This window comes from Colwellia sp. BRX10-1 (assembly GCF_014077545.1).
GTDB lineage: Bacteria > Pseudomonadota > Gammaproteobacteria > Enterobacterales > Alteromonadaceae > Colwellia_A.
On the sequence record NZ_JACGWC010000015.1, the window covers coordinates 57,672 to 101,125 of the forward strand.

Sequence of the window (43,454 nt, forward strand, 5' to 3'; positions counted from 1 at the left end):
ATATTTCTTAGCGCATATTCAACAATTTGAGTTTCATAAAGCGCTTTGTGAAATATCAGGTAATACCGATCCCATTCATCGCTGTTCAATTTACAACTCTAAGGCTGCCGGTAAAGCACTTAATACCGTGTTAGAAATGGGCTCTAGTCAGCCTTGGCAAGAAGCTTATAAAGTGTTGACTGGGAGTAAACAAATGGACGCAACCGCAGTACTCGATTACTTTGCTCCTTTACAAGTCTGGTTAAAAGAGAAGAACAAAGGCAAGCAATGTGGTTTCTAATCTTTTAATGCCATTATAATTTTTTATGACAAAAGCCTGATAATTGACTTATCAGGCTTTTTTATTGGGGAGAATGGGAACTAAAATAATTACTTAAAGTATTGGATGACTTCATAGGTAACATTTAACAACGTCGCTTGCTTGATTTTTATTTCAGCGCCTTTGAAATTAAATAGGATATGCGCACCTTGTTTATTTTCTATAGAAAAATCTTGGCTAAAAGTCGCTTTAGCCATGTTTGCTGAGTATTCAGCATAGTTAAAGTTAATTTTACCGTTTGATAATCCTTTATAAGAGAGTGTTTTTCTGAAATAGCCTTTCTCAGGGGTCTTACTGTTATCGCTAAAAATATTATAAGGGATATTTAAAGTAACACCTTCATCGCCAGCAAAAGTTCCCAATTCAAAATACCCATCTTTGTTTTCATCAAATAAACAAAATTTAACCAAACCATCATCATATTCAGCGTCATTAAAACAAGCGGCATTGCCTCCTGAGCGACTCATGCCTAACAAGGTGGTTTTTCCTTTGCTTAATCCTGGGTGTTCATCGTAAATAAACTTAATATGAGTAAGTAAACTAACAGACTGCGTTTTTTTTTCTAAGTAGCTACCTGACACTTTAGTTAATAAGTTATCACCTATGTCTACTGTAAATTCATCGGCTAACTCAGGGCTGTTCTTTTTAGCATTAACCACTATCGCGTCACTAGACAAGTTCTGATAAACAGGTAAAGAAGAACAAGCACTCACTATTACACTACCAGCAACCCAACAAACAACAGGTAAAAAACGCCTCTTTATTCTATTCATCCATAACCCTTTATCCAAAAATAATAATATGATGAGTAAGGTAGCTTAAACCTAAACTTTACGTCAACCAATCTGTACAAGTAATTGCCTTAGATATATTTTATCAACACAGAAAGTAATATTTCAACCGACAGGTCTAAACTTAATAAAGGGAAGGTTTAATTGTATTAACAAAAACTAAAAAAAGCGCTAATAATGAATAGCATTGAAAATTTTATCTGGAGTTGAGTTATCACAAAGAAATAACCGCACTAGTGCACGGTTATTTAACAAGTTATCGCTTACTTTTAAGTATTGGTTAATACTTTTATTATTGCCCTTCAGGTCTTAAATAAGCCAAATCATCTTCATCGTCAGCATGAAAGTCATAGCCACCGTCAAAGTCGCCATTGAGCTCATTAGCAACAGTGATAGGCAGTTCTAATATCTCCTGAATATAAATAGAGAGATTTTCCTGTTGATCAATAATGCCCTTAAGTTCAGTGAACGTTAATAACTTTATATCTTGCAGGTAACCTTTAGTTAAAACTGATAATTGTTCAGTAAAACTGGCAATACAAGTATCGACTTTAGTCAGTAAGGCCTGTTTATCTGTTTTGGTCAGGTAAGTATTCAACTGCTCGTACAAACTTGTAGTAAAAACTTTTTTATCACTATCAATAAGTAATAATGCAATGGCGGTGTTTAGAAATTTTTGTAATTCAAACAACAATACCTCTTCATCATCGTCAACAAGTAAACTGGTTGCACAATAATCTGTGGCAATGCTTTTATAAACTTGTAATAACTTGGCACTTTTATACCCTTCATTAACTAACGCTGTATGCATTACTCTAATATCAGTTGTATCATTGATGGCTAAAGCGTAACGGCGAATAGATATTTCTTCGAAGTATGAAGGGGATATTGTTTTTAATTGAGCATACTTTGCCCAGCCTGCCCGAAAGCAATAAACAACACCTTGGCTTTTTAAAATTTCTTTTGCCTTATCTGTGTCGTTATCACAAAGGTCTAACAAACCTAAATTGCTCATTCCCAGAACAATTTCACAGCCTTTTTTAATTTGATCAGCATAAATTATTGATAGATTATCAGACGCTATTCTCAAAGACATATCAGATAACTGTTGCTTGGTTTTATGCATAAATTCAGGCGTAAAAAAACCTTCACTTTCGCCGTCTCTTAATACTAAAAGTAAAAACGGATAATTTCTTAACTCTGCAATGTTCATTGATGAATTCCAATCAATTAAAGCGGTTATTATAAGCTAAATAAATACGGTGGCAGTTTAGCGTTAAAGAGGCGCAAACATATCGTCGGTATCCATTTCTACAGCAGTCACTCTTTGTTTATTTGCATTTTGCTTTAATGCATTCTCTATATTATCGAGTGTGCCATTGGTACTAACCGTCATTACTTCACGATAAGCTTCTTCGCTTAAGGATTTTATTTTCATTAATAATTCTTCAATACTACCAGAGGTTTGCTCTTCATCTTCTTCAATTTCTGAAAAATCATGGCCGATGAATGGTAAAGACAAGTATAAAAGACCAAAGTCGTCTTCAACTATCGCCGTTAATACTTCTCGTTGTTTTTCTTCATCATCAGAAGAAAGAAATATTTGCGTTAACAAACTATGCGCTTCTGTTTGTGCACAAAAGACGTGGTCTTCATCAATATTTTGCCAGTAAGATGGTTCAACATTTAAGAGTTGTTTTATTGACTCAGCATCCATTAACCATGTGGCAATAGAGGGAATGGTGGCATCGTGCTCTCTGACAATTTTTGCTACCGTTAAAATATCCATCTCGGTTAACACTGCCAGCATTTTTTCGTCGCCGTGCTCAGAGGCAATAGCCTCTAATGAAGTGCCTGCACGTCTACCGCTGTGTTGTGCTTGTTCTATAATATCGCTAGCTAGAATTAATGCATTTTTTGTCAAGTTGATTCCTTAAAACTTATATTTATTTGTCGATTATTTCGGTTTTTAATGGTGAGTTAAACTTAATTACACTCTTATTGATTAAGCTTAGTAGTTCTCATCATAATCATTAGATTCATCGTCATCATCGACTTGAGCGTAATCATCTTCTTCGGCTTTTAAGGGCGTTGCATCATAACCATTATAGAAATGAATCAGCAAAACAGCTTTTTTCAAGTCGTCTTCAGCATGCGCCATTATTTCAGTAATACATGCTCGAGCATCAGCATGAACGCCGACAAAAGGCTTAACGTCAGCCCACTCTGGTTCATCGTTAAGCTCGATTGTCGATAAATTTTTACTATCGATTCTTACCTTAGTTGAGATAGCCATCGCCAACTGATCAACCATGCCATTAAATAATAAAGGCATTTGCTTTAATTGTTCAAACAAATTTGATAAATAATTTGATAATAGATCAGGATTTTCTGGATCCGATAATGAATTCATATTCTCTAAATACATAGAGAAATCATCCGTTAAATATTCGGGTAAGTTAGTTTGGGATTGCATACAAATCTCCTAGTAAAAAGGCTAATTCTGCGCTTGATTAAAAGCACTTTGCCAAAAAGAATCAGCAATTTCTCGCGGATCGGTTATTACCGTATAGTTACTTTTTAAATATAATGACCGTTTTTTTGGATCAGAAATAACATCATATGCTTTTTGAATAAGTTGAAACTTTTCTTTGGCTTCAACATTATCATTTCTATCTGGGTGATATTTATTGGCAAGTTTTCGATAAGCTTTTTTAATTTCGATGGTGGTTGACACCCTACTCACGCCTAACTGTTCAAAATAATCCATAAAATTTCAACTACCTTTAGCAAGACAACATAAAAATGACTGTTGACACAATTGGCGCAATTTTACCTTCGCTATTACATAATTAACATCATTATGTTTGCTTATTTTTCGTTTATATTAAGGTATAGAGGTAATCGATTAAAACTAAACGCAAATAATGTTGTTAGGGCTAACTTAAGCAACAGATAGAAACAGTTGCCGACTTTACATTTTTATTATCTCTGGTCTCAAAACAGCTAATTTAACCAATATTTTATTTTGGGACTGATAAGAGATATCAACATCTTCCATCGCCTCTATTAACAACTCTACCACACGATTAAAATCAGCTTCATTGATATTCATACCGGTATGAATATCAATCATGCTATCGCCATTATACTTACAGGGACCATTAACCACACCACACAGATGGTTGATAAAACCGTGCTTGAAATGTTTGACGCTCGATTTGGCAAAATAAGGCAGTATTGCTTTATCCTTGACAATTCTTTTTACAAAAGCATCAACAAGTTGTTCTATCCCTTGATGACCGCCAATATCTTGATAAAGTTCATCACTTGGTATTAAATTCTTACTACTACAGCCAAGGCAAAGTTGCAGGACTAGGACAATAAAAAAACCGTTAACATATTTAATCATTAATAAGATCCCGACAAAGATAAATACCAACCCTTTTGATCGGCTAATGCAGCTATAGTGCCTAAATTAAGATAGGCGAGAGTAACGTTCAAATGTTTGTTTGGGAACCAAGCAACAAAAACATCTTGCCAGTCGTCTTCTCCAAGACCTAAATTGTCTGGTTTATGGCGATATTCAGTGCCAATCGCCAAGTGTTTATTCATTAATACGGCTACTGACATTTCGGTTTGTAATGCACCATTACCTTTTGGGCCACTAAAACCGAGTAACCCCATTTCATTTGCTTTTGTGTAACGAGCAGTGGCATTCCATAACACGTTATAGCCGGCCAACAAACCTAAATGAAGCTTGCTCGCTGCTAAATAAATATCGGTACCTGTGTCATCTTTCGCGCCTAATGAAAAAGCAACATCGGCAGTTGATAGTGATTTGTGCTGTATACCTACTGATAATTGTGGCCAAGTGCTATAAACCAAGTCACCGTACAAACGTACTTTAAGACCTAAAATTTTTTGAGATAAGGTTAATGATAATGGGTCGACCTGAAAATTTTGCTTAGCAAATGAAAACTCGACACGGTCATAAAAATTAATTTGCCCTCCGCAGCTATTTAATTGAAAGTCTTTCACGTTAGCCTGCGAACAAAAGGCAGAAAAGGCTATTTCGTCTTCCGTTGCATAACCCGCTAATTGCGCCCAAGGCACTAGACCACCGCCTCCTGAGCCCTCGACTTGAGAAACACCAGGGGTTGCTAATATTTTACCATTAGCGAAGCTAGTCAAAGGTAAAAGGAGTAATATAAGGCTAAAGAGGCGATTCATAAGTTTTATACCATTCTATAAATTTTTCAGCGCTAACAGGTCTTGATAAATAGTAACCTTGTGCATAGTCACACTGAAAGTCATTTAATAACATTAAGCTTTCTTTGTTTTCAACACCTTCAGCGACCACACTCAGCCCAAGTTTATGACCAAGAGAGATAGTTGAGGCAACAATATCTTGATCTTTCTGGCATTGTTCTAACTTTAAAATGAAGGTTTTGTCAATTTTCAGTTCATCGACGGGTAAACTTTTTAACTTAGCTAATGAAGATTGACCAATACCATAATCGTCGACTGAAATCAGAAAACCTAATGATTTTAGGTGAGATAAACGCGCAACGACTAATGCTTCGTTTTCGGCAATATCTCTCTCTGTTAATTCCAAAGTGATTTGCGATGTTGACACTTCGTGATTATTTACTGTGTTAAGTAAATAATCAACAAATTGCTCATTTTGAATATCTTGTGCGGATAAGTTAATCGCTACCTTAAAACGGTAGCCCATCTTATTCCATTGTTCAGTTTGTTGAATAACTTGTAGGATCACCCAGCGTGTTAAGGATACAATCAAACCGGCTTTTTCAGCTAAATCAATAAACAATTCTGGGTTTACAAAGTTACCTTCTTTATTTATCCAACGAATTAACGCTTCAAGTTTATCAATTTTACCGGTATTCATATTTAATTTTGGCTGATAATTCATGAAAAGTGGACTTACTTCACACTCAAGTGCCTCTTTTAACTCTTCTATTAAGCGCAACTTATAAAGGTAAGCCTCATCTTCTCCATCTTGATAAAATCGCAATAAGACCTGGTCTTGATATGCTGAAGCAACTGCCATGGTTGATCGCCTGATCAATCGCTCCGCATCGACGCCATGCTCTATAGAGTTGGCGACACCAAAATAAAGTGATAAATTAATTTTAATGTCATCAAGCCAAAAAGGACGATTAAGTTCACTCTGCAGCAATTCGATAAAATGTTTTATTTCATTGGTTTTCTGTATAGGTACAGCCAATAAAAATTCATCTGAATTAGTGCGCGCAGCAATAATATCGTGATCTAAGTTATGATTTGATTTTTCAATATAGACTAAAATACGGGCAGCAATTTCTTTTAAAATATTATCACCATTAGTCAATCCTATGGTGTCATTAAGTGCTTTAAAAGCTTTAATATTAAAAGTAATCACCACTAAGTGAATATCTTTATTAAAGTAGTCAGCTACTTTCGTTAATGTTTTATGGCGGTTGTATAAACCAGTTAATATATCGCGCTCTGCCTGATAAACAATTGACTGCTCACGATTCTCAATAGCCGCGCCCATCAATGAAAATCCTTGATAAAGTTCGCTAAATTCAACAGGCAAACGGTTGGCCAATTTAGGTACATTAAGTTCACCGCGGCCAATTTTTTTCGTGACTTCCATTAAAATATGTAACGGCGTAGATAAGCCTCGAGATAACAGGCGAGAAAAGGTGATAGCAATAACGATGACAATCACCGCTATTATCAACATAGAAAAAATCAGCCGATTAAAATCACTTTGAATTTGTGTTAAAGGCGCAGACAAGGTTGCTTTTATATCTTTAGAACCACCGAAGTTGATGGTTTTGTGGAAGTAATCTGCTCGTGTTAGCAATAAGTTTGGCGACTGTTGTTTAGTGCCTTGTAACAATTGTTTTATAATGTCTTCACGTTCGATACTTGACTCAATCAGTTGATTGTTTTGCACTAATGTTAAGTCTAAAGCGATGAGGTCTTTCAGTTTTAATAGTGCAACTTGGTCAAATTCAAAGCCAATCACGGTGTAAGCAATAACTCTTGGCGCCTTAACCGGGACAACAATAACTTGGTAAACTTTATTTTCGATACTCAGAATTTGAGCATGAACCTCCCTAAAAGGAAGTTTAGTAATATTTGCTTGAATTGTTTTTTCATCGAATGAGTGTAATGAACTGGTCGTCGATAACTTACCTTCTAAGTCTAGAATCAACATCAAATCAGCATTGATACGTTTACCGTGATTAAAGAGAACACTCTCCACGGTGTTTTTGTCGCGAGTCGCTACCGCTTGTTTAAAACCAAAGTCTGCGGCTAAAACACTGGCGGTAGTCGTTAAAACTCGCTCTTGCGACCTTAATGTTTGGTCGAGTACGTTTTGAGCAAAATACATTTGGCGTTCGATTTGGTTTTCGGCATAATCAGCAAACCTAAACCAATTACTCCCCGTTAAAATAATTACGGTTAATAAAATTAAACTGGTTAATAGCCAAGTAATTTGTGCTTTAAAACTAAACCTAGTGTTCATAGAAAGCTAACTCTTCAAAACTGCCTCTTGCTTGAGGTGCTTTTACGCTTATGGTGATAAAAATTTCATTGTTATCAATCATTTTTTGATCAACGGTTAACAGGGTATGCTTTGTTAAACCTATAGTGCTATTAGGATGCCAAATTTTTAATTGGGTATTTAACGCTAATGGTTGCGTTAACAAGACCTCTCCGTTGGTATCACTTAAGTAGGCATTATTTTCATCTGAAACATAAATATAGCCGACCATAGCATCATGGATATTGCAACCCATGACGACAAGACCTTTATCTTCGAAACGAACCGGACTTTTAGGCTTACCTGAATACAATTTTAATTCAAATGTTTTAGCTAGCGAAAAAGAATAAACATGATGTCTAATATCATCTTTATTGGGAAAGCTAACCTGACTATTAACCGGCACAACTAAAACATGAGGGGAAAATTGTTTGTTTATTTGATCCATCACGTAGATACGATCATCGATTGATTGATTTATAACGGGTTGAGGTATGACATACTCAATAACAGCATCGGGCAGAGGGTCGTTATTTTGATCAATAATTTTTATAAGTGTTTGGCTAAAAGCAGTTTCAAGGAATACCACTGAACAGAAAGATATAACCATAAACAATCGAAACGTAAACATTATCATGATGACCTAAAATGATTTTTTTTCGGTTTTAAATCATACCTGTACATATGACAAGAGTCTAATTTTATTAAGGTAATAATCAATACATCCCCTGTTAACGGTGTAATAACTTATACTTAACGATAATAGTAATGTTAAAAGACTTAGCGCTTTACCTATTAAGCATCAGTAAAAATAATCGTTATCATCAGTTTAATGAGTCCCTGTAAAAATGAACAATATCCTTTGCACAAGTATAAATATAAGTAAAAGAGCATTAGGGGATCACTTGGGAAATAATCATAAGCTACAGTAAAATAAGGGAATCACTTGGGGAGTAATCATAAGCTATAGCAAAATAAGGGGATCACTTGGGGAGTAATCATAAGCTATAGCAAAATAAGCGAGTTACTTAGCTATAGCTTGTCTGGTGATTTTTACTTACACAGTTGCAACACAAACGTCTAAAGATTATTGGCCGTTTAAAATGACTTAATTATCAATTAAACCCAGCAAACCTTTTTTGACAAAGCTAGGTAAGGCGAAGGCAGCAGAGTGAAGCGGAGCATTATAATAATCAAAACTTAAGCCTGACTTTTCAACCCGTTCAGCGTTAAAATCCTTAATAGGATGGTATTGCTTAGACGCAAAAGTAAAACTCCATAAGCCGCCTGGATAAGTTAAATTACTAAAACTATACAAATAAGTTTTAGGAAAGACATTGTTTAATACTTTCAATAGCGATTGTTGAATATCCATGGCATACCAAGAAGACTCTCCCTGGGCAACAACGATACCGTCATCGGCTAAACAGTTAAAAACATCTTTATAAAATGCTTCGCCAAATAAAGGTTGAGCCGGTCCAATCGGATCAGTGCTGTCGACAATAATAACGTCAAACTTCTCAGTGGTTTCTTTAACAAATTGCACACCATCACCGATAATAAGATCTATGCGTTCATCATCGAGGGCTGAAGCGGTTTGTGGAATGTGCTCTTTACAGGCGTTGACAACCATCACGTCGATTTCAACCATAGTACATTTTTTTACCGATAGATGACGAATGACTTCTCTTGCCGTTCCACCATCACCACCACCAATCACTAAAACATTCTTAGGGTTAGGATGCACAAACAAGGGCACATGGCTTATCATATCGTGATAAGCAAATTCGTCTCGCTCGGTGACCATAATCAAACCGTCATTTAGTAACATTTTACCATGACCTTTAGTTTCAACAACATCAACGGTTTGAAATTCACTTTTCCCAGAGAAAAGTACTTTTTCTACTTTAAATTTAATCCCCAAAAAGTCTTCAAACTTTTCTTCTACCCATAAATTAGAGTGCATGGTTTTCTCCTGAAATATCAATCATAATTGGCTCAGCAAAGACTGTCTGTGGCAGAATATAGTTGGCAAAGTTTACTAAATAGCCATTATCAAGCTTTTTACAAACACGTGATTTACTCACATATTGTGTTGGAATTAACACCCTTAATTTTTGCTCAAAAGCTTGTTCATTAAAGCTCATTAAATCAAAAGATTTTGGTGCCAGTATCTCTAAAAGTTTTGGCGCAAGCAAAAGTAAATCTATATTCGATTCAAAGCTAATATAACTACTGTCCATTTGAGGCGTCACATGAATGGTTAAATATTGCTGTTCGTTAATCGCATTAAGTGAATAACCGTAAGGGGAAAAGACAAAGTCATCAATAATAAAGCCAGGTAGAATACTATCAATACACAAAAACTGACGAATTTCTTCAGCTGACAAATTAGCTTGTGTTAAATGTTTCGAAGCCTGCTCACTTATTTGATAGGCGAGTAACTCGTAGGTAATGTCATCAGTGTCAGCAGTAAAGTCGTTATCTAAATGAAAAACGTAGTTGTGGTGACTGTCCATTTCACCAAAACGATAAGCCTTACCCGGTAAATATTGATTAATTAATTTGATATCATCACCAAAGCAGCTAGGCTGGGCGTTTGAAAAATATTCGTTCTTTCGCTGATAAGTGAGCTGTTTAATCACTTTTGTGCCAAATTTTTGAATAAAAAACTCTACCGCTTTAACTAACTGCGTTTCACCACAAGTTAATATTAATATTCTATCTGACCAGACAAATAAACTCGACTCGGACAGTAAAAAAGCTTTGCAATACTCATTTTCAATCGAAGATAGTATTTGAGCTTGACTACGATTAACTAATGCTGACCAAAATTCGTCGTCAATATCGTTAAGTAAAGAAAGCTGCTTACCATCGATTAAGATTTCAGCTTTTTTTTCTGATCCCTCAAAAAACATAACAACTCCTCATTAAAAAAATAGTGCGTCATTTTACAAATTATTTCATTTTTATCAATAAAATAATGTAGCTAACATCGAAAAAATAAACAACAAGCTTGCCATCCAATAGCCCTAGTTTTATTAACAACACTATATTTTATAAATAAAACTATACATTTAGCCTTTATTTTGGATAATTAAGAAAATATTGCCGTTAGGTATCACGACTCGATGAATATGGTTAAAGAAATTAATGTGGGTTTAATATCCCCGCCAACACCTTTTGAAGGAGCTAAAGATAAGCGAGGTATTTTTCAAAATACCAGCCACATCATCGGCTTTGAGTTTGATGGTACCGCATGCTTTAGAAAAGGCACTAAAGATGGGCCTAACGCACTTCGAGCCGTTTCTGATGGTATTGAATCGTATTCTCCGTATTTAGACGCAGACCTTGAAGATATTTCATTTGTTGATCTAGGTAATTTACCGATTGATTTATCTATTAATGAACAAAGTTGTCAAGCTGATATAGAAAACGCCTATAGTAATGCTAATGATGCTTTTAACACCTTATTTGAAAATGTTGCTTTAAAAGAAAATAATATTCGCATTGTCACCTTAGGCGGCGAACATTCTATTTCTTACGCTCCAATAAAGAAGTATTTGACCGAATACCCTGACTTAATCATATTGCATCTCGACGCACATGCTGATTTACGCGATGGTTACTTAGGATATCATTATTCCCATGCCGCTATTATTCGCCGTATTACCGATCATTTTGGTAAAGATAATAAGCTAATACAATACGGTATTCGCTCAGGTACTCGTGAAGAATATCAATGGATGAAAGCACATCAAACACTCAAAAAAAGCAGAGCTGAATTTCTTGCCAGTGTTGAGGCGATTGCACAAGATACACCTATTTATTTAACCTTAGATTTAGATTATTTTGATCCAAGCTTTTTTCCAGGTACCGGAACACCTGAACCAGGCGGAGAAGATTTTCATTCACTGATTAGCTTATGCAAAATTTTACGATCTAAATATTTTGTTGGCTGCGATGTAGTCGAGTTAGCGCCTAAAATTGACAGTACAGGAAATAGTGATGTTTTTGCGGCGAAAGTCGTGCGGGAATTATTACTTTGTTTAGCAGGGCCAAGCACAGCCTAATAGTAGATCAATATCCTAAGAGAACACCTTTAATATAACGCAGTTACATTAAAGGTGTTCCAGATTACTTAGCCATTAATCAAAAAATGAACATAGATACTGGCGCTATAGCCTAAAGCGATAGCCCAACTCCATTTAAGGTGGCCAACAAATGAGTATTTGCCTTTCGTTTGCCCCATTAAAGCAACACCCGCCGCAGAGCCAACCGACAGTAAACTTCCCCCTACCCCAGCGGTCATTGTAACTAATAACCATTGCTGTAAATCCATCACGGGGTTCATACTTAAGACAGCAAAAACAACAGGGATATTATCAATAATGGCTGAAAGTACGCCGACAGCAATATTGGCATAGGTCGGATCCCAGTTGGTATATAATAAGTCTGATACTAAACTTAAATAGCCCATAAAACCAAGGCCACCAACACACATAACAACCCCATAAAAAAACAGTAAGGTATCCCACTCTGCGCGTGCTATTTTTTCAAAAATATCAAAAGGAACGATATTACCTAACCTTTTCAGGGCTTTTTCATCATGACGGATAGTTGCTAAGGTACGTTTTTTATCTAATGAACGAGGAAGGCTTCTTCTTAAATAAAACCCTAAAAACTTGAGGTAACCTAAGCCCATCATCATTCCTAACACGGGTGGCATGTTAACAACACTATGGGTGGCAACTGACGTAGCTATGGTGAGTATAAATAAGAAAATAATTCGCTTCGCGCCACGTTTTAGCATGAAGTCTTCATCGGTTATAGGTGTTGATCTTTCATTAGAGATAAAAAAGCTCATAATAATAGCAGGGACTAAAAAGTTGACCAGGGAAGGTATAAATAGTACGAAAAATTGCTCAAACTTAACTAAGCCTGCCTGCCATATCATTAAAGTGGTTATATCCCCAAATGGACTAAACACCCCGCCAGCATTAGAGGCTACCACTATATTGATACAGGCAATGTTAATAAACTTAAGGTCCTTAGGAGCAACTTTAAGGACAATGGCACACATCAACATTGCCGTCGTTAGATTATTAGCAAACGAAGAAATAACGAATGCCATCATGCCTGTTACCCAAAACAAACTGCGTAAACTTAACCCTTTAGAAATCATCCAAACCCGTAAGCTATCGAACACCCCTCGCTCTTCCATCGCATTTATATAAGTCATCGCGACTAATAAAAATAATAATAACTGAGCATATTCTAATAAATTATGATTAAAAGCTTCTTCTGCCGCTTTAGGAATGCCGTGTTGGGTGTAAATCCAACCAATAATCAGCCAAATGACACCAGCCGCGACCAATACTGGTTTTGACTTTCTCAGATGAAGAAACTCCTCACTAATAACCAGTAGGTAAGCGATAATAAAAATCGTTAATGCAGTAAATCCTGCAATAGTGTTAGTGAGATCAATTTCACCGGCTCCAGCGGCAAAAGCAGGTGTTGCAAAGAGGAGCAGCAATACAGTCGTTATTAATTTTTTCACGATATTTCTCTGAGTTAATTTAAAATTTGTCAAAAAACGTTTTATCTCAGCGAGCAGCGCTGCATTAGATATTCCTTTGACAGAGTAAGCAAAGATAATACAAGGCAACGGTCACCATCAAAAAAAGCCTGTGGCTAACGCTTTTAAAGGCTGAAAATTAAGAACAGCCATAATATAAGTATGTTGGGGGTTTATCTGCATGTCTTGCTTACATAAAATAAATATGGGTAAATATCATCAATATATAAGCGTAATTTATCGGTTAATATTTCACACGACAGCCAACAAAACGACAATTATATTCCAATTAAAAGACAATACAATTCTAATTAAATGATAATGAAAATAACATGTCGCTATACAAACATTAAAGGTGGTAAAAACAACAGTCAGTCTTACGGTATTCATTGATCATCAAAAGGCTAACTTTGAAAAACTGGCTGCATTAGATGGTGTTAATGCGTCTTAGAAAGTGCGACAAATGATCGGGGAATATATTGATAAAAATCAGGAGGAAGTTTGCAAGACGATGTTTTTAAATAACAAAACTTTAAGAGCTTGGTCGTTGTCGACTTTTATAGTCTTTATTGTCCCTATAAAGCGCTTAGCTAGGTAGGCTGGTATCGATAGGACTAGTATCTATATTTTCGACCGCATATAAGGTGAGATTGTAGCCGAAACCTTAGGTGCTTTGTCCTTTTAAAGGGGAATATCTAATAGCTATTCATTATTAAATGACCAAAAATAGCTATTAAATTTTATTATCCCTAGCTTAAATAAACGTTAACATTATTCAGTTTTATAATCTTGAAGGGTCATAACCGCATCATGCAGGCTATCTTGGTTTACTTGGATAATACCGCGCTTAGGTCTGTCTAAATCAATGATAATAAAGACCACCAAGATGATTAAGGTGAATAATAATATCGTGGGAAATGCGGGACGCTTCTTCCCTAACCCGCTATTGTAACCAAGCATGCCGCCAACAGTAACAAAAACACTAAACAACAAAAACAATACTGGTTCGGGCACATGGAGTCTAAGCATAGCCGATCGTTTGTTTTCAATTTGAATCATGCTAGACAATGACTGATAAAAGCCATTTGCAATTAACAGTGATCTTGGATTTTCTAATTCTTGTTGTGCTAATTCAATCAGTTTCGCTTGTGATTTACTGACCTTTTTGTTTACAGCCATACGTTGCTCTGCATTGCTCAAATCTATTTGGCTCAGTGAAATACGTAGTGCTAGATAAGACTCTAATTCATCAAAAACGTCATCTTTTACTTTACCACTCAATAGTTTTGCTTGCATGGCTACTCTTGAAATAGCACCCGCTTCTTCAATAACCGCGCTACTTCGTCCATCGTACCGTTGCAGCGACATATTAAACGTGAAACCCAGCAACAAAGCCAATAAACCCAGAATACCGGCTTGAATAGCCGTCGATTGACTTTTCATCTCGGTGTTTTCTGCGTCTTTATTACGTAAACCGAAGCTGTAGCCTATTTGGTTAATAATTAACATCAAAATAAAAAGGGTAATAATAATGATAATGCTATTTTTGTCGTACATTAGTTCTTGGCTCACTAATTAAATCTCTACATTTGAATAAATTCGTGGGCAAAGAGTGGGTTGAGGGGGGGGATTGGTCAAGGAATATTTGAATAAATATCAGTATCAGCGCTAACCTTGATGAAATATTGTAGCCAAAGCGTTATTTTAAGTAAACAGTTTACTGTGCTAAGCATATTTTAATAAAATTTAAAGAAATCAGTACTGCAGATAATAGTGCGATTAAATTTTTATTATCAATAAAAAAATTGCCAACCTAATAAAAGGTTGGCAATTTTTTAGTGTAATCGCAACAACATAGTTGAGCGTTTAACGGCTGACGTTATGACGATTTTCCTTTACTAACGCCTTTACGTACTAACCAACGCATGTCATTTTTATAACGATCGAAATAGCGTTTGATATCTTCCATAATCAAATAATTTATCGGCACTAAAAACAATGTAATGATTGTCGCAAATAAAATACCAAAGCCAAGACTCACTGCCATCGGAATTAAGAACTGTGCCTGAGTACTCTTTTCAAATAAAAGTGGCATTAAACCAGCAAACGTTGTTAATGATGTCAATAAAACCGGTCTAAAGCGACGACCACCAGCGGCATAAACAGCTTCAAAAACAGCACTTCCCTCAGCACGCTTTTTGTTAATATAGTCGACCAGGACCAGTGAATCGTTAACCACCACCCCCGATAACGCTAAGACCCCCATCAGACTCAGTAAGGTTAAATCCATGCCCATTATCCAGTGACCTATTACCGCACCGACAATGCCAAAAGGAATAACCATCATCACCACTAAAGGCTGAGAATAACTTTTAAACGGAATAGCAAGCAGGATATAAATCACCAACAACAAGCCAAACATACCAAATTTCAGTTCTTGAGAAGACTCTTTTTGATCTCTAGCTTCGCCAGCCATTTCATAATTCATGCCTGGATACGTACTTATCGATTGTTGTAAAAATTCTTCTAACTCTTCCTGTACCGCAGACAAATTACCTTGTTCTTTGTTAAAGTCAGCCGTAATAGAAAGTGTTCGCTGTCGATCAATACGTAAAATACTCGAAGGACTTAATCCAGGCACGATATCAGCAATCTGCCATAGCGGAACTTCTTGACCGGCTTCGACTCTTATCATCATCTGCTCTAACGTCTCAATCGACTGTCGAGCAGCAATAGGATAGCGCACCATAACTCGCACTTCTTCACGTCCACGTTGAATACGCTGAACTTCAAAACCGTAGACTGCTTGACGAACTTGTCTTGCAACCATATTTAAATTAAGTCCAAGTAACGTTGCTTCGGGCTTAAGTTTTAATTGTAGTTCTTCTTTGCCATCAGACATTGAGTCTTCAACATCTGAAACTGCTGAGTACTGCGTTAATTTACTTTTGAATTTATCGCCTAGCTCAGCTAAATCATCAGCATTCTTGCCACGCAATTCGATATTAATAGCGGGTCTATTCCAACCAATCTCAGCTCGATAATTTAACTGCTCAGCGCCAGCGACTTGTCCAACCATTTTACGCCATTCTGCAACTATCTGTTGCGTGCCAATATCTGTGCTGCGGTCTTCTGGAGGGATTGTTTCGACACGAACACGTCCCGTACTTGAATTACGTCCACCACTAATAGAATAAATATTCTTAATAATAGACTCACCAGATTCGGGATCAATATATTTCTCTTGTAATAACTTCGCTTGCGTAGTCATATGTTGAACAATACGATCGGTACTTTCAAAGGCGGTACCTGTTGGCATTGTTAGTGTTGCTGTTGCTACTTCACTTTGCACACGAGGGAAAAATACAAATTTTGTTTGTCCGCTTGAAAGCGCACCAATGACTATAAAAAGTGACGACAACATAATTGCCAGCGTCGCGTAACGCCAGCGCAGCGCTAATGCTAATGTTGGTTGATAAAATTTAGCAATAAACGTCTCTAAAGAGGTCGATATTGCCATTTGAATACGTGTTAGCCGCGATGGCGCGCCTGTTCGCGGTTTAATATGTTTAAGATGCGCGGGTAATACCAATTTAGACTCGATCAATGAAAAGAGTAAAACCGGCACAATAACGTAAGGAATACTCTGGTACCAACTGCCTCGTCCTTCAAGTAAAGCTAGGGGTATAAAGGCCGCAACAGTCGTTAAAATACCAAAGGTAACCGGTACGGCAACTTCTTGAGTACCTCTAATGGCAGCGGTAAGGGGATCAGTACCGCGTTGCATATGTTCGTAAACATTTTCCCCCGTAACAATCGCATCATCGACAACAATACCTAGCACCAAAATAAAAGCAAATAGGCTCATTAAATTCAAAGATATACCAAAAAATGGCATCAATATAAATGCGCCCATAAATGACATTGGAATGCCAAGACACACCCAAAATGCAACGGCGGGTCGTAAAAATAAAGCTAATAGGAGAATAACTAATAGCGCACCTTGCCAAGCGCTTGTAGTAAGCGTAGCTAAACGTGCTTTTATCGATTTACTGCGATCGCGCCAGTAAGTCATCGTTAACCCTACCGGTAATGCTTGTTGTTTACCTGCGATATAATTTTTAACGGCATCGGTTACTTCGATAATACTTTGATCACCAACGCGAAAGACCTCTACCTCTATTGCGGGTATACCGTTAAATCTTGTTCTCAAGGGGGTTTCTTCAAATTCATCACGTAAAACAGCAATATCACCTAAACGGATTAATGTACCATCTTTATCAGTTAATATCGGTAGCTGGCTAAAGTCACTTGCTTTATAAGCTTGACCAATACTGCGGATAAAAATATCTCCGCCTTCAGTTTTCAAATTACCGGCGGATACATCTGTAGAGTTACGTCGTAAAGCGTCGGCAACCTGCTCTAAGGTAATATCATATTTTCTTAATGACCATTCAGGTATTTCAATCGATATTTCAAAACGCAGAGAGTTATCAACACTGACTTGAGTAACCCCAGGCAACGAAGCTATTTCATCTCGAACATCTTCAGCAAAGCGGCGTAATGTTAAGCTGTCATAATCGCCATACATCACCACACCAATGGCGTCACGCATACGCTTAGGCATTGTCACCAAAGGACGTTCAGCTTCAACAGGAAAATTATTAATCGCATCTACGCGAACTTTCATTTCGTCGAGTACTTCTCTAACGTCGAAACCATCTTCTACTTCAACAGTCACGGTTGAACTGCCTTCATTAGAGCGCGAAGTCATTTCACGAATGCCTTCGATATCTTGAATCGCTTCCTCCACTCTTATGGTTAAACCTTCTTCAACCTCTTGTGGTGAAGCGCCAGGTAAAACAGCACTAACTTGTACAGTATTTATTTCAAATTCAGGAAATAAATCTACAGGGATTTTGTTAGACAAACTATAAAGTCCAACGGCAACGATGACCACCATAAGAAGATTAGCAGCGACGTCATTACGAGCAAACCAAGCGATTAAACCATGCATAATGAGTTCCTAGTCCGTAGTCGAAGTGGATGAATTACTTGGGGATTTTTTTAAAGCCGGTAAACCTTCTTGCTTTTCACTATCACTATCTTGTATCTCTTGATTCATTGCAGGTGTTGTCATTTTCTTTTTAGCTAATTCTTCATTGGTTGTCGAATTAATGTCATTCAATGATTTAACTCGGGTACCCGCGGCTAAATTGGCCGTTGGCGTTAAAATAAGCTTATCGGTAGAATCAATAGCGCCAGCATAATTATAAATATCGCCAGCAAGTGAAGAAGCCGAAATAACGACAGACTCAACATCTGTCCATAAAGGTTCAATAGCACGTTTTTGCAATAAACCATCTTCTGCAACCGCAATCATATTATTCTGACTTACTGCTCTTCTTGGAATAGCATAGACATTCTTCAATTGTGTGCCTTCAATCTTTGCTCTTAAAAACTGCCCAACACGTAATGCGGGGAGTTGTGGAGAGCTAACAAAAGGATTATCGAGCTTGGCAACAACGTAAAGCATACGAGTAGATGAATCAAAAGCTCCTTCACTACGTACTAACTTACCTTTCCATGTATAAGTTTTACCACCTAACTCACCTTCAAAAAGAACAACAGATTGATGTTCCTTGTTGTCTGTAGGCTCGTTGCCTGGTGCATTGTATTCATCGGGTAAGTAGATGTGCGCTAGGTCTTGGGCTTTTACCGGTAATCTTACTTCAATATAATCAGTGGAATATATCTCAGCAATAGTTTGAGACGGATTAACAACTTGCCCTAAATCAACCATTTGCTTCAAAATTTTTCCGTCAAAGGGGGCTTTAACTTGAGTTCTCTCAAGGTTGAGTTTGGCTTTCGCCAATTGCGCTTTAGATGCGTCATAAGAAGCGAGTGCAGCCGCAACTTGTGGAATGCGTAGTGCTAAATCACGACCCGCTTTACTACCGGGTCTAACATTCCAGTCGCGCTCAGCGACATCGGCTTGAGCCAACTCTTCTTTGTATTTTACCCAAGCATTAGCCACCGTTGATTTTGCAACATCAACTTCTATCTGATAATCACGAGGGTCGATCGCCAGTAAAACATCACCCGCTTTAAATGATGCTCCTGCACGAATATTATTAGCGACCTCAATAACACGCCCACTGACATCTGAAACTAATTGCGTTCTAGTTAAAGGCTCAGCTGAGCCGTAAGATTCAATCCAAACAGGGTAATCCGTAGCCGTTAGTTGTACTGTTTCAACACCAACAGAAGCCGGCGGTCCTCCTCCCCATTTACGTGGAGTAGGTTTACTAGCAAACATCGCTGCAATAATTGCAAAAGCAATAGCAAAAATCACGATGGTTACAATCAAATGTATTCCCCAAACAACAGGTTTTTGGGTCACTTCCACCGGTTTTTGTGGTGAATTAATATCGTTCATTTAGCACTCTCTTAAATTATTTTTGCTGGTGTCTGCACGTTAATCGCACTTACTACCGGTGATATGTATAAATTAATATATGTTATACGATAAAACCAAGATTAAGTTTACTTTTAATGTGAAAAAATAGTTTTATTTTCAGGCGGGTACAACCAAGAAGAGATAATTAAAATTAAACACGAGGGAAAATAACAACGTCAACGCAAAGTTGTCTTATATAAGTGCTTTAAAATAAGATTTGGTGCTAAGTGTTTATAGCCAGTTCTTTTAAATCCTCAATTAAATCATCAAGTTTATTATTAAATCGATTCAATTGTTTATCTGTTAAGCTGTTCATCATAATATGAAATATTTTTACAGAGGTATCACTATTATTTTTAGATAATGTTTTGTGTTGCTCTGACTTTAATGACTCTGGTTCAGAAATAAGTTCAGTAAACATCACTTCATATTCTTGTCTATCTAATCCCATGGCTAATACTTGTTTTAAACCTGAGTGCCATTTTATTCGATAATCCATTCTATGATTAAATGTCGGTGCTAAACTTTTGGTCAGTTGACATACTTCAATTTTTTGACTTTCAGTTAACTTCCCCAACCATTTTTTGAACTGGTCTTGTCGTTCTATACATGTTTCGTTAAGCCATTGCTCTTGAGATAACTCATCATAGTCGTCGAGACGTTCTTCATTATTATTGGCAATTTCATCGACAACTTGTTTTCTTTGGCGACTACTCAGGGTATGAACTAACGATATCAGTGCCGGTTTTGCTTGCTCTCGCACTGCAAGCCAATGCTGTTTGATGATGACTAATTGATCGTCGACTTCTTCTACGGTAATACCGCGATTTACTTGGTCTTTTAGCGTGATAAGTTGCCGACTATATTCACTGAGTTGTGTTCGTCGGTGCCATGTATGCAGCTCATTAAATGTCGTATCAAATGTTTTTTGCTGTTCTTGGCTTAAGGTAACGTAATCATCAAGATACCAATTGCTCCACCAGTCTAAGTGGTTATAAATAAAACTAAAACTACAGGCTGATAGCAAAAATGAACTAAAAATCACAACAATGCCATTTTTAATAATTCGTTGCATATACCTGACCTTATTTTATTTGTGATTGATAACTAGCATGATTAAAGTAATGAAATATTGATTATTGTCAGCTAAGGGAATATTTGCCAACATAATTTTAATACGCTGTAGCGTAAAACATGGATCAATCGCTGTTATTTTAGATACCATAAATTATCGTCAGTACTATCGACGGAAGTCATAAACCATGAAAATGGTGTGAACGACATTATAAGGATTTACTTGCTACAAGATGACTAAACAAAGTCGGTAAGGCTGTCAAAAGCCGATGTATCGTCTAACACTTTTGCTAAAATCATCATCCCTTCTAAAGTAGCTAATAACTGAATAGCTTTAGTTTTCGCAATGTCTACTGCTAAACCTTTTTCGTCTATATACACGGTTTGTAACCAGTTTATATTTAATTCAAAAAAGCGTTTTATTTCTATGTTGACTTGCTCTGGCAATGCATCAGACTGTGCGCCTAACAAGCCACATAAACACATTTGATTGTCTTTTTCTAATGCCGTTTTAAAAGCATTAATATAGAGATTAATCGCACTACGGCCCTTTAACTTTGCTTTTTCAGCATTTAATAACGCTAAAAAATCATCTACGTACTGCTGTGCTAGTGCGGCACCTAAATCAGCTTTTGTACGAAAATAGTAATGAACACTTGAGCTTTTAATGCCAATTTCATCAGCCAGTTCCCTAAAGCTAAAATTACCATAGCCACCAGATCTTACTTTATTTTCAGCTAATTTGAGTATTTGAGATTTTTTATTCATAAATAAATGCTATTTGAAGGTGAAGTAAATGATGAAATTATTAAATAAATTTAATAATTTCACCCATTATCAATGACTAGGCTATTTTATTCAAATAGTTAATAATATCTCCAGATTCATACAGCCAAGATTCTTGACCATTTTCTGTAATTTTTAAACAAGGTACCTGTTTCTTTCCCCCTTGTTCGATTAACTCTTTATTAAAGGCTAAATTTTTCTCTGTGTCACGTAATTCAAGCGTAACATTGCTAGTTTTCATTGCGGCAATGACTTGTCGGCAATATGGACAATGAACCTTATGATATAAAGCATAAGAACTTTTACTCATTATATTTTCTCTCTAGTTAAGGTCATTAAATTCTTTTTTTAATGACCTAATGGTTGTATTTGCGGCAAATAATGCGCCTTCAAGGTAACCGGCTTCTTGCTGAGCAAATTCGCTACCGGCTAAATATAAATTTAATGAGGATAATTCACCAGCAAACCCCTTCATATTAAAATAAGGATGATTTGGTGGCTCCACTCTGTCTTTTTCAACGGCAACATAATGATCATTACCCCAGCTTTTTAAATAACACTGTGAGTATTGCTGGGCCTCATCACCAAATAATAAGCTCAGTTGATTAATACATAAAGCTTTAACCCGTTCTACAGATAAACCTTCTATCGCTTGTGACGAAAGCCCAATAAAACCAAATAAAGCGAAATCTTGCTGTACTTGTGCCGAGGCATCATGAATTTCTATCATAGGTCCAACACGGCTAAAGGCTTGCCCTGCTAAGCCTTTCGTTCGCCAAAAAGCCTCTTCATAAGTTGCAATAAACTTAGCTTGGCTTGCCATCCAAGTCGGCACAGCGACAAGGGCTGCGGTTAAAGCTTTACTTGCCCAATGAACGGGTGTTAAAAATTCATTAATGATCCGCGGTGGTAAAGCTAAAACTAAATGGTCGGTTTCAAAAACAGATGTCGAGTCATCTTTAGTATTTTTTACTGTCACTTGCCAGCTATCGTGCACTTTTGTTAATTGCTCGACTTGACAACTAAGCTGATAGTTATCTTTAGATAGCTTAGCCTGTAAAGCTAAAATGAGCTTGTATAATCCGCCAGCTAAACGATGTAAAAGTGGCCCTTGACCATTTTCAATAATTTGTGGCTGAGTATGCTGATCCGCATGATAAACAACAGCACCTTCAATATGTTGGTCAAACAAATGTGTTTGCAAGTCAGCCACTAATGCTTTCATCTGGTGATGATGCGGAAATATCCACGTCGGACCTAAATCATGTAATGGTTCATTTTCATCATACACTTTCGGTTGCTCGCTATATATACGGCCACCAAAAACATCTTTTGCTTCAAAAAGAAGATAAGGAATATTCAACTGTTCTAGTTGATAAGCGGTATATAAACCCGCTAATCCCCCACCGACAATAATCACACGTTTATTATTCATATGTAAACTTTAAAAAAAACTATCTACTGATAGATAAATATTAACTAGCTCGACTTGTAAAAGCAACTTTAATTTTTAAGAGACTTGAGTTTTAAATAAAATTTGACAATATAATTAAAAATACGCAAACTACCTACCAGTAGATAGCCAAGTAAACAACGATAACCAAATTAATTGGAAATATAAAATGAAAATATATGATGTAGAAGGTTTTCCTAACCCATTGCGTGTCCGCATGGCGTTAGCAGAGAAAAACGCCTCTGACAAGGTCACTTTTATTGCTGTTGATGTGATGAACAAAGAACATCGAAGTGACGCTTTCCTCGCTATGAACCCCTTAGCCAGCGTACCCGTATTGGCATTAGATGATGGAACTTACATCGCTGAATGTTCTGCTATTATTGAATATATCGACCACACTTTTGAGGGGATATCGTTAACAGGGTCAACGGCAAAATCGCGTGCCGTTATTAGCATGATGCAACGAAGAGCTGAATTAATGGTACTTGATGCTGTCGCTACTTATTTTCATCATGCTACCGACGGCCTAGGACCTGAACTTGAAACATATCAAAATAAAGAATGGGGTAAGAAACAAGCCGAGAAAGCACTTGCTGGTTTTAAATACTTTAACACTGTTTTAAGCAACCAGACTTATGTCGCAGGTGAAGCTTTTACTGTCGCTGATATTACCCTGTTTGCCGGTCTTGGTTTTGCTGACTTTGCAAAAATAGCCGTACCCGATGAATACACACATTTACTCAATTGGCGTGCTAAGGTTGCTGAACGTTCAAGCGTTAAATAAAAAATGACTGTTAGTCATTTTACATGAAGGTTTTTACTAAATGTAAAATGGCTCACTTTCACCCTTACAGTTTTAAAATAGGATTGATTATGGAAATTTTAGCTAACTTTGAACAAAGAGCTATCGTGCACAGTACCTCATTAGCGTGGTTAGCTTCACCTATGCCTGGCGTAGACAGAAGACCATTAGACCGAGTAGGCGGTGAAGTGGCCAGAGCAACATCAATAGTAAGATATGCAAAAGGGAGTAAGTTTTCTGCCCACGTTCACACCGGTGGTGAAGAATTTATTGTACTTGAAGGTGTATTTCAAGATGAACACGGCGACTACCCTGTCGGCTCATATATTAGAAACCCACCACAATCTTCTCATACACCACGTTCTGATGAAGGCTGTATTATTTTTGTAAAACTTTGGCAATTTCAGCCAGAAGATAGAAGCCATGTTTGTTTACAAACACAGCAAATGTCTGCAACACCGACAGAAATACTAGGCGTTTCAATTATCCCACTACACCAAGATACCATTGAAGAGGTCGCTATTTTATCTTTTGAACCGAGCGCAGTAATGAATATTGTCGCGACTCAAGGGGCTGAAGTTTTAGTGTTATCAGGGGAGTTACAAACAGCCAGTGATTTATTACAAAAGCATAGTTGGGTACGTTTGCCATTAGGCGATACCTTAACGGTAACCGCTGGTAGCGCTGGCGCAAGAATTTGGCTTAAGACAGGTAATTTAACTGAGGTAAACAAGCAAATAAAACGAGTAAAATTGGCGGGTTAATATTTAATAGCACAGACAAATATCTACCGGGTATATAACTGTTCAAAGTTAGGAATAGCCCGCTCCCAAATAGGTATTTCTTTTCCTAAATACTCACGAACCGCATCAAAAAATAATCGCGTTCTAACGGGTAGATCGCGATGTGGATATACTGCATAGATAGCGCCATACTCCATTAATCTAACGTCGGTCAATAAAGGTACTAAACGACCATCTTTCACTTCGTTATCAAGTACGAAAGCTGGCGCAACAAAAAAAGCGCTACCTGATAATGTTTTCATCAATAAAACTTCGGCATCGTTTGCCCTAAAAATACTATTGAGTTTTTGTTCCTTGGCTTCACCATTTTTATCATAGTAGCGAACACCTTCGACTTTAAACGAGGTGCTAGCGTAACTTGCCGCCGGTAATTGCGTTAAATCTTCGATAGTTTGAGGTAAACCATAATTAGCAATAAATGTCGGGGTCGCTAAAATTAACAAACGATTACGCGCTATTTTACGAGCAATTAACGACGAATCTTTGGGCTCTCCGATACGAAACGCAAGGTCAAACCCTTCTGAGACAATATCAATAACACGATCATCTAAACGCAATTCTACTTCAACCTGCGGAAAGCGCATTTGAAAATCGTTAATGACTGGCTGTAAGTAACGTTTCCCAAATAAGGTAGAAGACGTTATTTTGAGGACTCCTTGAGGCTCCAAATGATAATTTTCAGCCATTCGTACTGTTTCGCCCAGTAACTCTCTAAGTTCAGCTGCTTTTTTAACCATCTCAGCGCCAGCAGCCGTTAAGGAAAATGAACGTGTAGTGCGATTAAGTAATCTAACGCCTAATTGTTCCTCAAGGCGGCTTAGCTGTTTAGAAATAACCGAACGGTCAATATTACGTACTTCAGCCGCTTTAATAAAAGAACCTTGTTCAACCACTTCAAGCAACATCAATAATCGGCTAGTCGTATCCATACTTTATTACCATCACAATTCAATTGATGCCATTTTGGCACTAATCAAATGCAAAATCTATGGTTTTTATCAACAGGTTTGTTACGTAAAATTGCGCTCAAATTAAAAGAGGTCTTATTATGAATAAACATTTAATCGCAGTAGCTATTGCTATGGCAAGCTTAACTTTATTAGGTTGCTCAGAAGCGCCTAGTCAAAAAACACAGCAGCAACAACTACAGTCGATTGATGTGGCAGAAGTGCTAGTCAAATCTGTACAAAATTGGCACACCTATACCACCCACTTAGAAGCTCCCGAGCAAGTTGCTTTGAAACCACGTGTTTCAGGGGTAATAGAGTCGATTGCTTTTGATGAGGGTCAGCAAATTAAAACGGGCGACCTTCTGTTTAAACTAGATGATCGACCATTTTTAGCTATTGTTGCTAGCCTTCAAGCACAAGTTAACAGTGCAAAAGCTGCATTTGATCAAGCAAAAAGTGAAGAAGAACGTGCAATACGTTTAACTCAACGAAAAGCGATATCCACTGAACAAGCAGAGTCTCGCACGTCAACATTACGTCAGCGCGAAGCACAACTCGCTGCATTACAAGCACAATTAACAGCAGCACAACTTGATTTAGAATTTACCGCTATTCGTTCACCTATCGACGGTATTATTTCTCGCGCCAACATTACCAAAGGCAATAACATTATCGCCGGACAAAGTGTGCTAACAACGATTGTTTCTAACCAAGCGATGTTTGCTTACTTTGACATTGATGAGCGCACCTGGAATAGCTATTTTGCTAATATTAGTGCCTCCGATCAGCAAAAAGTCATGATGCAAAAAGTAGGACAAAGTGAGTTTGCTTACCAAGGCTATATTGATTTTATTGATAACCAAATAAATTCGGCAACCGGCACATTGCGGGTAAGAGCGGTATTTAATGAAGAGAAAAACCAACTCCGTGCAGGCTCTTTTGCACGCATCAAGTTGGCTGCAAATGCAATTACCGAAAAAATTATCGTGCCTTCACGCGCTATTGGTACCGACTTAAAAAATAATTTTGTTTTAACTGTTGGTGAAAATAATATTTTGCAATATAAGCTGGTTAAATTGGGTGAGCGTTACGGCAGTTTACAGGCAATTACTTCCGGGCTAAAAGCAACAGATGTTATTGCTGTTAATGGTCCTGCCCGCGTAGGTCCAGGCATGCCTGTCGCACCTAATAATGTCACCATTGATAGTGCTGGTATTGCCTTTACTTTATCACCTGTTGCTGATGCCAGTTTAACGGCAAAACTAACGTCAGAATAATAAGAGTTAACCATGAATTTTTCCCATTTTTTTATACAACGCCCGATATTTGCAGCTGTATTGTCATTTGTCATTCTACTTGCTGGTGGACTTTCACTTTTTCAACTACCCGTTAGTGAATACCCTGGTGTTGTGCCACCAACCGTGGTGGTTACGGCAAATTACCCGGGGGCAAATCCTTCGGTTATTGCACAAACAGTGGCAACCCCACTTGAGCAAGAAATCAACGGCACTGAAAACATGCTATACATGTTTTCACAAGCCACTGGCGATGGTCGTATGACCTTAACGGTGACGTTTGCTCTTGGAACTGATCTAGATCGCGCGCAAGTACAAGTACAAAATAGCGTTAATAGTGCATTATCTCGCTTACCAGAAGAAGTGCAACGTCTGGGTGTTGTTGCAGAAAAATCATCGCCTGATTTAGCTATGGTGGTACATTTATATTCACCCCAAGAAAGCCATGATACCGCATATTTATCTAACTACGCCGATCTCTACGTTAAAGATAAAATCTCCCGCTTACCCGGCGTTGGTGATATAAAATTATTTGGTGGTGGTCAATATTCGATGCGCGTTTGGCTTAACCCAGATGCATTAGCTGCGCGTGAATTAACCGCAACCGATGTTATTAATGCATTACGTGAGCAAAACCAACAAGTTGCTGCCGGTAGTTTAGGCTCTCAACCTGCTGCTAACGACAGTGAATTTCAAGTATTACTCAATGTAAAAGGCCGTCTTGATAACATTGAAGAGTTTGAACAAGTAATTATTAAAGTCGGCGAACAAGGCCAGCTTACTCGATTAAAAGATGTCGCTCGTGTTGACCTAGGACAAAATACTTATGCCTTGCGTGCCATGTTAGACGGGCAACCTGCTTTAGCTATGCCTATTTTTCAACGACCTGGTTCTAATGCTATTGAGTTATCAGATCAAGTACGGGCAACTATGGCGTTATTATCTGAAGACTTCCCTGCTGGTGTCGAATACGACATAGTTTACGATCCCACTATTTTCGTCCGTGACTCTATCGATGCAGTAATAACGACCTTAATTGAAGCCATTGTTTTAGTTGTGATTGTGGTAATACTATTTTTACAAACATGGCGTGCTTCAATTATCCCGTTAATTGCCGTACCCGTGTCGTTAATTGGTACCTTTGCGGTAATGCAATTACTTGGCGTTTCAATTAACACCCTATCACTCTTTGGTTTAGTACTGGCAATAGGTATTGTCGTCGATGACGCTATTGTTGTCGTTGAGAATGTCGAGCGTAACATCGAAAAAGGGCTAAGCCCTTTAGAAGCAACACGCGTTGCCATGACAGAAGTCACCGGACCTATTATCGCTATCGCCTTAGTATTAAGTGCGGTATTTATACCAACGGCATTTATTAGTGGCCTATCGGGGCAATTTTATAAACAATTTGCCTTAACTATTACGATATCAACGATAATATCGGCCTTTAACTCTTTAACGTTATCGCCAGCATTGGCGGCATTGTTATTAAAATCACACGATAGTAAACCAGACCGATTAACACGCCTACTTAATAAACTTTTTGGCCGTTGGTTATTCGCGCCTTTTAACCGTGTTTTTGAACGTGGTAGCCATGGTTATCAGAAGCTGGTTAAAAAATTAATGCGTATGAGTGTTATCGTTATTGTTGCCTATATCGCACTCTTGGGTGGAACGGCACAGTTATTTAGCAGTGTGCCCGGTGGCTTTATTCCAACACAGGATAAACAATATCTTATCGCTATTGCTCAATTACCTGACGCAGCAAGTCTTGACCGTACCCATGCGGTGGTTAGAGAAATGGAAAAAATTGCTCTAGATATACCAGGTGTTGCTCATACTGTTGCTTTTCCTGGCTTGTCGATCAATGGTTTTACTAATAGTCCTAATAGTGCGATTGTTTTTCTTCCTTTAGATGCTTTTTCTCTGCGAACTGATGATAGTAAATCAGCTATGGCAATTGCAGCGCAATTAAACCAACGTTTTACAGCCATAGATGAAGCTTTTGTTGCGGTATTTACACCACCACCAATCCAAGGTTTAGGTACAACCGGCGGCTTTAAGTTACAAATTGAAGACCGTGGTAACAAAGGCTTTGAAGTGTTATTTAATAGCTTACAGGCAGTTATTGACAAAGCAAGACAAGACCCTGCATTGGTAGGACTGTTTTCAAGTTTTAGAATTCAAGTTCCACAAATGGATATAGATATCGACCGTGAACAAGCCTTAATACAAGGAATTCCACTTGATGAAGTCTTTAATGCCCTGCAAGTCTATTTAGGCTCAGTTTATGTCAATGACTTCAATATGTTTGGTCGTACTTATCAAGTAAAAGCGCAAGCAGAAGCTGAGTTTCGCCAAGACCCTGAACAAATATTAAACCTCAAAGTGCGCAATCGCCATGGTGATATGGTGCCGTTAGGTTCTGTTTTAACCGTAACGCCAACAACAGGTCCAGACCGTGTAATGCATTACAATGGTTACCCAAGTGCTGAGCTTAATGGTAGCCCTGCCCCTGGTTATAGTTCAGACCAAGCACAAACGGCAATAGAAGGTATATTGGCCAATACCCTACCCAAAGGTATTGCTTATGAATGGACAGAAGTGACTTACCAACAAATATTAGCCGGCAACACTATGGTGTATGTTTTTCCGCTAGTGGTGCTTTTAGTCTTTATGGTTTTAGCTGCACAATATGAAAGTTTGCGTTTACCTTTAGCCATTATTCTCATTGTACCCATGACTATATTCTCTGCTTTGTTAGGTGTTTGGCTCGTTGGTTCAGACAACAATATTTTCACCCAAATTGCGTTAATTGTTCTGGTCGCACTGGCCTCGAAAAATGCTATTTTAATGGTAGAGTTTGCTAAGGATCAAAACGAGCAAGGCTTATCTCACTTTGACGCTATTATTGAGTCATGTAAGCTGCGTTTACGTCCAATACTCATGACTTCGATAGCCTTTACGGCTGGTGTACTACCGTTAGTTTTTGCTACAGGTGCTGGAGCAGAAATGCGCCATGCTATGGGTAATGCGGTGTTCTCAGGCATGATAGGCGTGACTGTATTTGGCCTGCTCTTTACGCCAGTATTTTATATTTTAGTGACCAAGACTAAACAAAAAAAGGTTGAGGAGTAGCCAATGATTAAGTTACTTACCCGTAGTTTAAAAGCCAAGCAATTTAGCGCTAAACCGCTAAAAACCAAGTTAACTGTCGGTGTCGTTTTAGTCGCCAGCTTATTATCGGGATGTGCCACCAAAATTGATGAGCAACAGCATCAACAATTAATGAAAAGTTTTATTGCTGATGCTGATATAGCCACACAGTTGACCGGTCAAGACGAGATTAATTGGTGGCAACAACTCAACTCAGTACAATTGAATCAATTGATTAAAGATGCACTTACCAATAACCATGACTTAAAAACAAGTCAGTTACAATTGCAAAGTGCTTTAGCTAAACTCAAGGTAGAAAAGAGTGATTTTCTACCACAAGGTGGGCTTGAGATTGGTGCGCAACGCACCAGCATAGCTGATAATATTAGTCGTCAATCAAGTGCTAATCTAGCCTTAAGTTGGCAACTCGATTTATTTGGTCGTATTAATGCGTTAGTTGATGCCGCCAATGCATCAGCGATGAGCCAGGCTGAACAATTACGCGCCTTGCAAATCGAAGTGATTTCGTCTGTTGTTAAAGGTTTCATTAGTTATCAGGGCAATATGCAAAAGCAAGAGATTATTAGTCTGCAAGTTGCTGCGCTTAAAAAAAGTATCTTGGTTCTTTCCGCCAGGGTTGAAGAAGGCATTGCTAATGAACTTGACTTAAACCGCACTCGTGCCCAGTTAAGTCAACAACAAGCATTATTACCTGAAACAAGTTATGCATTATATAACGATTTATCTACGTTGGCCTTATTAACCGGTCGTTTAAGCGGCGATATAAAGCTTAATAATGAACAAAAGATCTTTGACTTACCCTTTGAGGTCACTTTAGCGCAACCCAGTTCGGCTATAGCTTTACGTCCTGATATTAGCCAAGCCTTATATCAATTTAGCCAAGCTAATTCGTTAAGTGTAGCCGCAAGTAAAGCCTTGTTACCTGACATTAGTTTAAGTGCCTTTGTTGGTGTGCTAAGCCTTGGCAGTAGTCAATTAAATAATAGCCAGCATCAATGGCAAGTCGCGCCACAAATACAATGGTCATTATTAAGCTATCCAGCTTTACTGGCGCAACGTGACGCGCAGCAATATTTAAGTGAAGCGGCTTATAGCCAATATCAGCAGGTTGTTTTAGCGGCTATTAATGACAGTGAACTATCGTTACAATTGCTGACAAAGCACCTTGAACAAAAACGCTTTGCAGATAAACGTTTTCAATTTGCTCATCAAGCTTTTATGCAAGCTAACGCTATGTATCAAGAGGGGCAAATTCCTTACTTAGAGTTGTTAGATGCGCGGCAGGATGTTTTAATAGCCCAAGAAAATGCAGTAAACGCGACCATTTCTTCATCTCTGGCCAAAGTAAGTGCCTATCAGGCTTTTAATGGTCGGTGGAGTTACGGTTTAATCACCTTGTAAAGTTTGAGTTTTTTTATGCTAACTACTGAGATATTGCCCAACATTGACCAACCTACTTCTATGCGAGCTATAGTGCTTGAAAAGGCAAACGAAAAAATCCATTTATCTGACGTGCAATTGCCGTTACCTGAGTGCGATGAACACGAGCTGTTAGTTAAGGTTGAATATGTAGGTCTCAATCCTATTGATGCTCATTTCGCTAAAAGTGGATTTTCTCAATGGCAATATCCTCATATTCTTGGCTTAGATGCAGTTGGCATTGTCGTTCAAGCTAAAAAAGGCCTGTTTCCTAATATTGGCGATCGCGTTATGTGGCATGCCAATATTGGTCAACAAGGCGTGCTAAGTGAGTACGCTAAAGTCCCTAACTTTGCCGTTTCTATTGTGCCAAAAAATGTTACAGCAAGTGAAGCGGCAACACTTCCTTGTGCCGGTATGACGGCTTTAATTGCTTTAGATAAATTACAAGTAGTACAAGGCGATACTATTTTAATTGAGGCTGGTGCAGGTGCTGTTGGGCAATTTGCTATTCAGTTTGCCAAGGAACGTGGTGCAGATGTGTTTACCACGGCTGCTAAGCATAATCATAAATTAGTAAAGAAACTCGGTGCTGATGCAATATTTGATTACCACGATAAAAAACTTTGTCAAAAAATTCGCCTAGCATTAGGACCACAAGGTTTTGATGCAGTTCTTGACTCTGTTGGTGGTGACTCAACAATGCGTAATATTGAGCTGATGAGGTTTTGTGGTCGTATTGCTTGCTTGCGTCCCTTGCCTAACATTGACCAAGAGCTCATGTTTAGAAAAGCGCCCAATATCGGCATAGTATCACTCGCTGGTGCGTGGTTAGCCAATAGCTTGTGCGCACAACAAAAAATGAGTTTTAAGAGTAATCAATTACTTGATGCACTAGCAAAAGGCAGTATTCAAACGCCTGATATTACCTTAATTGAATTTAACGCACAGCAGGTTTCTCGTGCCCTGCATATTCAAGTTGATGGAGGTTTTACCGGTAAACAAGTGGTAAAAATATTTGCCTGAGGGTTTTATTTAGTCCCTTGGCTGGCTACTTTTTGAGTGCCAATCTGAGATACCATAACGCTGCAATATTTTTGACAGTTGTCCTTCTGATCTTAGTTTTATTAAGCCTTTATCAAAGGCACTAATATAGTTAAGTTTAGTGTCTGGTGCAAAGCCGATAAAAAGCGGAACAAATATACCTTGGGTACCGGCATATTGTAAGTTAGTGATTTTTTTATCCTGAATTTCATATTCAACATTAAAACGCGAATCAAGCAGCACAGTTATACGCTGCTTACTGAGCATTTTTAAAGCACTGGATAACGGCTTATCTCCCGAGGCTAAAAATATAAATTCACCCGAGGTTTCTTTTAGGCGACTCACTGCACTGCCGTATTCATAGCCATTAATAAGCCCAAGAATATTGCCCTGTTCAATGAAGTTTTTAAGGTTCTCTATGGTAGAAAATTTCCATTGAGTTTCGTTACTAACATAAAAGTCATTATACAAGCCGCCATAAACTTGTTGGCTTTGCCTTAAATCAAAAGCTTCAATGTGTTCTTTTGTTAAAGCGAGGACCATGTCTAACTTTGATTGTTGAAGAAGCCTTAATGAACGAGCCAGCGGCATAAGGGTAAAATTAACATCATAGTCTTGAGCTTCAGCAATTTCACTGATGATTTCAATTAATATACCTGGCTTATCATCTTCATTACAAATGTAAGGACACCATTCGTCTGAAGCAATGTTTATGGTGTCATTTGCCCCAACTTGCAGTGACCATGAAAAAACAATAAATAATATATATTTATACGGCATTTAGCACCATCGTTTTTACCTAATTTCAACGGTGAAATTAGGTAAAACCCCATAAGAATGTAAGTAGATCTATTGGTATATTAATAATTATAACAATAGTCAGCTATTAGCTTGTTAAAGATTAGCTTATTTTTAACTTTAACTTTAACAGAAACGACCGATTACTTGTTACTAGGGTCAAAAGTAACAATACCAATTTATACCTTACAGGCATTGCTAATGTAAAGTCGCTCGTCAAACAACTGGCCATTCATCCCATGATTGTAATCAATACACCCCGTTATTTTATCATGTCAGTGGCAACTACCTATTTGAAAACCTAGCATTAAATCAAGTCTTTGCCTTAACAGGACTACAGACCATAACTGCCGGTAAAGTCTAAAACAATGACATTAACACATGCAAGGAAATGTACAGGTAACATTTTATCTTATTACTTGCGAAAATAAATTATGTAGGATCAATAGGTACACAAAAATGATCATTTATTGAACTGGCAAGTGTCTTATTGCATTGATTTTATTGTTGTACACTCCCAAAAGTATCATTAACATCTTTTTATATTTATCTCAGCCATTTGATTTAAGTAATCTAGCCTCTCTTATTTAGATACTATTAGCCTTATACACCTAAAATTTAGTAAGATGCTGGCTAATCTTTGTCACTTAATAGCATGCTAAAGATTTAAAATAACGATGCTTGGTCAGAGTATCGTTAAAGTAATCATAATTCTTCACTGCATATACGGTAATATTTTTAGGAAATGAAATGAAGTTAAATTGCGACCTCGGCGAAAGTTTTGGCTCTTGGAATATGGGCTCAGACGCAAAAGTAATGCCGCACATTGATCAAGCAAATATTGCTTGTGGCTTCCATGCCGGCGATCCTTTGGTCATGCAAAAAACATTACAATTAGCTAAGCAGCACAACGTTAGTGTTGGCGCTCATCCTAGTTACCCTGATTTAGTTGGTTTTGGTCGTCGCTCAATGAAGTGCTCCACAGAAGAAATTATTGCGTTAGTTTTATATCAGGTGGCGGCTATTGATGGCGTTGCTCAGTCTTTAGATATTGAGCTTAGCTATGTAAAACCTCATGGTGCACTATATAACGACATGATGACTAATATTGAAGTGCGCGAGGCGATACTTTCAGCCATAGCCCAATATCACAAACCACTTAAGCTAATGATACAAGCAAGCTCAAATATTAAAAAACATCGCGCTCAAGCAGAAAAATTTAACGTGGAAATACTCACTGAAGCCTTTGCTGACAGATGCTACAACGATGATGGCAGCTTGTTATCACGCAACATAACAGGTGCGGTGCATAATAGAGAAAAAATGATCGCACAAGTTAAACTGTTAAAAGAGCAAAGCAGTGTCATCACTATTAATGGTAAGCGCTTACCTTTAGAAGTAGACAGCTTGTGTGTGCACGGTGACAACCTCGAGGGCGTAGAAGCAATAGCCACTATTAGGGAGCTTATTCGTTAATGTCAGCAACATTTAAAATAGAAATTGCCGGTGAAAACAGCTTGATCCTTTATTTTGACCAACCCGTTAATGATGAAGTTGCCGCAAAAGTACAGCAAGCACAATGGCTGATCAGGCAAGAGATGAGCAATGATATTATTGATTTAATACCATCTTATGCTTCAATATTAGTGATGTTTAATTTACACAGTATCGACCATCATCAGATCACTAACAAATTGCAAAAGCTATTAATAAACTCACCAATAATTAATCATAATCAAGGGGCACTCATCGAATTACCTGTTTATTATTCGAGCGAGTCAGGACCCGATTTAGCGGCTATGGCTAAATCTAAAGATTTAACCATAGAGCAAATAATTACCCTACATCAGCAACAAGAATATAACGTATATGCTATTGGCTTTGCGCCGGGCTTTGCTTATTTAGGCGAAGTTGATCAGCGTATTGCGATGCCTAGATTAAGCACTCCTCGTATAAAAGTGCCTAAAGGGGCTGTTGGTATTGCTGACAGGCAAACAGCTGTTTATCCAAGTACTTCTCCTGGCGGTTGGAATATTATTGGTCTTTGCCCTATTGAAATGTTTAACGCCAATAAAGCGCCAACAATGCCCGTTCAAGTAGGTGATAGGGTTAAATTTAAAGCGATTTCCAAAGATGATTTTTTTGCACTAGGTGGTGTATTAGGTGCAACATATGATTAGTCAAAGTAAAGCTTCTTTAAGAAGACCGGCAATAAACTTAGGTTTTATTGTTAAACGACCAGGCATATTAAGTCTTGTTCAAGATGAGGGTCGTTATGGTGCTTTTAATGTCGGTTTAACCAATGGTGGTCCGATTGATAAGCTGGCTTTTCACTGGGCAAACCGCTTATGTAATAATGCCCTTAATGTTAGTGCTATTGAAGTGAGTGTTGGTGGTTTTGCCATCATTGCACAAGTAGATGCTGTTATTGCCGTAACAGGCGCTGACATGCCATTAACCATTAACGGTCAAGTAAAAACGTTATGGCGCAGTTATCAGGTGAAAGCCGGTGACTTAATCGAACTAGGTTTTACTAACCTTGGTATGCGAAGTTATTTTGCTGTTGCTGGTGGTTTTAATATAACACCCAGTTTTGGCAGCACTGCAACCGTTTGCCGTGAAGGTATCGGGGGATTAAAGGGCAAAAAATTAGCCGCGAACGATATACTCCCTTGTGTAACAACAAAAGATTCTCAATTAGTTAATTTATCTATAGAAGACCAACCTAAATATAGCCAAGAAGTACTGCTGCGTATTATTCCTAGTTATCAGAAACATCATTTCAGTGTAGAACAGCAAAAATTGTTTTTTTCAAGTGAATATAGCGTTGGTAAAAGCTTTGATCGGATGGGTTATCGTTTAGAAGGTCAAAAAATTGTCTCTGATATTAACGGCATCTTATCAGAGGGTATTTGTCATGGTGCCGTGCAAATTCCTAGCGATGGCCAACCAATAGTATTAATGAATGATCGTCAAACAATTGGTGGCTACCCTAAAATCGGTGCAGTTATATCCATTGATACCGCCAAATTAGGTCAGTTATCTCAAGGCGGTAAAGTACGCTTTGCGCCTATTACGATGGAAAAGGCACGTGAACTTATTCTCGAAGATTTAAGCTTATTTGAACAAACCCAAGTTAGCGTCTGTGATTAATATAAGTCACACAAATAAGCTATTGGTTTAGTTTGAAGCTATGGTTGTATTACTTAGCGCGAGTAAAGACCTGCTTATAGTAATAATGCAAAACATAACCAGAAGCGAGTACAGGGAAAATAATAGAACTTAATAAATTAGCCCACTGCCCTGTTGATGGCTCAAGTAGAACTAAACTAACCAATAGACTTAGACCAAGCCCAAAAAGTGCACATAATACAACAACGCCGAATAAAACGATTTTACTGGTAAAATAACAATCATCTTCTGCTAACTTTTTAACACCTACACCCATTAACTGCCCTTATTAAGCTAACAACTTATTATAACTGTGTTTCATTATATCTATAAAAATTAGAATAATACCTAATAAAAACAATATCACACTAATAATAATGAAGAAGTCTACGTTTATTATGACTTCAACTGCAGATATTAACTCGTCTAGTTCTACAGTTGATTCTGATTAGTTTTGCAACGCTATTTGGTCGCTCTTCAACGTTGATACTCAGTAGCGTTTTTAGCCAAGCCTTGATTTATTTTATGTTGCATATAAACCACATGTAACAACGATGTAATAAACGGGTTTAACCAAAGTTTGTCTCCTTTATTAGCGCCTGCAATTAGATTAATACGATTACGCACCATAATTATCCAGGTGATATCGAAAATAGATGAGATAATATGAAAACCTAAGGTGAAATTTAAAATACCAGGCTCTTGCCAGTTTACTAGTGCGTGAATTAGAGTGCCAAACGAAATAATATATAAAAATATAGTGATAAAAATAAAAGTCTTAGATATTTTTAACGCTGTATGTTTATTAATTTGCTTAGACAACAGGTAGAGCTTATATATCAAATATGAGCCGATACTTAGAATACAAAGAGCTAAAGTCTTTGTTACTGACGCAATATCAAAAACGCCCATAAATCCATTTTTCATTTATTCTCCAAAGGTAAAACACACTAATACTATTTAGCTACACTCCAATAAGGAGAGGTTAAAAGTTTACTGAAATGTTGAACGAAATAAAAACAGCCAATTGTTAATTTTCATTATTGAGTGGCTTGTCAGCTAGATACTGAAATTTAGAATATAGTATATCGTCATTACGCCTTAATAAAGCCAAAGCTCATTTTGGTTGCCAATGGTATACGTAAATAGGTGTTTGATAGAAGTCTCTAAGCCTGATGACTCTTGTTGGTTGACATAAAGGTAAGGCGAAGGTGTTACTCACAATAGTAACCTTATTAAAGACTTCATCTACTAACTTTTCTTGAAGAGCGACCATGCCTTCAGGAAAAAGGTAACAAACTAGGGTCGAGGCAGTACTGAGATCAGCGTTTTTAAAGTCTTTACGAAAGAGAGTAAGGTTATCTAAACGTAAACTGTGTTTCAAAATTTTTGAAACCAACCACGGAAACCAAGATAACTCGTAGCCGATAACTTGCTGATTGGGGTGTTTTTGGGCAACAGCTATAACCAGCGTGCCCCAACCAGAGCCTAGATCAATTAAAGGTCCTTTTTCATACGTATCTATTTCAGCAAGCATGGTTTTGCACGCTTTGCTTGAACTCATCATAGGGGAAATCCCCGTTTTCAGCGTACTCCAAACAATGGATAATACTATTAGAATAACTATGACAAGAAGTATTAGAGAAAAAAAGTCCATGTTAACAATAGCCTAAAATAGTTGAACGCTGATGATTTCGCTTACACCTAACACCGCAACAAGCGGAAAAAGCCAACTGTTCATTTTACCTTTAATAAAAATTAACAAGACACTCATCCTAAATGTGAGTTAATTTCCCCCTACCTATAGCAGTTTATAATAATCACCAAAGCCAGCTAAAATATTCGTGATAGCAATAGATGAAAGAATGAGTCCCATAACTCGACTGATCACACTTGCTCCACTTGTCCCTATAATGCGGTTAATGAAGCCAGCGAGTAACATTAAGATATAAACTAAAATTAGGACAGATAACATAACTAATGCAGTTTGCGTTTGCTCCCAGAGTGAATATACAGAATTTTTAGTTAAGAGTACGGCCGCTAGCATGGCTCCGGGGCTTGCAATGGAAGGAACCGCAAGTGGAAATATGGCAGTTTCTTTATGGGAATCTTGTAATGATTTTATTTCTTCATCGGGTTTACTATCGCCAAAAATCATATTGAGAGCAAAAAGAAACAAAACGATCCCTCCAGATATTTGAAATGCGGGTAATGGAATGGATAACGCCGTTAAGACTATTTCACCAACAATCAAGAAAAACAACAACACACACGCAGAGACAATGGTGGCGAGTAAGGCAACACGACGCTTAGTTTTTTGGTCATATTGAGCTGTTACAGCTATAAATACTGGTATTGTGCCAATTGGATCTACAACAGCAAAGAATGTTATAAAAACCGCTAAAACATCTATCATTTTACATGTCCCCCAGATTTAGAAAAGTTTAAAACACGATTGTATTATTTAAGTCGAAAACTGGTGAAGTATACAAGATATAGACTTTCTAAACGATTTTAATTAAGGTAATTATCCCTTCTTAAAGATTGATCCCCTCAATAATAATACCTTAGGCTTTTCAAAATATTACATCAACTAAGTCTAAATAAGAAACGGTTATTAAACACACAACACCAGCTTTTAAATGTGCTTCTACGCTAAAACCTTCTGTTCCTTTTACGCTATTTACACCTACTATCAATTATCTCAGATAACTTAGTGTATTATCGACTTTCAATCATAAGGAATTGTTTGCGGCAAAGAAATTGGCTGATGAGTCATGGGTCTATCAATTTGATGGGCAATCAAAGACTGAGGCAAACGCGGATGTAACAAATGTTCAAATTGATTAAGTTCATCACATTGTGGATCTAACCACTTGTCTATGAGTGATAAATTTTGCGGGAGTATCAGTGGCATGGCTTTGCTGTGGATATGTTTTAATTTTTCATGTGCGGGCAGTGTTATCACCGAGCAACTGAGTTTTATTTCACCCGTTTTATTGTGCTGCCATGTTCTATACAAGCCCCCCAATATTAAACCGCCAGACTCTGCTTGCATATCAAAGTAATGAACCGGCTTTTTATCGACAAATTCAGTTTCACCAAAGCCTTTAACGGCAATGATACACCTAGCGCTCCGATACGCCTGATAACCTGCACTTTGGGGAGTATTAAGCTTATCAAATCGGGTATTAAATGAAGTAAACCGAGAGGGTTTAAAGTCATTTTCAGTTTGATCTAGCAATAACCACCACATAGCACTTTCTACTCGGCGTTGTTCACCCACATTCCTCACAATGGAAACAGTGTCTGCAGCTTTAACAAAGCGACGATCAATCGGCCTATCGATAACCTTATTTATTTTTAAGCGGGTATAAAGCTTTTTTACACCGCTATCAAACGTCGTATTCAACCGACCACACATAATACTATCCTTATTTATATCGGCCAGTGTAGCAACGAATATTAGCTGTGTCTTGCCAACGAATGTAACAAGTTGGTGTTAAAGAGAAAATGACTTAGTGACGACTGATGATTAAAAAGAAGATGTTTTTAATGATAAAAGTGAGCCTATTCAACTCACTTTCATATGACTAACAAGGGTAGTTACCCAATTAGTTAAAAACGATAGGTAGCGTAAACACCTGCCACACGATCAAAATTATTATCATATTGATAACCATTTTCTTGGGCATCGAAGCTTGAATAACCAACAAACATCCCAATGTCGGTCTGTTTGCTGTAATTATAATTAACACCAAGACTAACTTCATGAGCGGATTTTTGCTGAAAGTCTTTTAAATCTCGATAAGTATAGTTAACGTTAGCCGTCCAATCTTTTGCTAAGTGGGTTTGCACACCAACAGAGTAACGGTATTCATCTTTATTTTGTAGCTTCTCTTCATCCCACTTTACATAACCTAACGAAAAAATTAGAGCTAAGTTTTTATCAAAGACATACTTACCCTTTAAGTCGGTACCATAAGCAACCGAATCTCCATTAATGGTTGACTCTTGAAAGCCCCTTAAACCTAACCCAACCGCTAACTCAAAGCCTGCTTCATTGTCAGCGCGAGCTAAAAGTCGGTAACTAATACCATTCAAACCAATCGTTAAATTGTCAGTCAGCCCGTAGCCCAGATTTAAATTTAGCGCTGCGTGTCTTTCATCCTTCTCTTCTCCCCACGCTAAGGCACCACTGACGGCAATGGTGCCATCAGTTAATGTTAAAGGTCTTAATATTGGATTGGTAGGATATTCAGTTTCTGCAAAAACAGTCGATGAAGCTAAAAGTAATACCGTACTAATAAGTGATTTTTTCATAATAATTGTTCCCTAAAGTTTATGTTTTGTAATTTATGGGGGTATTATAAAAACTTATTGCGTTCGGTTCCTGAGGCTTTTTGTCTATCAAATGTCAGCGTTGTGTGAAAAATTGTAAGAAAGCGCAATCCGATGGAAGTCATCACTCATCAATAAAAGGTTAACAGGAGAGGTTTTTGTGTAAAAGCAGATGTAACGATGGGAGAAATATGTAGCCCGTAAGATAGCGGATATAATGTTAAGAGCGTTATTTTGGCAAAAAATAAAGCAATAACACTATGGCTATTGCTTTATATTTCAGAGCGATTTAAAACTGAGACATTAAGGGTTATGCCTAGGTGATTTAAGCTTCTTCGCTTTCTTCATCTTCTACACGAACGCCCCAAACATCATGCTCGTCGGCATGAATAATTTGTACCCACATTAGGTCGCCTGGCTTAGCGTCATAATCATCAGACAAATAAACTTTACCATCAACTTCTGGCGCATCCATATAAGAACGCCCAACAATACCAAGGGCACTTACTTCATCAACAAGAATTAAATATTCTTGGCCAATACGTGCTTGTAGTTTTTCGCTACTTATTCTCGCTTGTACTGCCATAAAACGTTGTAAACGATCTTCCATTACTTCGTCTGAATTATGATCAGGTAAAGCATTAGCCGTAGCACCTTCAACAGGTGAGTATTTAAAACAACCGACGCGGTCTAATTGCGCTTCTTCTAAGAATTCTAATAACTCTTCAAATTCTTCTTCTGTTTCACCCGGGAAGCCAACAATAAAGGTTGAACGAATCACTAATTCAGGGCAAATCTCACGCCATTTAGCAATGCGTTCTAATACACGGTCAGAGCTACCAGGACGTTTCATTAATTTTAAGATACGTTTATTAGCATGCTGAAAAGGAATATCTAAGTATGGCAGTATTTTACCTTCAGCCATTAATGGAATAATTTTATCAACATGTGGGTACGGGTAAACATAATGTAGACGGATCCAAACACCACGCTTGGCTAATTCTTCACATAACTGCTGCATGTGAGTCTTAACCGGCATGCCATCCCAAAAATCAGTTTTGTGTTTAACATCAACGCCGTAAGCCGAAGTATCTTGAGATATAACTAACAATTCTTTAACGCCAGCATCAACTAAACGTTTGGCTTCACCTAAGACATCGCCAATAGGACGAGAGTCTAAGTCGCCTCGCATCGAAGGAATAATACAGAACGTACAACGGTGGTTACACCCTTCTGATATTTTTAAATACGCGTAATGCTTAGGGGTAAGTTTAACGCCTTGTGGCGGCACTAAATCAATAAAAGGGTTATGAACAGGCTTGGCTACATGTTTGTGCACTTGTGTTAACACTTCATCGTAAGCATGAGGTCCCGTAACACCTAAAACATTAGGATGTAATTCGATGATTTCGTCTTTCTTTACGCCTAAACAGCCAGTAACCAATACTTTACCGTTGGCAGCAAGTGCTTCACCAATAGTGTCTAAAGACTCTTGAACGGCTGAATCAATGAAACCACAGGTATTTACAATCACTAATTCTGCATCATCGTAGCTATTGGTTACATCGTAACCTTCAGTGCGAAGCTGAGTAAGGATGCGCTCGCTATCAACAAGATTTTTTGGGCAGCCCAATGAAACAAATCCGATTTTAGCCGCTTTAGAGGGCTGTTGACTATTCTTTTGCTCTTCAATCATCTTAGACGGAATGTCTAATGTGGTTGTCTGGCTCTCGGCTGAATTACTGCTTTTTTTAGTTGCTTGTGGATCGAATTGTTCTACGGTCATATAGTGTCTCAACTTACTCTTATTGTGTAACTGGTGCTTTTACTAATGAAGAGCAGCGTCATAAATGTTGGTTTAACTGTCTTTATAGCTAACTTTAGTGTGTTTGCTTAGGCAGTTGCTTAATGGCAAGGATTATACAGGAATGTTTTGTTCGATGGTAATGGATTTGATGCTACCTGGCTATAAACTCCGAACAAACTGAATAAGAGAAACTATACTTTTCTCTCTTTCTAAAAGCGCTTCCATCATCTTTAAGTATTTAACAAATATGCAACCTAATTCCATTCTCATTTAACAATATTTACATTTATCGACCTAATCTTATTGGCCTAATTTTTAACAACACTAATTGGCAACTTTAACCATTTCAGAGTCCGCTCATTTTATGATGGCGTTAAGAAAAAAAGAATGGCTAAAGTAATAGCAGTGCTTCCTTGCACTGTATTAGGGGGGTATGTGCGAGTCTAAAAGCTACTTTTCTTTTGTTTTCAAAAAATCTTGATATTTCGCAATATGAGGCTTTTCTATTAATACTTTACTCATAGGATCAATAATCACTAAATCATTGGCGGACACTTTAATCGTTTGTGGTGTATTCATGGTTAATGTCGTGATCTTGCCTTGAGTTCAAATGGTCAATGCAATGCTATCCTTAAACAAAGGAGCGCAGCTATGAAAAGAAGAACTCGTATTATCTATACTGCTCAGCAAAGAGCTTTAATGTGGGAAAAATACCAACAAGGAAGTACGCTTAATGATATAGCTCGATTGTTTGACCGACATCATCCTTCTATATCCCGCATTATAGCGGCGACTGGAGGTATACGACCTAACAACAAACA

Annotated in this window: 40 protein-coding genes and 1 pseudogene (1 of these 41 only partly in view); 12 read left to right on the plus strand and 29 right to left on the minus strand. The window is 37.7% G+C overall.

Annotated elements, in window-relative coordinates:
* Positions 1-280, plus strand: partial view of a M2 family metallopeptidase gene (locus tag H4J75_RS12965; RefSeq protein ID WP_182216336.1) — the 3' portion only. It extends 1,562 nt beyond the left edge of the window; 280 of the gene's 1,842 nt are visible here — the last part of the coding sequence; its start codon lies off the left edge, out of view; the stop codon is at positions 278-280.
* Positions 281-369: 89 nt separating this feature from the next.
* Here H4J75_RS12965 and H4J75_RS12970 read toward each other — a convergent pair whose 3' ends face one another.
* The 11 genes from H4J75_RS12970 to H4J75_RS13020 form a co-directional block, all read right to left on the minus strand.
* Positions 370-1,092, minus strand: a complete 723-nt coding sequence (locus H4J75_RS12970; RefSeq protein ID WP_182216338.1) for a hypothetical protein — start codon at positions 1,090-1,092, stop codon at positions 370-372.
* Positions 1,093-1,402: 310 nt separating this feature from the next.
* A complete protein-coding gene (locus H4J75_RS12975) occupies positions 1,403-2,323 on the minus strand; it encodes a hypothetical protein (protein ID WP_070376445.1) in 921 nt (306 codons plus the stop codon).
* A 63-nt stretch (positions 2,324-2,386) separates the two neighbouring features.
* On the minus strand, positions 2,387-3,034 hold the full coding sequence (locus H4J75_RS12980) for a hypothetical protein (protein ID WP_070376444.1): 648 nt from the start codon (positions 3,032-3,034) through the stop codon (positions 2,387-2,389).
* Positions 3,035-3,121: 87 nt separating this feature from the next.
* A complete protein-coding gene (locus H4J75_RS12985; RefSeq protein ID WP_070376443.1) occupies positions 3,122-3,586 on the minus strand; it encodes a hypothetical protein in 465 nt (154 codons plus the stop codon).
* Positions 3,587-3,607: 21 nt separating this feature from the next.
* Positions 3,608-3,880: a DnaJ domain-containing protein gene (locus tag H4J75_RS12990; protein ID WP_070376442.1), complete on the minus strand. Its 273-nt coding sequence runs from the start codon at positions 3,878-3,880 to the stop codon at positions 3,608-3,610.
* Positions 3,881-4,084: 204 nt separating this feature from the next.
* Complete coding sequence (locus H4J75_RS12995; RefSeq protein WP_182216343.1) at positions 4,085-4,522, minus strand: group 1 truncated hemoglobin; 438 nt, start codon at positions 4,520-4,522, stop codon at positions 4,085-4,087.
* Complete coding sequence (locus H4J75_RS13000; protein ID WP_182216345.1) at positions 4,522-5,343, minus strand: DUF3034 family protein; 822 nt, start codon at positions 5,341-5,343, stop codon at positions 4,522-4,524. The genes H4J75_RS12995 and H4J75_RS13000 overlap by 1 nt, the downstream gene beginning before the upstream one ends.
* On the minus strand, positions 5,327-7,654 hold the full coding sequence (locus H4J75_RS13005; protein WP_182222374.1) for an EAL domain-containing protein: 2,328 nt from the start codon (positions 7,652-7,654) through the stop codon (positions 5,327-5,329). The genes H4J75_RS13000 and H4J75_RS13005 overlap by 17 nt, the downstream gene beginning before the upstream one ends.
* Positions 7,644-8,282: a methylamine utilization protein gene (locus H4J75_RS13010; protein WP_182222375.1), complete on the minus strand. Its 639-nt coding sequence runs from the start codon at positions 8,280-8,282 to the stop codon at positions 7,644-7,646. The genes H4J75_RS13005 and H4J75_RS13010 overlap by 11 nt, the downstream gene beginning before the upstream one ends.
* Before the next feature lie 498 nt (positions 8,283-8,780).
* Positions 8,781-9,638 (minus strand): polyamine aminopropyltransferase, encoded by an 858-nt coding sequence (gene speE / locus H4J75_RS13015; RefSeq protein ID WP_182222376.1) that lies wholly within the window; start codon positions 9,636-9,638, stop codon positions 8,781-8,783.
* A complete protein-coding gene (locus tag H4J75_RS13020; RefSeq protein WP_182222377.1) occupies positions 9,628-10,590 on the minus strand; it encodes an adenosylmethionine decarboxylase in 963 nt (320 codons plus the stop codon). The genes speE and H4J75_RS13020 overlap by 11 nt, the downstream gene beginning before the upstream one ends.
* 213 nt (positions 10,591-10,803) lie before the next feature.
* On the opposite strand from H4J75_RS13020, the gene speB reads away from it, so the two are divergent.
* Positions 10,804-11,745, plus strand: a complete 942-nt coding sequence (gene speB / locus H4J75_RS13025; protein ID WP_259366402.1) for an agmatinase — start codon at positions 10,804-10,806, stop codon at positions 11,743-11,745.
* A gap of 68 nt (positions 11,746-11,813) precedes the next feature.
* Here the strand turns inward: speB and nhaD are convergent, their stop codons facing one another.
* The 8 genes from nhaD to H4J75_RS13065 all read right to left on the minus strand — a co-directional run bounded on the left by nhaD (position 11,814) and on the right by H4J75_RS13065 (position 23,005).
* On the minus strand, positions 11,814-13,235 hold the full coding sequence (gene nhaD, locus H4J75_RS13030) for a sodium:proton antiporter NhaD (protein ID WP_310733551.1): 1,422 nt from the start codon (positions 13,233-13,235) through the stop codon (positions 11,814-11,816).
* 786 nt (positions 13,236-14,021) lie between these two features.
* Positions 14,022-14,822, minus strand: coding sequence for a hypothetical protein (locus tag H4J75_RS13035; protein ID WP_182218237.1), 801 nt, complete (start codon positions 14,820-14,822; stop codon positions 14,022-14,024).
* A 307-nt stretch (positions 14,823-15,129) separates the two neighbouring features.
* Positions 15,130-18,267: an efflux RND transporter permease subunit gene (locus H4J75_RS13040; protein ID WP_182222378.1), complete on the minus strand. Its 3,138-nt coding sequence runs from the start codon at positions 18,265-18,267 to the stop codon at positions 15,130-15,132.
* 9 nt (positions 18,268-18,276) lie between these two features.
* Positions 18,277-19,689, minus strand: coding sequence for an efflux RND transporter periplasmic adaptor subunit (locus H4J75_RS13045; RefSeq protein ID WP_182222379.1), 1,413 nt, complete (start codon positions 19,687-19,689; stop codon positions 18,277-18,279).
* A gap of 244 nt (positions 19,690-19,933) precedes the next feature.
* Positions 19,934-20,785, minus strand: coding sequence for a DUF6279 family lipoprotein (locus tag H4J75_RS13050; RefSeq protein WP_182222380.1), 852 nt, complete (start codon positions 20,783-20,785; stop codon positions 19,934-19,936).
* A 236-nt stretch (positions 20,786-21,021) separates the two neighbouring features.
* Positions 21,022-21,552, minus strand: coding sequence for a TetR/AcrR family transcriptional regulator (locus H4J75_RS13055; protein ID WP_182222381.1), 531 nt, complete (start codon positions 21,550-21,552; stop codon positions 21,022-21,024).
* A 76-nt stretch (positions 21,553-21,628) separates the two neighbouring features.
* Complete coding sequence (locus tag H4J75_RS13060; protein ID WP_182218245.1) at positions 21,629-21,880, minus strand: glutathione S-transferase N-terminal domain-containing protein; 252 nt, start codon at positions 21,878-21,880, stop codon at positions 21,629-21,631.
* Between the two features lie 12 nt (positions 21,881-21,892).
* A complete protein-coding gene (locus H4J75_RS13065) occupies positions 21,893-23,005 on the minus strand; it encodes an FAD-dependent oxidoreductase (RefSeq protein ID WP_182222382.1) in 1,113 nt (370 codons plus the stop codon).
* 187 nt (positions 23,006-23,192) lie between these two features.
* Between H4J75_RS13065 and H4J75_RS13070 the strand changes: the two genes are divergently transcribed.
* Complete coding sequence (locus tag H4J75_RS13070; protein WP_182222383.1) at positions 23,193-23,810, plus strand: glutathione S-transferase; 618 nt, start codon at positions 23,193-23,195, stop codon at positions 23,808-23,810.
* A gap of 89 nt (positions 23,811-23,899) precedes the next feature.
* Positions 23,900-24,592: a cupin domain-containing protein gene (locus H4J75_RS13075; RefSeq protein ID WP_182222384.1), complete on the plus strand. Its 693-nt coding sequence runs from the start codon at positions 23,900-23,902 to the stop codon at positions 24,590-24,592.
* Positions 24,593-24,615: 23 nt separating this feature from the next.
* Here the strand turns inward: H4J75_RS13075 and H4J75_RS13080 are convergent, their stop codons facing one another.
* Positions 24,616-25,560 (minus strand): LysR family transcriptional regulator, encoded by a 945-nt coding sequence (locus H4J75_RS13080; RefSeq protein ID WP_182218253.1) that lies wholly within the window; start codon positions 25,558-25,560, stop codon positions 24,616-24,618.
* A gap of 119 nt (positions 25,561-25,679) precedes the next feature.
* On the opposite strand from H4J75_RS13080, the gene H4J75_RS13085 reads away from it, so the two are divergent.
* Genes H4J75_RS13085 through H4J75_RS13100 form a run of 4 tightly spaced genes read left to right on the plus strand, consistent with a single transcriptional unit; the run spans position 25,680 to position 32,498 of the window.
* Entirely contained in the window at positions 25,680-26,858 is a 1,179-nt protein-coding gene (locus tag H4J75_RS13085) for an efflux RND transporter periplasmic adaptor subunit (RefSeq protein WP_182222385.1), read from the plus strand.
* A gap of 12 nt (positions 26,859-26,870) precedes the next feature.
* The gene (locus H4J75_RS13090) at positions 26,871-30,014 is read left to right on the plus strand and encodes an efflux RND transporter permease subunit (protein WP_182222386.1); all 3,144 of its coding nucleotides are present in this window, start codon (positions 26,871-26,873) and stop codon (positions 30,012-30,014) included.
* 3 nt (positions 30,015-30,017) lie between these two features.
* Complete coding sequence (locus tag H4J75_RS13095) at positions 30,018-31,454, plus strand: TolC family protein (RefSeq protein ID WP_182218258.1); 1,437 nt, start codon at positions 30,018-30,020, stop codon at positions 31,452-31,454.
* A gap of 15 nt (positions 31,455-31,469) precedes the next feature.
* On the plus strand, positions 31,470-32,498 hold the full coding sequence (locus tag H4J75_RS13100; RefSeq protein ID WP_182175702.1) for a zinc-binding dehydrogenase: 1,029 nt from the start codon (positions 31,470-31,472) through the stop codon (positions 32,496-32,498).
* Positions 32,499-32,507: 9 nt separating this feature from the next.
* Here the strand turns inward: H4J75_RS13100 and H4J75_RS13105 are convergent, their stop codons facing one another.
* Positions 32,508-33,296: an ABC transporter substrate-binding protein gene (locus H4J75_RS13105; protein WP_182222387.1), complete on the minus strand. Its 789-nt coding sequence runs from the start codon at positions 33,294-33,296 to the stop codon at positions 32,508-32,510.
* Between the two features lie 768 nt (positions 33,297-34,064).
* On the opposite strand from H4J75_RS13105, the gene H4J75_RS13110 reads away from it, so the two are divergent.
* Genes H4J75_RS13110 through H4J75_RS13120 form a run of 3 tightly spaced genes read left to right on the plus strand, consistent with a single transcriptional unit; the run spans position 34,065 to position 36,467 of the window.
* Positions 34,065-34,790 (plus strand): 5-oxoprolinase subunit PxpA, encoded by a 726-nt coding sequence (locus tag H4J75_RS13110; protein WP_182222388.1) that lies wholly within the window; start codon positions 34,065-34,067, stop codon positions 34,788-34,790.
* Entirely contained in the window at positions 34,790-35,494 is a 705-nt protein-coding gene (gene pxpB, locus H4J75_RS13115) for a 5-oxoprolinase subunit PxpB (RefSeq protein ID WP_182222389.1), read from the plus strand. Before H4J75_RS13110 ends, pxpB begins: the two co-directional genes overlap by 1 nt.
* A complete protein-coding gene (locus H4J75_RS13120; protein WP_182222390.1) occupies positions 35,487-36,467 on the plus strand; it encodes a biotin-dependent carboxyltransferase family protein in 981 nt (326 codons plus the stop codon). Before pxpB ends, H4J75_RS13120 begins: the two co-directional genes overlap by 8 nt.
* A gap of 49 nt (positions 36,468-36,516) precedes the next feature.
* On the opposite strand, the gene H4J75_RS13125 is transcribed toward H4J75_RS13120, so the two are convergent.
* The 8 genes from H4J75_RS13125 to H4J75_RS20230 all read right to left on the minus strand — a co-directional run bounded on the left by H4J75_RS13125 (position 36,517) and on the right by H4J75_RS20230 (position 43,212).
* Positions 36,517-36,762, minus strand: coding sequence for a hypothetical protein (locus H4J75_RS13125; RefSeq protein ID WP_182216598.1), 246 nt, complete (start codon positions 36,760-36,762; stop codon positions 36,517-36,519).
* A gap of 200 nt (positions 36,763-36,962) precedes the next feature.
* A complete protein-coding gene (locus H4J75_RS13130; protein WP_182222391.1) occupies positions 36,963-37,412 on the minus strand; it encodes a hypothetical protein in 450 nt (149 codons plus the stop codon).
* Positions 37,413-37,602: 190 nt separating this feature from the next.
* On the minus strand, positions 37,603-38,052 hold the full coding sequence (locus tag H4J75_RS13135; protein WP_310733698.1) for a methyltransferase: 450 nt from the start codon (positions 38,050-38,052) through the stop codon (positions 37,603-37,605).
* A 234-nt stretch (positions 38,053-38,286) separates the two neighbouring features.
* The gene (locus tag H4J75_RS13140) at positions 38,287-38,901 is read right to left on the minus strand and encodes a MarC family protein (protein WP_182222393.1); all 615 of its coding nucleotides are present in this window, start codon (positions 38,899-38,901) and stop codon (positions 38,287-38,289) included.
* A gap of 315 nt (positions 38,902-39,216) precedes the next feature.
* Entirely contained in the window at positions 39,217-39,909 is a 693-nt protein-coding gene (locus H4J75_RS13145; protein ID WP_182222394.1) for an SOS response-associated peptidase family protein, read from the minus strand.
* 194 nt (positions 39,910-40,103) lie between these two features.
* Positions 40,104-40,808, minus strand: coding sequence for a porin (locus tag H4J75_RS13150; protein ID WP_182222395.1), 705 nt, complete (start codon positions 40,806-40,808; stop codon positions 40,104-40,106).
* A 343-nt stretch (positions 40,809-41,151) separates the two neighbouring features.
* Positions 41,152-42,612, minus strand: coding sequence for a 30S ribosomal protein S12 methylthiotransferase RimO (rimO, locus tag H4J75_RS13155; RefSeq protein WP_182222396.1), 1,461 nt, complete (start codon positions 42,610-42,612; stop codon positions 41,152-41,154).
* A 471-nt stretch (positions 42,613-43,083) separates the two neighbouring features.
* Positions 43,084-43,212, minus strand: a complete 129-nt coding sequence (locus H4J75_RS20230; RefSeq protein WP_259366401.1) for a hypothetical protein — start codon at positions 43,210-43,212, stop codon at positions 43,084-43,086.
* A gap of 72 nt (positions 43,213-43,284) precedes the next feature.
* On the opposite strand from H4J75_RS20230, the pseudogene H4J75_RS20235 reads away from it, so the two are divergent.
* Positions 43,285-43,454, plus strand: a pseudogene (locus H4J75_RS20235) (IS30 family transposase); the annotation flags it as partial.

What these genes read in the sequence shown, in the direction of transcription:
- H4J75_RS12970 (WP_182216338.1), bottom strand. Translation starts at nt 1,092, where the DNA reads ATGAATAGAATAAAGAGGCGTTTTTTACCTGTTGTTTGTTGGGTTGCT.
- H4J75_RS12975 (WP_070376445.1), bottom strand. Translation starts at nt 2,323, where the DNA reads ATGAACATTGCAGAGTTAAGAAATTATCCGTTTTTACTTTTAGTATTA.
- H4J75_RS12985 (WP_070376443.1), bottom strand. Translation starts at nt 3,586, where the DNA reads ATGCAATCCCAAACTAACTTACCCGAATATTTAACGGATGATTTCTCT.
- H4J75_RS12990 (WP_070376442.1), bottom strand. Translation starts at nt 3,880, where the DNA reads ATGGATTATTTTGAACAGTTAGGCGTGAGTAGGGTGTCAACCACCATC.
- H4J75_RS12995 (WP_182216343.1), bottom strand. Translation starts at nt 4,522, where the DNA reads ATGATTAAATATGTTAACGGTTTTTTTATTGTCCTAGTCCTGCAACTT.
- H4J75_RS13000 (WP_182216345.1), bottom strand. Translation starts at nt 5,343, where the DNA reads ATGAATCGCCTCTTTAGCCTTATATTACTCCTTTTACCTTTGACTAGC.
- H4J75_RS13005 (WP_182222374.1), bottom strand. Translation starts at nt 7,654, where the DNA reads ATGAACACTAGGTTTAGTTTTAAAGCACAAATTACTTGGCTATTAACC.
- H4J75_RS13010 (WP_182222375.1), bottom strand. Translation starts at nt 8,282, where the DNA reads ATGGTTATATCTTTCTGTTCAGTGGTATTCCTTGAAACTGCTTTTAGC.
- speE (WP_182222376.1), bottom strand. Translation starts at nt 9,638, where the DNA reads ATGCACTCTAATTTATGGGTAGAAGAAAAGTTTGAAGACTTTTTGGGG.
- H4J75_RS13020 (WP_182222377.1), bottom strand. Translation starts at nt 10,590, where the DNA reads ATGTTTTTTGAGGGATCAGAAAAAAAAGCTGAAATCTTAATCGATGGT.
- speB (WP_259366402.1), top strand. Translation starts at nt 10,804, where the DNA reads ATGAATATGGTTAAAGAAATTAATGTGGGTTTAATATCCCCGCCAACA.
- H4J75_RS13040 (WP_182222378.1), bottom strand. Translation starts at nt 18,267, where the DNA reads ATGCATGGTTTAATCGCTTGGTTTGCTCGTAATGACGTCGCTGCTAAT.
- H4J75_RS13045 (WP_182222379.1), bottom strand. Translation starts at nt 19,689, where the DNA reads ATGAACGATATTAATTCACCACAAAAACCGGTGGAAGTGACCCAAAAA.
- H4J75_RS13050 (WP_182222380.1), bottom strand. Translation starts at nt 20,785, where the DNA reads ATGCAACGAATTATTAAAAATGGCATTGTTGTGATTTTTAGTTCATTT.
- H4J75_RS13055 (WP_182222381.1), bottom strand. Translation starts at nt 21,552, where the DNA reads ATGAATAAAAAATCTCAAATACTCAAATTAGCTGAAAATAAAGTAAGA.
- H4J75_RS13060 (WP_182218245.1), bottom strand. Translation starts at nt 21,880, where the DNA reads ATGAGTAAAAGTTCTTATGCTTTATATCATAAGGTTCATTGTCCATAT.
- H4J75_RS13065 (WP_182222382.1), bottom strand. Translation starts at nt 23,005, where the DNA reads ATGAATAATAAACGTGTGATTATTGTCGGTGGGGGATTAGCGGGTTTA.
- H4J75_RS13070 (WP_182222383.1), top strand. Translation starts at nt 23,193, where the DNA reads ATGAAAATATATGATGTAGAAGGTTTTCCTAACCCATTGCGTGTCCGC.
- H4J75_RS13075 (WP_182222384.1), top strand. Translation starts at nt 23,900, where the DNA reads ATGGAAATTTTAGCTAACTTTGAACAAAGAGCTATCGTGCACAGTACC.
- H4J75_RS13080 (WP_182218253.1), bottom strand. Translation starts at nt 25,560, where the DNA reads ATGGATACGACTAGCCGATTATTGATGTTGCTTGAAGTGGTTGAACAA.
- H4J75_RS13085 (WP_182222385.1), top strand. Translation starts at nt 25,680, where the DNA reads ATGAATAAACATTTAATCGCAGTAGCTATTGCTATGGCAAGCTTAACT.
- H4J75_RS13090 (WP_182222386.1), top strand. Translation starts at nt 26,871, where the DNA reads ATGAATTTTTCCCATTTTTTTATACAACGCCCGATATTTGCAGCTGTA.
- H4J75_RS13095 (WP_182218258.1), top strand. Translation starts at nt 30,018, where the DNA reads ATGATTAAGTTACTTACCCGTAGTTTAAAAGCCAAGCAATTTAGCGCT.
- H4J75_RS13100 (WP_182175702.1), top strand. Translation starts at nt 31,470, where the DNA reads ATGCTAACTACTGAGATATTGCCCAACATTGACCAACCTACTTCTATG.
- H4J75_RS13105 (WP_182222387.1), bottom strand. Translation starts at nt 33,296, where the DNA reads ATGCCGTATAAATATATATTATTTATTGTTTTTTCATGGTCACTGCAA.
- H4J75_RS13110 (WP_182222388.1), top strand. Translation starts at nt 34,065, where the DNA reads ATGAAGTTAAATTGCGACCTCGGCGAAAGTTTTGGCTCTTGGAATATG.
- pxpB (WP_182222389.1), top strand. Translation starts at nt 34,790, where the DNA reads ATGTCAGCAACATTTAAAATAGAAATTGCCGGTGAAAACAGCTTGATC.
- H4J75_RS13120 (WP_182222390.1), top strand. Translation starts at nt 35,487, where the DNA reads ATGATTAGTCAAAGTAAAGCTTCTTTAAGAAGACCGGCAATAAACTTA.
- H4J75_RS13125 (WP_182216598.1), bottom strand. Translation starts at nt 36,762, where the DNA reads ATGGGTGTAGGTGTTAAAAAGTTAGCAGAAGATGATTGTTATTTTACC.
- H4J75_RS13130 (WP_182222391.1), bottom strand. Translation starts at nt 37,412, where the DNA reads ATGAAAAATGGATTTATGGGCGTTTTTGATATTGCGTCAGTAACAAAG.
- H4J75_RS13135 (WP_310733698.1), bottom strand. Translation starts at nt 38,052, where the DNA reads ATGATGAGTTCAAGCAAAGCGTGCAAAACCATGCTTGCTGAAATAGAT.
- H4J75_RS13140 (WP_182222393.1), bottom strand. Translation starts at nt 38,901, where the DNA reads ATGATAGATGTTTTAGCGGTTTTTATAACATTCTTTGCTGTTGTAGAT.
- H4J75_RS13145 (WP_182222394.1), bottom strand. Translation starts at nt 39,909, where the DNA reads ATGTGTGGTCGGTTGAATACGACGTTTGATAGCGGTGTAAAAAAGCTT.
- H4J75_RS13150 (WP_182222395.1), bottom strand. Translation starts at nt 40,808, where the DNA reads ATGAAAAAATCACTTATTAGTACGGTATTACTTTTAGCTTCATCGACT.
- rimO (WP_182222396.1), bottom strand. Translation starts at nt 42,612, where the DNA reads ATGACCGTAGAACAATTCGATCCACAAGCAACTAAAAAAAGCAGTAAT.
- H4J75_RS20230 (WP_259366401.1), bottom strand. Translation starts at nt 43,212, where the DNA reads ATGAATACACCACAAACGATTAAAGTGTCCGCCAATGATTTAGTGATT.